This window comes from Nitrosomonas sp. ANs5 (genome assembly GCF_050584665.1).
In the GTDB taxonomy this organism is placed as follows: domain Bacteria; phylum Pseudomonadota; class Gammaproteobacteria; order Burkholderiales; family Nitrosomonadaceae; genus Nitrosomonas.
In genome coordinates this window covers 1-53,450 of record NZ_JBEUDO010000017.1, presented here as the reverse complement: position 1 = coordinate 53,450, position 53,450 = coordinate 1, and the positions used below count along the sequence as shown (strand labels likewise).

49 protein-coding genes, 1 pseudogene and 1 riboswitch are annotated in these 53,450 nt (G+C 54.5%); of the genes and pseudogenes, 36 read left to right on the top strand and 14 right to left on the bottom strand.

Annotated features, from left to right (window positions below):
* Nucleotides 1-249: 249 nt before the first annotated feature.
* Nucleotides 250-1,638: a replicative DNA helicase gene (gene dnaB / locus ABTW62_RS06125; protein ID WP_430903707.1), complete on the top strand. Its 1,389-nt coding sequence runs from the start codon at nt 250-252 to the stop codon at nt 1,636-1,638.
* Nucleotides 1,639-1,772: 134 nt separating this feature from the next.
* Here the strand turns inward: dnaB and ABTW62_RS06120 are convergent, their stop codons facing one another.
* A complete protein-coding gene (locus tag ABTW62_RS06120) occupies nt 1,773-3,278 on the bottom strand; it encodes a YifB family Mg chelatase-like AAA ATPase (RefSeq protein ID WP_430903706.1) in 1,506 nt (501 codons plus the stop codon).
* 85 nt (nt 3,279-3,363) lie between these two features.
* A complete protein-coding gene (locus ABTW62_RS06115) occupies nt 3,364-3,645 on the bottom strand; it encodes an accessory factor UbiK family protein (protein ID WP_430903705.1) in 282 nt (93 codons plus the stop codon).
* Between the two features lie 337 nt (nt 3,646-3,982).
* Between ABTW62_RS06115 and ABTW62_RS06110 the strand changes: the two genes are divergently transcribed.
* The 3 genes from ABTW62_RS06110 to ABTW62_RS06100 all read left to right on the top strand — a co-directional run bounded on the left by ABTW62_RS06110 (nt 3,983) and on the right by ABTW62_RS06100 (nt 6,092).
* The gene (locus ABTW62_RS06110) at nt 3,983-4,981 is read left to right on the top strand and encodes an aminoglycoside phosphotransferase family protein (RefSeq protein WP_430903704.1); all 999 of its coding nucleotides are present in this window, start codon (nt 3,983-3,985) and stop codon (nt 4,979-4,981) included.
* 29 nt (nt 4,982-5,010) lie between these two features.
* A complete protein-coding gene (gene murU, locus ABTW62_RS06105) occupies nt 5,011-5,763 on the top strand; it encodes an N-acetylmuramate alpha-1-phosphate uridylyltransferase MurU (protein WP_430903710.1) in 753 nt (250 codons plus the stop codon).
* 65 nt (nt 5,764-5,828) lie between these two features.
* Nucleotides 5,829-6,092 carry a Rho-binding antiterminator gene (locus ABTW62_RS06100; RefSeq protein WP_430903703.1) on the top strand — a complete coding sequence of 88 codons (264 nt, stop codon included), beginning with the start codon at nt 5,829-5,831 and terminating at the stop codon, nt 6,090-6,092.
* Between the two features lie 252 nt (nt 6,093-6,344).
* On the opposite strand, the gene ABTW62_RS06095 is transcribed toward ABTW62_RS06100, so the two are convergent.
* Nucleotides 6,345-7,070 carry a glycosyltransferase gene (locus ABTW62_RS06095; RefSeq protein WP_430903702.1) on the bottom strand — a complete coding sequence of 242 codons (726 nt, stop codon included), beginning with the start codon at nt 7,068-7,070 and terminating at the stop codon, nt 6,345-6,347.
* Nucleotides 7,071-7,237: 167 nt separating this feature from the next.
* Entirely contained in the window at nt 7,238-7,846 is a 609-nt protein-coding gene (locus ABTW62_RS06090; RefSeq protein WP_430903701.1) for a c-type cytochrome, read from the bottom strand.
* Between the two features lie 462 nt (nt 7,847-8,308).
* Between ABTW62_RS06090 and ABTW62_RS06085 the strand changes: the two genes are divergently transcribed.
* A complete protein-coding gene (locus ABTW62_RS06085; RefSeq protein WP_430903700.1) occupies nt 8,309-8,758 on the top strand; it encodes an NUDIX hydrolase in 450 nt (149 codons plus the stop codon).
* A 9-nt stretch (nt 8,759-8,767) separates the two neighbouring features.
* Here the strand turns inward: ABTW62_RS06085 and tal are convergent, their stop codons facing one another.
* Nucleotides 8,768-9,841: a transaldolase gene (tal, locus tag ABTW62_RS06080; protein WP_430903699.1), complete on the bottom strand. Its 1,074-nt coding sequence runs from the start codon at nt 9,839-9,841 to the stop codon at nt 8,768-8,770.
* An 831-nt stretch (nt 9,842-10,672) separates the two neighbouring features.
* Between tal and ABTW62_RS06075 the strand changes: the two genes are divergently transcribed.
* Nucleotides 10,673-10,855 (top strand): hypothetical protein, encoded by a 183-nt coding sequence (locus ABTW62_RS06075; RefSeq protein ID WP_430903698.1) that lies wholly within the window; start codon nt 10,673-10,675, stop codon nt 10,853-10,855.
* Nucleotides 10,856-11,119: 264 nt separating this feature from the next.
* Here the strand turns inward: ABTW62_RS06075 and ABTW62_RS06070 are convergent, their stop codons facing one another.
* The 4 genes from ABTW62_RS06070 to ABTW62_RS06055 all read right to left on the bottom strand — a co-directional run bounded on the left by ABTW62_RS06070 (nt 11,120) and on the right by ABTW62_RS06055 (nt 15,063).
* Nucleotides 11,120-11,434 carry an HPF/RaiA family ribosome-associated protein gene (locus ABTW62_RS06070; RefSeq protein ID WP_430903697.1) on the bottom strand — a complete coding sequence of 105 codons (315 nt, stop codon included), beginning with the start codon at nt 11,432-11,434 and terminating at the stop codon, nt 11,120-11,122.
* A gap of 121 nt (nt 11,435-11,555) precedes the next feature.
* Nucleotides 11,556-12,968, bottom strand: coding sequence for a glucose-6-phosphate dehydrogenase (gene zwf, locus ABTW62_RS06065; protein ID WP_430903696.1), 1,413 nt, complete (start codon nt 12,966-12,968; stop codon nt 11,556-11,558).
* Nucleotides 12,961-13,986 (bottom strand): phosphogluconate dehydrogenase (NAD(+)-dependent, decarboxylating), encoded by a 1,026-nt coding sequence (gnd, locus tag ABTW62_RS06060; protein WP_430903695.1) that lies wholly within the window; start codon nt 13,984-13,986, stop codon nt 12,961-12,963. The genes zwf and gnd overlap by 8 nt, the downstream gene beginning before the upstream one ends.
* A gap of 108 nt (nt 13,987-14,094) precedes the next feature.
* Entirely contained in the window at nt 14,095-15,063 is a 969-nt protein-coding gene (locus tag ABTW62_RS06055; protein WP_430903694.1) for a calcium/sodium antiporter, read from the bottom strand.
* 166 nt (nt 15,064-15,229) lie between these two features.
* On the opposite strand from ABTW62_RS06055, the gene ABTW62_RS06050 reads away from it, so the two are divergent.
* From ABTW62_RS06050 to ABTW62_RS06015, 8 genes and pseudogenes are all read left to right on the top strand, one after another.
* Complete coding sequence (locus ABTW62_RS06050; protein WP_430903693.1) at nt 15,230-16,414, top strand: helix-turn-helix transcriptional regulator; 1,185 nt, start codon at nt 15,230-15,232, stop codon at nt 16,412-16,414.
* A gap of 419 nt (nt 16,415-16,833) precedes the next feature.
* Entirely contained in the window at nt 16,834-17,718 is an 885-nt protein-coding gene (locus tag ABTW62_RS06045) for a hypothetical protein (protein ID WP_430903692.1), read from the top strand.
* 308 nt (nt 17,719-18,026) lie between these two features.
* A complete protein-coding gene (locus tag ABTW62_RS06040; RefSeq protein ID WP_430903691.1) occupies nt 18,027-18,338 on the top strand; it encodes a response regulator transcription factor in 312 nt (103 codons plus the stop codon).
* Between the two features lie 270 nt (nt 18,339-18,608).
* A pseudogene (locus ABTW62_RS06035) lies at nt 18,609-18,959 on the top strand (transposase); the annotation flags it as partial.
* A gap of 321 nt (nt 18,960-19,280) precedes the next feature.
* Entirely contained in the window at nt 19,281-20,108 is an 828-nt protein-coding gene (locus ABTW62_RS06030; protein WP_430903690.1) for a response regulator transcription factor, read from the top strand.
* A 21-nt stretch (nt 20,109-20,129) separates the two neighbouring features.
* A complete protein-coding gene (locus ABTW62_RS06025; RefSeq protein WP_430903689.1) occupies nt 20,130-20,951 on the top strand; it encodes a DsbA family protein in 822 nt (273 codons plus the stop codon).
* 615 nt (nt 20,952-21,566) lie between these two features.
* A riboswitch (cyclic di-GMP riboswitch) is annotated at nt 21,567-21,643 on the top strand.
* A gap of 136 nt (nt 21,644-21,779) precedes the next feature.
* The gene (locus ABTW62_RS06020; protein WP_430903688.1) at nt 21,780-24,083 is read left to right on the top strand and encodes a hypothetical protein; all 2,304 of its coding nucleotides are present in this window, start codon (nt 21,780-21,782) and stop codon (nt 24,081-24,083) included.
* A gap of 157 nt (nt 24,084-24,240) precedes the next feature.
* Nucleotides 24,241-24,897: a hypothetical protein gene (locus tag ABTW62_RS06015; RefSeq protein ID WP_430903687.1), complete on the top strand. Its 657-nt coding sequence runs from the start codon at nt 24,241-24,243 to the stop codon at nt 24,895-24,897.
* A 134-nt stretch (nt 24,898-25,031) separates the two neighbouring features.
* Here ABTW62_RS06015 and ABTW62_RS06010 read toward each other — a convergent pair whose 3' ends face one another.
* Nucleotides 25,032-27,080, bottom strand: a complete 2,049-nt coding sequence (locus tag ABTW62_RS06010; RefSeq protein ID WP_430903686.1) for an Ig-like domain-containing protein — start codon at nt 27,078-27,080, stop codon at nt 25,032-25,034.
* Between the two features lie 969 nt (nt 27,081-28,049).
* On the opposite strand from ABTW62_RS06010, the gene ABTW62_RS06005 reads away from it, so the two are divergent.
* Genes ABTW62_RS06005 through ABTW62_RS05990 form a run of 4 tightly spaced genes read left to right on the top strand, consistent with a single transcriptional unit; the run spans nt 28,050 to nt 30,673 of the window.
* A complete protein-coding gene (locus ABTW62_RS06005; RefSeq protein WP_430903685.1) occupies nt 28,050-29,354 on the top strand; it encodes a M16 family metallopeptidase in 1,305 nt (434 codons plus the stop codon).
* On the top strand, nt 29,351-29,920 hold the full coding sequence (rsmD, locus tag ABTW62_RS06000; RefSeq protein WP_430903684.1) for a 16S rRNA (guanine(966)-N(2))-methyltransferase RsmD: 570 nt from the start codon (nt 29,351-29,353) through the stop codon (nt 29,918-29,920). The genes ABTW62_RS06005 and rsmD overlap by 4 nt, the downstream gene beginning before the upstream one ends.
* Nucleotides 29,913-30,386 carry a pantetheine-phosphate adenylyltransferase gene (gene coaD / locus ABTW62_RS05995; protein ID WP_430903683.1) on the top strand — a complete coding sequence of 158 codons (474 nt, stop codon included), beginning with the start codon at nt 29,913-29,915 and terminating at the stop codon, nt 30,384-30,386. Before rsmD ends, coaD begins: the two co-directional genes overlap by 8 nt.
* Before the next feature lie 17 nt (nt 30,387-30,403).
* The gene (locus ABTW62_RS05990; protein ID WP_430903682.1) at nt 30,404-30,673 is read left to right on the top strand and encodes a YfhL family 4Fe-4S dicluster ferredoxin; all 270 of its coding nucleotides are present in this window, start codon (nt 30,404-30,406) and stop codon (nt 30,671-30,673) included.
* On the opposite strand, the gene ABTW62_RS05985 is transcribed toward ABTW62_RS05990, so the two are convergent.
* On the bottom strand, nt 30,642-31,358 hold the full coding sequence (locus ABTW62_RS05985) for a YggS family pyridoxal phosphate-dependent enzyme (RefSeq protein ID WP_430903681.1): 717 nt from the start codon (nt 31,356-31,358) through the stop codon (nt 30,642-30,644). The genes ABTW62_RS05990 and ABTW62_RS05985 overlap by 32 nt on opposite strands.
* Nucleotides 31,359-31,424: 66 nt before the next feature.
* Between ABTW62_RS05985 and ABTW62_RS05980 the strand changes: the two genes are divergently transcribed.
* Both ABTW62_RS05980 and ABTW62_RS05975 read left to right on the top strand, forming a co-directional pair.
* Nucleotides 31,425-31,607: a hypothetical protein gene (locus tag ABTW62_RS05980; RefSeq protein ID WP_430903680.1), complete on the top strand. Its 183-nt coding sequence runs from the start codon at nt 31,425-31,427 to the stop codon at nt 31,605-31,607.
* A 42-nt stretch (nt 31,608-31,649) separates the two neighbouring features.
* Nucleotides 31,650-32,711, top strand: coding sequence for a type IV pilus twitching motility protein PilT (locus ABTW62_RS05975; RefSeq protein ID WP_430903679.1), 1,062 nt, complete (start codon nt 31,650-31,652; stop codon nt 32,709-32,711).
* Between the two features lie 210 nt (nt 32,712-32,921).
* On the opposite strand, the gene mnmA is transcribed toward ABTW62_RS05975, so the two are convergent.
* From mnmA to ABTW62_RS05960, 3 genes are all read right to left on the bottom strand, one after another.
* On the bottom strand, nt 32,922-34,097 hold the full coding sequence (mnmA, locus tag ABTW62_RS05970) for a tRNA 2-thiouridine(34) synthase MnmA (RefSeq protein WP_430903678.1): 1,176 nt from the start codon (nt 34,095-34,097) through the stop codon (nt 32,922-32,924).
* A 59-nt stretch (nt 34,098-34,156) separates the two neighbouring features.
* Entirely contained in the window at nt 34,157-34,774 is a 618-nt protein-coding gene (locus ABTW62_RS05965) for a DNA-3-methyladenine glycosylase family protein (RefSeq protein WP_430903677.1), read from the bottom strand.
* Nucleotides 34,775-34,841: 67 nt separating this feature from the next.
* Nucleotides 34,842-35,042 (bottom strand): hypothetical protein, encoded by a 201-nt coding sequence (locus ABTW62_RS05960; protein ID WP_430903676.1) that lies wholly within the window; start codon nt 35,040-35,042, stop codon nt 34,842-34,844.
* A 196-nt stretch (nt 35,043-35,238) separates the two neighbouring features.
* Between ABTW62_RS05960 and mraZ the strand changes: the two genes are divergently transcribed.
* The 16 genes from mraZ to ftsZ all read left to right on the top strand — a co-directional run bounded on the left by mraZ (nt 35,239) and on the right by ftsZ (nt 53,212).
* Complete coding sequence (mraZ, locus tag ABTW62_RS05955; RefSeq protein ID WP_430903675.1) at nt 35,239-35,685, top strand: division/cell wall cluster transcriptional repressor MraZ; 447 nt, start codon at nt 35,239-35,241, stop codon at nt 35,683-35,685.
* A gap of 17 nt (nt 35,686-35,702) precedes the next feature.
* Nucleotides 35,703-36,656 carry a 16S rRNA (cytosine(1402)-N(4))-methyltransferase RsmH gene (rsmH, locus tag ABTW62_RS05950; RefSeq protein ID WP_430903674.1) on the top strand — a complete coding sequence of 318 codons (954 nt, stop codon included), beginning with the start codon at nt 35,703-35,705 and terminating at the stop codon, nt 36,654-36,656.
* Complete coding sequence (ftsL, locus tag ABTW62_RS05945) at nt 36,653-36,937, top strand: cell division protein FtsL (RefSeq protein ID WP_430903673.1); 285 nt, start codon at nt 36,653-36,655, stop codon at nt 36,935-36,937. Before rsmH ends, ftsL begins: the two co-directional genes overlap by 4 nt.
* Nucleotides 36,934-38,676, top strand: a complete 1,743-nt coding sequence (locus tag ABTW62_RS05940; RefSeq protein WP_430903672.1) for a peptidoglycan D,D-transpeptidase FtsI family protein — start codon at nt 36,934-36,936, stop codon at nt 38,674-38,676. The genes ftsL and ABTW62_RS05940 overlap by 4 nt, the downstream gene beginning before the upstream one ends.
* The gene (locus ABTW62_RS05935) at nt 38,673-40,235 is read left to right on the top strand and encodes a UDP-N-acetylmuramoyl-L-alanyl-D-glutamate--2,6-diaminopimelate ligase (RefSeq protein WP_430903671.1); all 1,563 of its coding nucleotides are present in this window, start codon (nt 38,673-38,675) and stop codon (nt 40,233-40,235) included. The genes ABTW62_RS05940 and ABTW62_RS05935 overlap by 4 nt, the downstream gene beginning before the upstream one ends.
* Complete coding sequence (locus ABTW62_RS05930; RefSeq protein ID WP_430903670.1) at nt 40,235-41,587, top strand: UDP-N-acetylmuramoyl-tripeptide--D-alanyl-D-alanine ligase; 1,353 nt, start codon at nt 40,235-40,237, stop codon at nt 41,585-41,587. Before ABTW62_RS05935 ends, ABTW62_RS05930 begins: the two co-directional genes overlap by 1 nt.
* A gap of 102 nt (nt 41,588-41,689) precedes the next feature.
* Nucleotides 41,690-42,775: a phospho-N-acetylmuramoyl-pentapeptide-transferase gene (mraY, locus tag ABTW62_RS05925; RefSeq protein WP_430903669.1), complete on the top strand. Its 1,086-nt coding sequence runs from the start codon at nt 41,690-41,692 to the stop codon at nt 42,773-42,775.
* Complete coding sequence (gene murD, locus ABTW62_RS05920) at nt 42,772-44,187, top strand: UDP-N-acetylmuramoyl-L-alanine--D-glutamate ligase (protein WP_430903668.1); 1,416 nt, start codon at nt 42,772-42,774, stop codon at nt 44,185-44,187. The genes mraY and murD overlap by 4 nt, the downstream gene beginning before the upstream one ends.
* Nucleotides 44,188-44,192: 5 nt before the next feature.
* A complete protein-coding gene (gene ftsW / locus ABTW62_RS05915; RefSeq protein WP_430903667.1) occupies nt 44,193-45,350 on the top strand; it encodes a putative lipid II flippase FtsW in 1,158 nt (385 codons plus the stop codon).
* Nucleotides 45,351-45,399: 49 nt separating this feature from the next.
* A complete protein-coding gene (gene murG / locus ABTW62_RS05910) occupies nt 45,400-46,482 on the top strand; it encodes an undecaprenyldiphospho-muramoylpentapeptide beta-N-acetylglucosaminyltransferase (RefSeq protein WP_430903666.1) in 1,083 nt (360 codons plus the stop codon).
* Nucleotides 46,479-47,897 carry a UDP-N-acetylmuramate--L-alanine ligase gene (gene murC / locus ABTW62_RS05905; RefSeq protein ID WP_430903665.1) on the top strand — a complete coding sequence of 473 codons (1,419 nt, stop codon included), beginning with the start codon at nt 46,479-46,481 and terminating at the stop codon, nt 47,895-47,897. The genes murG and murC overlap by 4 nt, the downstream gene beginning before the upstream one ends.
* A gap of 51 nt (nt 47,898-47,948) precedes the next feature.
* The gene (gene murB / locus ABTW62_RS05900) at nt 47,949-48,917 is read left to right on the top strand and encodes a UDP-N-acetylmuramate dehydrogenase (protein WP_430903709.1); all 969 of its coding nucleotides are present in this window, start codon (nt 47,949-47,951) and stop codon (nt 48,915-48,917) included.
* A gap of 2 nt (nt 48,918-48,919) precedes the next feature.
* The gene (locus ABTW62_RS05895; protein ID WP_430903708.1) at nt 48,920-49,834 is read left to right on the top strand and encodes a D-alanine--D-alanine ligase; all 915 of its coding nucleotides are present in this window, start codon (nt 48,920-48,922) and stop codon (nt 49,832-49,834) included.
* A 122-nt stretch (nt 49,835-49,956) separates the two neighbouring features.
* Nucleotides 49,957-50,730 (top strand): cell division protein FtsQ/DivIB, encoded by a 774-nt coding sequence (locus tag ABTW62_RS05890; RefSeq protein WP_430903664.1) that lies wholly within the window; start codon nt 49,957-49,959, stop codon nt 50,728-50,730.
* A gap of 25 nt (nt 50,731-50,755) precedes the next feature.
* On the top strand, nt 50,756-51,994 hold the full coding sequence (gene ftsA, locus ABTW62_RS05885; RefSeq protein WP_430903663.1) for a cell division protein FtsA: 1,239 nt from the start codon (nt 50,756-50,758) through the stop codon (nt 51,992-51,994).
* A gap of 66 nt (nt 51,995-52,060) precedes the next feature.
* On the top strand, nt 52,061-53,212 hold the full coding sequence (gene ftsZ / locus ABTW62_RS05880; RefSeq protein WP_430903662.1) for a cell division protein FtsZ: 1,152 nt from the start codon (nt 52,061-52,063) through the stop codon (nt 53,210-53,212).
* The last annotated feature ends 238 nt before the right edge of the window (nt 53,213-53,450 follow it).

Below are 53,450 nucleotides of genomic sequence, written 5' to 3'. Positions count from 1 at the left end.
TTAAGCCTACTCGACTGGACCGGACTGGCACGCTTGCTCTCCAAACCACACGGCGGGACAAGAACGCCTGGTTCCGAGGTTTTGAGTTTAAATACTGCGCACCCGGCTCGCAACGGTAACACCCATCACGCGCACACCCAATAGAAATTTTACTTGTTTATTAACAACGCTTTAGCCATATAGAATAGCGGTCTGCCGAGAATTCCAGGATAATAGGCCTCCTTGTTTTTTACGAAGCTGTCGATGTCTATGAATCAGTCAACCGCCAATCCCCCACACGACATTTCCCGGGACACCTACAAGCTGCCCCCTCATTCGCTCGAAGCAGAGCAATCTGTTCTGGGCGGTCTAATGCTAGATAATCATGCATGGGATAAAGTGGCGGACATTATTACCGATCTTGATTTTTATCGACAAGACCACCAACTTATTTACCAGCACATTTGCCGTCTCATTGAGCAAAACAAACCTGCAGATGTCATCACTGTCGCAGAGTCACTTGAAAACACCGCCAAATTGAATCATGTCGGCGGGCTGGCCTATATCGGCGCCATCGCTCAAAATACCCCTTCGGCTGCCAATATTCGCCGCTACGCAGAAATCGTGCGTGAACGCTCGATCATGCGCAAGCTCGCCCAAATCAGCGCACAAATTACCGATTCGACCTTCAATCCAGCAGGACGATCCGCCGAAGATCTCCTGGATGAAGCAGAGAGCAGAATATTCGAAATCGCCGAGCAAAGCGCACAGGGCAAGCAGGGATTTGTAGACATCCAACCACTTCTGAAACAAGTCGTGGAACGCATCGAGATGCTCTACAACCGGGACAATAGTGACGATATCACCGGCATTGCTTCAGGCTTCCACGATCTGGATCAGAAAACCTCGGGATTTCAGGCTGGCGATCTCATCATTGTTGCGGGCAGGCCCTCGATGGGGAAAACCACCTTTGCACTCAACATCGGAGAGCATGTTGCGCTAGAAGTTAACAAGCCAGTTGCTGTATTCAGCATGGAAATGAGCGGGACACAATTAGCCATGCGCATGCTGGGTTCGATTGGACGACTGGACCAACACAAGGTTCGCACCGGCCGCCTGGAGGATGAAGACTGGCCCAGACTCACTCATGCGCTCGGCAAACTGAATGATGCGCCAATTTTTATTGATGAAACCGCAGCCTTGAACTCTCTGGAATTGCGCGCCCGCGCACGGCGCTTATACAGACAACACGGCGGACTGGGATTAATTATTATCGACTACTTGCAGTTGATGTCAGCAGCCTCCCACAGTGAAAATCGCACTGCCGAGATTTCTGAGATTTCACGTTCACTGAAAGCACTGGCCAAAGAACTGCAAGTGCCCGTCATTGCCCTCTCGCAATTGAACCGCAGCCTTGAGCAACGCCCCAACAAGCGTCCAGTCATGTCGGATCTGCGCGAATCAGGCGCCATCGAGCAGGATGCCGACGTCATTCTGTTCATTTACCGCGACGAAGTATACAACCCGGACACACCGGATAAGGGAATTGCCGAGATCATTATCGGCAAACAGCGCAATGGTCCGATCGGCAAAGTGGATCTCACCTTTCTGGGTGAATTCACGCGATTCGAGAATTGCACAAGGGTCGATTACTATTGATCTGACTGGGCAATTGCGCTGGGGGAACATCGCCTCCTCAATCCGGGCGCGCAATAAGGTCATGCCCATGATCTGCACCAACATGCTATCGGACCTACCCAACCAGGGCTTACCGGAAAAACCTTACCCCCATATCAGTTTCTATCCATACGCCGATACTGGATAGCCTCGGCCACATGAGCACCGAGTATTGCGTCATTGCCTGACAGATCCGAAATGGTGCGCGCAAGTTTCAATATGCGATGAAAAGCGCGCGCAGAAATATTCAAGCGTGTCATTGCTTGTTCGAGCAAATTCGAGCCTTCTTTTGTCAGCGCGCAATAAGTTTCAATTTCCTGGACAGCCAGCTCTGCATTCGGCTTGTTTTGTCGGGCAAGCTGATGCTGCCGCGCAAGCTCCACGCGCGAACGGATCACATGACTGGCTTCACTGCGCTGCGGGCGCAGCATGTCCTGCTGTGGCAGAGCAGGCACTTCAATCTGAATATCGATTCGGTCCAGCAATGGGCCTGATAGCTTCCCGCGGTAACGCGCGATTTGATCCGGTGTACAGCGGCATTTTCCAGCGTAGTGGCCCAGATAACCACAAGGGCATGGATTCATCGCCGCTATCAATTGGAATTTTGCCGGAAAATCCGCTCGTTGCGCGGCGCGGGAAATTGTTATGTGCCCAGATTCGAGGGGTTCGCGCAACACCTCCAGCACGCGCCGTTCGAATTCAGGCAATTCGTCCAAAAACAAGATACCGTGCATGGCCAGTGAAATCTCGCCCGGGCGCGGAATGCTGCCACCTCCTACCAATGCCACGGCAGAGGCGGTGTGGTGCGGCGCCCGGAAGGGACGCCGTTTCCAATTTGCCAGATCGAAGCGGCCACCGCCCAAAGATTGAATCGCGGCTGACTCCAGCGCCTCCTGCTCGGTCATGGAAGGGAGAATGCCTGGCATACGCTTGGCAAGCATGGATTTTCCGGTTCCCGGCGGACCGATCATGAGCAGACTATGTCCGCCTGCAGCGGCAATTTCCAGCGCGCGCTTGGCTTGTGCCTGTCCCTTGACATCCCCCATATCGGGATAGCGCATTTCATTTTCATTTGCTACCGCCGGCTCTCCATCGCATGGCTGCAGCGGCTGCTGGCCGAGCAAATGCGCACAGATCTGCAGCAGTGAGCTGACGGGATAGACGACAATGCCTTTGACCAAGGCTGCTTCACTGGCATTCTGCTGTGGCAGAACGAAGCTGCGGCCCGTCAGGGAAGCGCCATGGGTCATGGCCAGCGCACCCCGGATGGGCCGCAATTGGCCATTCAATGACAATTCTCCCACCCACTCATACTGATTCAGTTGACTGGATGGAATTTGGCCGCTTGCCGCCAATATGCCCAGCGCGATGGGCAAATCGAAACGGCCGCTCTCTTTCGGCAAATCGGCCGGCGCAAGATTCACGATAATTCGCTGGATCGGGAATTTAAAACGCGCATTCTGCAAAGCAGCGCGCACCCTATCCTTACTCTCCCTAACCTCTGTTTCCGGAAGGCCGACAATGGTAAAGCTTGGAAGACCGTTGGAAAGATGCACCTCAACGCTTACCAGCGGCGCATCCATGCCTGACAATGCCCGGCTATAAAGAATAGCCAGCGACATGAAGGATGAAAATCACGAACAAGTTTATTTGCTGCGATATGCGCACATTCCACGTCACGCGTCTTGCATACCGCATCGGCACACTTTACTTCGGTTCGCCCACATCCACTAAATCACCACCCGATACCGGCTGCTGCAGTTGACTCTCCAGCATCTGTACTTTGGCCTCCAGCTCTGTCAGTTTGATACGGGTTCGCTTAATCACTTCTTGCTGCACCTCGAATTCCTCGCGCGTCACCAAATCCAGCCTGGAAAATACGCCGGACAGCATGGTGCGCATATTCCTCTCGATATCTTTGGCAGGACTATGAGCCAGAATTTCATTGACCTTACCGCCTATTTCATCCAGTACGTTTTTATTCAGCATTCGATTTCTCCATTAAATTTGAAAGTTAATCCAACTTCCGGGATAAAATCTCATATTTTCAAATATCAGGCAAACATTAATCACGCCATCGCTCAAGGGATAGCGGCTAGGAGGCTGTCCGAGAATAGGCTGATCTACTGCGGACGAGTCTGATTGGCCGGATTTTTCGATCCTTTTCGTTAAATAGAACGACTATTCGCCTCAAATGATCGAAAAATCCAACTCAACCAGCCTCGCCCTCGCTACGATCGCTATTCTCGGACAGCCTCCTAGGTTCTCTCATAAAAAGCGGCACCCTGGGCAAAAACTCAAGTTTCCACTCTAATATCTGACACCAATGGATCGTTTACAACTTCTGGAAAGCTGGCTACACAATATTTATCCCGATCGGCCTTTTAGCCTGTCGCCTGCTTCGGCAGATGCAAGCTTTCGGCGTTATTTCCGGGTCACGTTGGACCAGCAAACGCTGATCGCCATGGACGCGCCACCACCACTGGAAGATTGCACGCCGTTCGTGCATGCGGCCGAAATCTTTTCCCGGGCAGCGGTACATGTGCCTCAGGTATTGGCTCAAGATATCGAACGCGGTTTTTTGCTGCTTTCCGATCTCGGCAACACAACTTTCTTACAAGCATTGACCATCAATCCCGCCATCGCCAACGAGCTCTATCTGGCAGCAATCGATGCTTTGATCAATATCCAAAAGGCCAGTCAGGCAAACCTTTTTCCCGAATACAACCGGACATTGCTTACCCAGGAATTAAGCCTCTTTCCCGACTGGTATCTTGCAAAACATCTACAGTTCTGCCTCAACGATGATCAGAAGGCTGGCTTAACCAGGGTTTTTGCCTTATTACTGGACAATAACCTTGCCCAACCCCGTGTTTTTGTTCATCGTGATTTCCACAGCCGCAACCTGATGGTCTCGACACCCAATCCAGGTATTATCGACTTCCAGGACGCAGTCTTTGGCCCCATCACCTATGACCTGGTCTCCCTGCTAAAGGACGCCTATATTCAGTGGGACGAAGCGCAGGTGCTGGATTGGGCAATCCGTTACTGGGAGCGCGCCCGTCAAGCGGAGCTGCCAGTCAGCAGCGATTTTTCCAGCTTTTACCAGGACTTCGAGTGGATGGGCGTGCAACGCCACCTCAAGGTGCTGGGCATTTTTGCACGCCTCTACTATAGAGATCAGAAAAGCGCTTATCTGCAAGACATGCCAGCGGTCATGCACCATCTTCGGCAGACCTGCAAACGTTACCGCGCACTTCATCCATTGCTCGTATTACTGGACCAATGCCAGAACCACGCACCCGCAGCCGGCTATACATTCTGACCAGACCTATCGACATCATGTACAAAGCCATGCTACTGGCAGCAGGACGCGGGGAACGCATGCGGCCGCTTACCGACACATACCCCAAGCCCTTGCTGCGGGCCGGCGGCAAAATGTTGATTGAATATCATCTGACGAGACTCGCGCAGGCTGGCTTCTCGACAATCGTAATCAACCATGCTTACTTGGGCGAGCAAATAGAAGCGGCACTAGGCAACGGTGAACGTTATGATATCCAGATCCTTTATTCGGCTGAACAAGGCGTACTGGAAACGGCAGGCGGAATTGCCAAGGCATTGCCGTTATTGACGGATGACAGCATGCGCCGCCCCTTTGTGGTCATCAACGCCGACATCTTCTGCCAAATGGAATTATCCGGATTACGCTCGATATTGCAGCGTATCCAGGAAGAAGCGGGGCGCACGCTTGCGCACTTGGTATTGGTCGACAATCCCCCACATCACCCAGAAGGTGACTTTTGCTGGGATGCCGATAAGGAAGCATTAGTGCCACCAATCCGGACGGGCTGCCGGAAGCTCACTTTCAGCGGCATAGGGGTTTATCACCCGGCACTTTTCAAACATGTCACACCCGGCCAGGCCGTCAAACTTGCGCCTTTATTGCATGCAGCCATCGCTACTGGCAAAGTCAAAGGCACCTATTATTCAGGGATCTGGATGGATATCGGCACACCGGAACGTTTACGCCAGCTTGATGCCAGCCTGCAAGCGAACCGGTTTGATCAGCACCCGGCTCAACGCTCAGGAAACATCGACAGATAACCAACAACCTGCGCGCGCGATTAAGCTAGAATTGACTGCCATTAAAATACATAGCTGGAACTACCATGACTCATTCCCTCATCTCCTGCGAGCTGCATGACTACATCGAAGTTGTCTGCATGTATGGCTACCAGGTCAAACTATTCCTGAAAGACCAATCCGTTGTAACCGGCAAAGCGAAAGACATCGTGACTAATGCAGAAAAACAGGAGTTTTTATTGCTGGAGACGGAAACCGGAGCGCGTCAAATCGAGCTGATCCTGCTTGATAAAATGCAGGTGCTGACACCTCACGCAAAATTCAGCGAAGTCATCTTTCAGAATCCCTGAAACATACGATGACAACATCGTTGCGCACCACGCTTCGGGATACTTGTCGATGCGCACAGCAGCGCTCACCAGCTCCGTGCTATCTAGGAGGCTGTCCGAGAATAGACTGATCTACTGCGGACGAGCCTGATTGGCCGGATTTTACGATCCTATTTCGTTAAATAGAACGACTATTCGCCTCAAATGATCGAAAAATCCAACTCAACCAGCCTCGCCCTCGCTACGATCGCTATTCTCGGACAGCCTCCTAGGCTAGCGCCTGCCGTCATACCACATCGACAATCGCTCTTTGCTTTGCAGCGTTCGGAACGGGTGCAGTATCAAGCGTAAAAACTGGCCAGCAATCTCCCACGAACTATAAAGCTGAACTTTTCTGGGTGATGTCTCAAGCGGATGATCGGTCAGGATAGTAAAACCCAATTTGCGTGCGCGCCCCCATTTCTTGAGCTTTTGGCTTAGATCCACTTCCTCCGCTGCATAGAGCGCTTGATTGAATCCGCCCACTTCCCGGAATACCGCGGCATCACATGCAATCAGAGCACCTGCCGCCCAGCTGAATTTTACCGACAAGGCCGTCCAGATTCGCAACAACACCACCATCCACCAAGGCAAGTTGGGCATATAGAGCGTACTGCCCGCCCCGACATGTTCACCTTGTTCGATCAAACTAAAGATATCGCCGACCAGCCCCGCATTCAACAGGCAATCCGCATCCAGAAATATAAACCAATCTCCTGTTGCGGCCGCTGCACCCGCTGCTCTGGCGCGCGCAATCTGATTGATCGGTTCAAATACAACCCGAGCGCCCGCTTGCTTGGCCAAGCAAGCCGTGTCATCGGTCGAATTATTGTCCACCACAATCACCTCATGACTATAGCCATACGATTGGTTCGCAGCCATGGCATCGGCAACGGATTGGAGACATTGTCCAATCAAGCGTTCTTCATTGAAGGCGGGAATAATGATCGAAACATGCATAGGACAGCACCCTGATTTTAATTATTAGAGACCATTATTATGACGGTTTATAACCGTCCACGTTCGGTGAAAATCGCACCCTCACTAAATAGTAATGGCCTAGTGCGCAAATCAGCGCATCAGGTAGTCTCAATAAAGCTTGCAGAGCAAAGCCTCCCACCAGGACGCTACGGAGATGATCGTTTGACTGCAGCCGGATTTTCACGAAATTTCTGCTGGACTGCCGTGGTATACAAAGTCAACGCCGCCAGCTTTCTCGAATTCCATATCAGCGGCTTAGCGGCCATGGAAACCATCATGCAAAGCTGGATCATTTCGTCCAGATGGATCCGGTTCAATCCAGCATGCTCCCTGGCCATGGCCACAAAATGCGGATAGGGCTGCGCGAATCCCGGTGCAAACCTATCGCCCCCCTCATGACAATGACTGCACGACAGTCCATTGGTACTCAGCCGAGCATCCTTGTAGAGTGCCTCGCCGTATGCTGACAAATCCAATTGATTGCCCTGATAAGGACGATAAGTGGCTGGTCTGGTGACTTTTAGAGGATCGATCTTCTCAATGGCGCTGGAGTTGACTCGCGCAACATGTTCCGCTTGATCAGCTTTTTTAACAGCACGAGGAATCTGGAGAAAATCAGGATCGGCTTGCATACGTGGCACGGGTGGACGATAAGGCGTGGGGCTACAGCCTGTCATGCTTCCGCCCAGAGCAGCGACGAGCACCCCCCCCGAGACCAAGGCACCAGCCACCTTTTTCAAACTGGATGAAATCATGATCTTTTTTCTCCCGTTTCATTATAGAATCTAGGAGGCTGTCCGAGAATAGCGATCGTAGCGAGGGCGAGGCTGGTTGAGTTGGATTTTTCGATCATTTGAGGCGAATAGTCGTTCTATTTAACGAAATAGGATCGTAAAATCCGGCCAATCAGGCTCGTCCGCAGTAGATCAATCTATTCTCGGATTGCCTCCTAGTAATCCGTACCGTCAATTAGCTTACAAATGAAATCGATGGATTCGCCTGCCAGGCTAGGCGCAAACCGCAGTCATAGCCGTAGCTATGGCGAGGATTTGCAACAACGCATGACAGGCGAAGGCGCGATTTCATGTAAGCGGTTTGGCGGAACGGAGTACTAGCATCACGGCATCAGCGCATTGCGCTGATGCTTAAGGCTTACCGTTGCCAGGCCTTTATATTTTACCCCTGAACTGTATCAACCTTATTGCCCGTCTCGCATTATGATCTGGAAACCCAACGTCACGGTCGCTGCCGTTATCGAACAAAATGGCAAATATTTATTGGTAGAGGAAACACCGAATGGGGCTGATATCAAGCTCAACCAGCCAGCTGGCCATTTAGAACCAGGAGAATCTATCCTTCATGCGTGCAGTCGCGAAGTACTCGAAGAAACAGGCCACACATTCTTGCCTGAAGCATTGACAGGCATTTATCACTGGCACGCGCCACATAATGACACAACTTATCTGCGCTTCACTTTTTCCGGCCGGGTGACGAGCTTTGACCCAGAACGGGAACTTGATACTGGCATCATCCGGGCAACCTGGTTCAGCCTCGAGGAAGTCCGCACCAAACAGGCATCTCATCGCAGCCCAATGGTCATGCAATGCATCGAAGATTACCTTACCGGAAGAAGCTATGCGCTGGACATCCTTACGCACTATGATTAGATAGATCCTTTACAGCCCGGCACTTTTCGAAGCAATCCGGTCCAGCAGATTATGCCAGGAGTTGGCAAATGACTGCGCGCCTTCATGCTGAAGGACTGCAGCGAGCTGCTCGACATTCACCCCGGCCTTGTCAAACTCTGCGAGGACATTCTCAGCATCGCCCCCGTCAACCGGTAATTCGCCCACCACTTTTCCATGCTCAGCGAAAGCGAGCAATGTCTTTTCAGGAACGGTATTGATGGTATCCGGCGCGGCGAGCGCATCGATATAGAGCGTTTCAGGGGCATCCGGATCTTTGGTGCCGGTGCTGGCCCAGAGCACGCGCTGCGGCCACGCACCCGCGCTGACAAGTGCCTGCCAGCGTGGCGAAGCCAGTAATTCGCGATAAGCCTGATAGGTCTGCTTGGCAACTGCGATGCCGAGTTGATTGTGTAGTGCCGCAGGCACTTTATCTTTGACTGCGACATCCCAACGGCTAATAAAAACCGATGCGACCGAAGCGATCTTTGGATCCAGTCCGGCAGCAACCCGCCTTTCAATGCCACGCAGATAGGCTTCAGCAGCAGCCAGGTAATGTGCTTTCGAGAACAGCAACGTAACGTTGACCGGCACGCCGGCAAAGATCGCTTCTTCGATTGCCGGAATGCCCGCGCGCGTACCTGGAATCTTGATAAACAAATTCGGCCGTTGCGCGTGCTCGTACAGCTTCTTGGCGGCCGCAATGGTGGCAGCCGTATCATTCACCAGCAGCGGAGAAACTTCCAGCGACACCCAGCCATCCATTCCGCCACTGGCATCGTGAATTGGCCGGAAAAGATCAGCAGCCTCGGTCAAGTCCTCCAATGCCAATTCCAGGAACAGCGCTTCGCCCGATTGACCAGCGGCCGTTTTTTGCTGGATAGCCGCATCATAGCAATCGCCCTCACCGATCGCTTTATCGAAAATTGTAGGGTTGGATGTAAGCCCCGTCACAGCCAGCTCGCCAATGTAGCGATTCAATGTGCCGCTCGCCAACAGCTCGCGCGTAATGTTATCGAGCCAAAGGCGCTGACCGAGGTCATGCAATTGCTGTGTCGTTTTCATGAAACCTCCATTTATTTGAGAGCTATCATGGATAACATCATGAAGGTTTCACGTCAACCGAATCCCGCCATAATGAGCCAACCTGTCGGCTCATAAACATAGGCAATCCAGTCTTCGAGCAAAAACAATCAAACCTCCCCGGCTGCCTGCCCACAGAGCAGGTTTTGATGCGCGCACAGAGCGATCTACCATTGGCGCACGACAAAAGGATTGCTCTTCAAGAACGGCCCTCAACAACACGCAACAACTGGCTGACAACAGGCACTATGCCCGCTGGAGACTTCGCGGCCGCCCTTGCCATACCGCCATTTTTTTTGCCGGAATCCTTTCATTCCCGGAAATAGCCTTGTCCACCGTTTTAACGCCTAAGGGCGCAAACGTAGCAGCATGCTGCTTGACCCATCGAGTAATGACTATTTTTTCCTCGGGCATCATATCCTCCCAGAGTTTCTCCGTTGCATGCTCATCGGGCCACTGACAGCGCGGCAATCTCCTGAAATACAATCACCCTACCGTATCACCGCCAGCCCGTCCTTGCCCTGAGCAACCAAGTCCAGTTGTTCTATAGCAAATTGCCGCCATTCAAACTTGACGACTGCAATTATATTGGTTTGATTCCGTTCGTCTGTTCGCCAGCACACCCAATACAACAAAATTGGAATATGCTTTCAAACCATTCTCGGCAAGGGAAATAACATTGCGCGATCACAATGTACATCAACTGGCTGGTTATTGGATTATGATGGTTATTCTGCAGATCTATTGCGGGAAGCAGGATAAAATGATTCACGCCCTTACTTTTTCATGCATGCATTTTGATTGGAGACCACCATGCAAACAAAAATTTTACGCTACCTGGCGATTCTGATTGTGGTTCCTGTGCTATCCGGCTGCTGGATGCTCGCAGCCGGTGGCGGCGGTGCTTATGGCGGCTACAAAGCCAAGGAAGAAGGCTACGAGTTGCGCAGTCCGGTTACGAAAGAAGAGGAAAAAGATCAATCCGAAAACCAGTAACAGCAATAAGCGCACGCATGGACATGCGGGTCCGGTTGCTCAGCCAGCCCACCGAACAAGGCAACCGCCGCAGCCCCAGTATAGAACGAGTCAGCGCATATGAAACTCACGAGCAAAAAACCAGGCATCAGCAGACAGCCTCGCTGCACAGCATCCATACGCAATGCCATGCCCGGTTTTTTCTGGATATGCCTCTGAATACTTTTCAGTTTCAGTGGGGTGCATGCAATGCACCCCAGATATATTCAGCGGCATATTTCCGAATCAATACTTGCCCAGTTTCCCCAGTGCACTATCAAGAGAGGCTTTCATCTTCTTGGCCGCACCACCAACCGCCTCGCCCACGGTGTCAGCCAGATGGGTGACTGCCACCGGCTGCCGACCCTCAAGCCGGGCTTCCATCAAGCAACGCTTGTCAGGCTTGCCGCTCTTATGGCTGTTCTCGTCACTGAAATGCACTTCCACGCGGGTAATCTGGTCACGAAAATGGCGCAGATTGCTTTCCACCGCCGCTTCAATCTGCCCGACCAGTTCCTCGTTGCCTGCGATATTTTTATCGGTATTAACCTGAATTTTCATCATGCTTTCCTTTCGGTTTTTAAGTTTCAGTAGTCAATCAAAACAGTAACCATCACTTGCGATGCGACTGCGCCAGTCAAGCAACAATCATCAATTGATCTGCCTTTGCCCTGTCATGGCGTCATCCGTCATGACCTTCTCGCCCCGGATTGAGCCAGCAGCCATTCTCGACGATGAGTACATCGGCCTCTTCGGGCCCCCAACTGCTGGGTTCATAGCGATGGACCGGCTGATGCATCGCTAATACAGGATCCACAACCGCCCAGGCAGCCTCCACTGCGTCCTTACGCGTAAACAGTGCGCTGTCACCCCTCAGCGCATCGCCCAGCAACCGTTCATAGGGCGCTTCCTTGCCCGGCCATTCCTCGCACAGATAAAGCTCCCGCTGATCGCCCACGAACTCCTTCCCGGCTCGCTTGACGCGTGCAGCCAGCGCAATGGCGGAATTGGGCGAAAGCCGGAAGCGTATATAATTACCCACGCAGTCCACTGCGGCCGAATCCGCGAACAATCTTTGCGGCGGGGGCTTGAGCTGGACCAGCACCTCGGTTACCGTTTCGGCCAGGTATTTTCCGGAACGCAAATACCATGGCACGCCTTCCCAACGCCACGAGTCGATAAAAAGCCGCAATGCACAGTAAGTCTCGACATCGGAATGCTTCGCCACGCCGGGTTCATCACGATAACCGGTATATTGGCCGCGCACAACATCGTCCGGTCCGAGTGGACGCATGGCCCGGAAAACCTTACTGCCTTCGTCATGGACAGCCTCATAGCCCCGGTAAGCAGGCGGCTCCATTGCAAGCAGCGCGACGATCTGAAACAAATGATTCTGAATCACGTCGCGCAGACAGCCAGTCGCCTCATAGAACCCGCCACGTCCCTCCACACCGAAATTCTCGGCCAAGGTAATCTGGACACTGGCGATGCAATTGCGGTTCCAGATCGGTTCCAGAAAGGAATTGGCGAAACGGAAATAGAGGATATTCATGATCGCTTCTTTTCCGAGAAAATGGTCGATGCGAAAGATCGACGTTTCCGGAAAAGCTGAAGCCGCGATTCGGTTCAACTCGCAAGCGGAGGCCAGATCGCGCCCGAATGGCTTTTCGACGATGATACGCGCCCCTTCGGTCAGATCGGTTGCACTCAGCCCCTGAATAACTGTGGCAAACAGCACGGGAGGAATCGCCAGATAGTGCGTCGGGTTTTGCGCAGGACCCAAAGCTTTTTTCAGTGCTTTGAAGGTATTCCGATCATTATAGTCACCGCTCACATAGCCGAGCAGCGCAAGCAGATGATCAAGCGCCCGCTGGTCATCGATGCCACCGAATTGCTGGATGCTGTCTATTACCCGCTGGTGCAGTTGTTCAAGCCGCCAGGGAGAGGCTGCAACACCGATTACCGGCAGATCGAGGCTGCCTCGTTTTGCCAATGCATAAAGTGCCGGAAAAATTTTCTTGTACGCCAGATCCCCGGTCACGCCGAACAACACCAGCGCATCGGACTGCCCGGTAAACTCCTGTACCTCAGCCATCCTCACTCTCCCGCTGCTCGCCATGCCCACCAAACTGCTTGCGCATAGCCGACAGCAGCCGGTCAGCGTAATCCGCCTCGCCCTGGGATTCAAACCGCCCATACAACGCTGCACTAATCACTGGCACCGGCACACTCACGTCGATCGCTGCCGCAATCGTCCAGCGCCCCTCGCCCGAATCGGACACACGCCCGATGTAGTTTTCCAGCTGGGGATTATCAAGCAATGCGCTTGCCGTCAGATCCAATAGCCACGAACCGATGACACTCCCACGGCGCCAGACTTCCGCGATCTCGGATAAATCGAAATCATACTGGTAATACTCTGGGTTACGCATCGGCGCAGTCTCGGCGTCAGCCGCTCGCGACCGCTTGCCGGCGTCGGCGCTTTGCAGAATATTCATGCCTTCGGCATAGGCAGCCATCAGGCCGTACTCGATACCATTGTGTATCATCTTGACGAAATGCCCGGCACCCAGCGGCCCACAATGCAGGAAACCCTGCTCGGCAGTGCCTCTGCCAGGCGAGCGGCCCGGTGTACGTGGGGCAGCCGAAACGCCGGGCGCCAACGTGGCAAAAATCGGGGCGAGCGATTCGACCACCGTTTTTTCACCGCCGACCATCAGACAATAACCACGCTCGAGACCGGCGACACCGCCGCTGGTCCCGACATCCACGTAATGAATGCCACGTGGCTGCAACGCGGCACCACGCTGAATATCATCGCGATAGTGGCTATTGCCGCCATCGATAACGATATCGCCTGCATCCAGCAAATCCACCAGCTTCGCCAACGCCTGGTCAACGATCGCAGCTGGCAGCATGAGCCAGATTACCCGTGGCGCCGCCAGCCGGGAAACGAAATCCTCCAGTGAATCCGATCCAGTCGCACCCTGCCGCGCGAGCTCCGCAACCGCTGCTGCCTGCACATCATAGACCACACAGGTGTGTCCTCCTCTTATCAGGCGTTGCGCCATGTTGGCGCCCATCCGCCCCAGTCCGATCATACCCAACTGCATTACCAGGCCTCCTTTCTCAGAGAAAATTCAAAACCGGGAAACACCAACCAACCCCGCAGTGCGTCCCTTGACTCCGGCTCAATACCAGCGTCGATACCCGTCATCCTATCAGCTGATGACGCCGCTCGCCAGAAAGGCTACATAGCCCACATAACAGGATAGCAAAATTCCGCCCTCAAGCCGGTTAATGCGTCCCGGCCGACCAAACCCATAGCCGATGATAAACAACGAGACGGTCAGCACAGACATCACCATCATATCCCGGTAAAAGATCTCTGGCCCGGTTTCCACGGGATGAATCATCGCGGCCAGTCCCACGACAGCGAGCGTATTGAACAGATTGGAACCGATCACATTGCCTATTGCAATGTCATGCTCACCCCTGCGCGCCGCTATCACCGATGTGGCCAGCTCCGGCAGCGAAGTGCCCAGCGCCACAATCGTCAAACCGATGATCAGATCGCTCACCCCCAGACCATGAGCGATTGCAACTGCGCCCCATACCAGCATGCGCGAGCTCATCATCAGCAGCACCAGACCGACAAGCAACCTCAACATGGCCCGGCGCAGCGGCATGATGCGGCTCTCCAGCTCCAGTTCGATCTCATCTCCCAGCCTATCGGCCTGTGTGCGCAGGCCCTGCCAAATCGTCCAGCCCATCAGAGCAACGAACACCACCAGCAGCAGCACGGCATCCAAACGGGAAATAAAACCGTCCCCCATCTGCCAAGCCGCCAGGGCGGTCGCGCAGGTGAGTAGCGGCAGCTCCTTGCGCAAAACTTGCGAGTGGACATGAATCGGGCTGATCAAGGCGGTCACACCCAGAATCAGCGCGATATTCGCAATATTCGAGCCATAGGCATTGCCAAGCGCAATGCCGGGATTTTCCTGGACCGCCGCCAGGACCGAGACAACCAGCTCCGGCGCCGAGGTCCCAAAACCAACAACCACCATGCCGATCAGCAGCGGCGGCATGCCGGAGTGATGGGCCACGGCCACGGCCCCCTCGATGAATCGGTCTGCGCTCCAAACCATCAGCGCCAATCCCGCCACCACAGCAAAAGAGGCTAATTCCATCCCACCATCACTCCGCAAGACTCCGGATACATCGCTCGCCGCTTGAAATCATCTTGATTCTCACCTATCCTGCAAGGAAAAAGGATTGTAACCCCGCCTTGGGCCGGGATTGGATAAAACTATTGTTACTTGGTTTCGTGCCGCCAATCAGCAACGGGAGTGCTGCATGCCAGAAAACGCCACTCAGCGCAGAAACCAGATCGTGATCTTCTCGGCAGACAGTCACGCCGCCAGCCAACTCGCCCAGCAATTCAACACAAAAGGCTACCGCACTTTTATCCAGTCGTCCCTCACCGAATCCGCCCAGTGGCGCATCGAGCACCTGGCATTGATTGTGCTGTTGAATTGCAAGGAGGCGTGCGCATCCTTCCAGCATTACCTGGCGCAGATAAAACATGCCAGTTCAAACGTGCCCATTGTTTGCATGGATGACACCATGCCGCCGCCCGAGCCTTTTACGGTCGATGCGCTGGCAGACAGTGTCCATTTCTGCCCCAATCCACCTAAACTGGATCCCGAGACAAGCAGGCAACAGCCCGGTCATGAGCGGCGCCGGTATGAACGGCGCCTGGCCGACCGGCGGCATGCTTCCCGTACACCCAAACACAGCCAGCCGCAGCAGCTGCCCTCACAGCATCCGCCCGCCTCACCCCTGCCCGCCCTGCCCCTGGCAGCCAAGCATGCGCCCATCCGCTTGTTGATCATTTCAAAATCCCGGCGCTTGTTCGAAGCCTTTCAGGCCAGCTGCCAGCATGATCCCGCTGAGCGGATCATCATTGAATGGCTGGCCGATCCCGCGCCTGCATCCGATCCGCCCGCCCAGCCGCCACCCGGCCTGATCCTGCTGGATACCATCACCCCCGCACACAGGATGATCAGCCTGCTGCAGACCGTTCGCCACCACTACCCGGCCGTCAGGATTATCCTATTAGACCCCTCCCCGATCCCGAATCTCGTCCACCACATTGTCGAATTCAAGATCTGCGGCCTGCTCCCGCGCGAGGCCAGCCCCGAGCTTTATCGAAAAGCGCTGCGCGTTGTGCACAACGGCGAGCTCTGGCTGCCCCATTTGGTCATCAGCCAGATATTTGCGCTTTTTTCCGAGGAATACCAACGTGCCCACCAGGCAACAGCGCATGCCCCCCGGCTCACAACGCGCGAACAGGCCATTGCCGCCCTGGTGGCACAAGGATGGACCAACAAGGAAATCGCCAAGCAGTTTGATCTTAGTCCAGAAACAATCAAAAAACATATGAAAAATATTTTTGCCAAACTCGGCACGCAAAAGCGCAGCGAGCTCGCATCCAGATACGTCGGCATGCTGGGCAACGCGATCCAGCGCCTACCATAGCACTGCCCGTCATTCCCATTTGCGCACAGCGCCATCGGACGATAATCAGCAGCCAGTCCCCATTCCCTCTCTGCCCTCTCTGCCCTCTCTGCCAGCATTCCCCAAATGGGGAATAGAATCTGCTTTTTCTCTATGGGATATTGTTTCTACCTTTTCATGGGCGATCGAGATCAAAGCCGAACAAAGCGGTATGGAGCATGGTTCAGAATCACCGCGCGGCTGACGTGCTAGGGATTGACAGCGGGTTTAGGGTAGCGAACGCACAGTCTGTCATGAAAGCTCGTGAAGTAATCTGGGTATGGACATTGAATCGTGTGGAAGGGCATCGAGAACGCACACAAGCTCGTTTAAGAAAGCCTTTCGAGCAGCCGCTCGAATCATCCGAGCGGCATGAGCTAAAGACAACCGGAGAACTTATCATGAAAGCAATTACACAATGCAAACAATTGCTCGCGCTGATCATCGCGGTAGGCTTTATGGCGTTGGCGCCGGCGGCTTGGGCCGGCACCACCGTCACCTACACCGGTCAGGGCTTCTTCTATGACGGGACCACCTACAACCTCAATGATGAGCGTTGCGGTCTGACCGGGCAGAACGACGCCAACGACGGTGGCACCGGCCAGTTCGCCGACTGGAACGGGCCTGATCAGCCATATGAGACCGGCCAGGGATATCTCGTGTGGGTCCTGACCGCGAACGGCGCCACGTCGGCAAAGCTCAATCTTCCGGATGGGACGGTCGACATGATCAAAGTGGGCGGAACGTTCAAGTACGCAAGTCAGTACTACAACGCGAGCCTGCTGATCGGCCCGCCAGCGGTGACCGCCGAGTACGAGGGGACCGCCAGGGGTAATGTCCAGCTCGTCGTCAGCCATGGCTGCCAGCCGTTCGAGACCGAGGGCGCGTGGTGCTCGCCTGGCTACTGGGGCAACGCGCAGGATGCCGCATGGGATCTCATCAATAGGGAGCGAACTGACTACTGGAATCAAACCGTCTTCCTGGGCTTCGTTGCCGGTAGCGATGTGCTCGGTTTCTTCTCGACGATGAGCGGCCTCCACGCCGATCCCCAACTCGGGCAGGGCGGTTCGCTAGCGGAGCGGTTCGGAGTCCTTGGCAATCAGCCCACGTATAGCGGCGCTCCCTTGGGGACCTTCAGCTTCGGCGGGTCCACTCCGTTCGCCATGAATGCTTTCAACGCCACGGGCGCGTACCTGACCAGCCTGATCCCGGGCTTCCACTTCGATCCGGACCTGATCGGGGAAGAAAATGCCTGTCCGATCGACAACCACGGCAACTTTAAGTAATAACCCATAAAGTGGATTCGCGCTAGCAATCCGCCTTAAACGAAGCGCACCAAACCGACCCTCGCCTGGAATATCCAGGCGAGGGTTTTCTTTTAGGGGCATTAACAGGGGGCAAAGTAAAATTATATTCAGCTATTTACGAATTTTATCTTTCTTCCGCCAGCCCCCCCCCTTTCAGGCCGGCCAGCATTGTCCTACTGGAAAATCCCCCGATCCCGGATCTCGTCCACCCCATTGTCGAATTCAAAATCTGCGGCCTGCTCCCGCGCAACGCCAGCCTTGAGCTTTATCGAAAAGCACTGCGCGTTGTGCACAACGGCGAGCTCTGGCTGCCCCATTTGGTCATCAGCCAGATATTTGCGCTTTTTTCCGAGGAATACCAGCGTGCCCACCAGGCAACAGCGCATGCCCCCAGGCTCACAACGCGCGAACAAGCAATTGCCGCCCTGGTGGCACAAGGATGGACCAACAAGGAAATCGCCAAGCAGCTTGTTCTTAGTCCAGAAACAATCAAAAAACATCTGAAAAATATTTTTGCCAAACTCGGCACGCAAAAGCGCAGCGAGCTCGCAGCTAGATATATCGGCATGCTGAGCAACGCGATCCAGCGCCTGCCATAGCACTGCCCGCCATTCCCATTTGCGCAAAGCGCCATCGAACGATTATCAGCAGCCAACCTCCATCCCCTCTCTGACCGCCCTGCCAGCATTCCCCAAATGGGGAATAGGATCTGCTTATTCTATATGGGATATTGGCCTTAATTTTTCATGAACGATTAAGATCGAAGCCAAACAAAGGCTCATTCAAGAAAGCCTTTCTAGCATCCGCTCGGATCACCCGAGTTGCATGAGTCAAAGAAAACCGAAGAATCTATCATGAAAGCAATCACACAAGCCGTTGCCAAATGCTGGCCCCAGACCATGCAGCCCAAGGTCAAGGAAGCTCTGCATAATATCTGGCAGGCGGAAACACGGGAACAAGCTTATGCAGCATTCGATCACCGCATTGAACGTTTCAGCCCGAAATATCCCAAGGCGATGGCATGTCTGGCAAAGGATAAGGATTCCATGCTGGCTTTCTACGATTATCCTGCAGAAAACTGGCAGCATATCAGAACGACCAATCCGGTTGAATCAGTATTTGCCACCCTCAGGCTGAGGACAGCCAGAACCAAAAACTGCGGCAGCAGGACAACAACATTAACCATTGCGTTCAAGCTGATGGAAACAGCACAGAAAAAATAGCTCCGATTGAGGGGTTATAAACTGTTAGCCGATGTTGTTGGGGGAGGAAACACCAGGATTTATCAAATGCCATTGCAATCGGTGTTGACGAAATTGCTTGGCAGCAAGAGCACTGTTATTTGATGTGGGTCTATTAGATCAATGCCCACGGTAATCCCCCCCACCGCAAGCGGTTGCTGTGAATCGGGGAAAAGCGCACGGTCAAGGTTTCCGTTGGTTTGGTTTAGAACGGAGTCTGGCACTGGAGTTTATCTATAGTGATATGTGGAAGCTGTACCTGAAGGTGAATTATCAGGGTGAGCAGAGCGGAAGAATGCCATGGAAAAATCTAGAACAGTGCTTGTATTGTGCAATGATCCGTCTGACAGACAGTTGTATAGCGTCATGTTGAGGGAGCAAGGTTTTTCAGTGGTGACTAATGGCTCGGATTCCTCATTGGCAATAATTAAGGATGTTTTGCCTGCGATTGTCCTCATTGATCTAGACTCGTCGCCCAGCCCAGGCCGCAATCTTGATCCATCACGCATCATCGGCAGACAAGCGCTTCAGCTAATACGCTCAAAGACAGGGGTACCCATAATCTGCTTGTTGAGTGAGCGTGTTGAGAGCGAGAGAATGATGAGATCCATGAGGGGTATCGTTGATGATTTTATGTTTAAGCCGATTCGAGCGGGGGAAGTTCGCATCCGCATCCAGCAGATTCTAGAGTCGCTCAGAACCGAACAACTTTTGAAGAAGGCTTATCCTCTGATAGAACGTCGGCAAAAAGAGCGCCGCAAATCCTGTAAACCAGAGGCGGGCGCTAGTGATAGCTATGCGTATTTCCGTATTGACGATGATTCCCGGCAAATCTATTTAGAAGGAAAACCACTGAATCTAACCCATAAAGAATATGAATTACTTTACCTTCTGGTTTCAAATCCCAGGCGTGTTTTCTCCGATGAGGAATTATTGGCTCTCATCTGGCCTTACAATCCGATTGCTGGTGAGAACCATGTGCAACAGTACATCTATCGCTTGCGCAAGAAGGTAGAACCGGATCCATGCAATCCACGATGGATTATCACCACCAAAGGGTTTGGTTACTACCTGGATGGTGTGGAGCATCAGCGTAAGGCAAGTGAATTTAACAACTCTAATGAGTAAAGCTAACCTGAGGAGGTTTTTATGAAATTAAATACACGAATGCTCATGGCCGTTCTCTTGATTCCAGCGATTAGCGGGTGCGGTGACCAAGGTTCAGCGCTGAACCAAGAGATTCAAGCACTCAAGCAAGAGCAGCAAATGATAGGAAAAAAAATAGATGATATTCAGGTACTTAAACAAGGTCAAGAAAGGATAAGCAAGGATCTAGAAGAGATTAAAAAATTACTGGCCGCACGCCCCGCGCCGCCAGCTCCGCCAGCGGCAGTAGAAAAAATTGACAAAGTCGTCATGATTGGCAGCATCTCGCCGCTGGGGCTGGATGACGCGCCCTTGACTCTTATCGAATTCTCCGATTACCAGTGCCCTTTTTGTAACCGTCATGCACAACAGACTACCCCCCAGATTGTTAAGGAGTACGTAGAAACTGATAAAGTGCGTTATGTGTTTCGGGATTTCCCCATCGAGTCAATCCATCCCCAGGCGGTCAAGATCGCTGAAGCGGCCCGCTGTGCCGGTGAGCAAGGCAAGTATTGGGAGATGCATGACCAACTGTTCACCAATCAAAGAGGTTTAAGCACCGACAAATTGCCTGAGCATGCCGAGGCCATTGGCATCGACACCGAGCAATTTCAGGGGTGCCTAGATAGTGGCAAGTACGCTGCGGCGGTGCGCCAAGACATGGAGGAAGGCGGCAAACTGGGTATTCGCGGAACACCCTCGTTTATACTGGGCATCAGTGATGGTAACCAAGTAAAGGATACGTATATCATTCGGGGCGCCCATCCTTATACTATTTTTAAGGAGGAGATCGAAAAACTGCTTGCTTCATTAATGGTCGAGTGACATTGAATGAATTTAGAGGTGTCCAATAGGCACGGAAGCTTAATCTGTCCTACTGCCTGCTGGCGCGCTGCGCCAGCAGGCAGCTTAGGAGTTATGCCCCCATTCATCAACCTGCCTTTTGACAACTTGGAACGCTCATTAAAGATTTGATCTGGTTATCCTGTTGCGCCCCATATTGAGTCTAATAGCGATGCCATTGCACCCGTTCTTGCTCTAAGCTTGCAAAGAAACTGTCCATCACACCGTTGTCACAGCAATTCCCTTGCAACTCATGCTGCCAGTAAAGCCATTGCTTTCTAACAACTGGCGGTGGGCGTGGCTTGCAATCTCCATTAAGACAAATCATCCCTCAACTGGGTTGATCAATTCTATTGAACCACATCAAAGAGACGATGTGGTTACAAAAGGTTCGTCCTTTACTCTCTCCCGGTATTTTTCGCCAAATTGACAGCTGCTGAATACTGAAATCAGCATCAGGCGATGCTCGATAAAAAATTATTTTTACTGTTAAGGTTCTGTTAATTGTTTTTCCTTTCTCGTTGGGTTTATATGCGCAGAAGTGGGGTAGAGGCAGGAGCCTTTTAATTCTGGTTATTTGAAAGGTTGTTTTGAAGTGCTAGACAATGCTACACCCGCAGTGATGTGGGGTCGGAAAGCCACGGGTCTTGTTGCAAGATTGCCAGGTTACCTAGCAGAAAAATCACAGTTTGTTATTTGCCCACTACAGATTGTGATTCAGCGGAGTTGCGAAGGAATTCCCGCAAGGGGAGCCTGGCGCACTCTTGAGGAAGTTATATAACGGAGAAACAAATCATGAATAATGACAATTTGAATTCGTGTACGAAGCGAGCTCAAGCAGTGACGGGGGCAAGCCTAATAGGCATGGTCGCGCTGGTGCTTGGTCTCGGCTTTTCTCATAACGCTCTTGCTGTTCAGGCAAGTGGTGCTGCTTCCATTATTCCCTCGGATAATTCGCTCGAACAAGATCAGTTGGTAGATATCCGTATCCGGATCACTAACGCCAGCTCAGAGACCGGTGAAGATGGTGATGATGACGTGCCGGCTACCTATAAGGCCGGTGGGGCGACCACAGTATTGCTGGCGTGTGATAGCTCAACGTGTACTACCGAGCTTCCGGGGACCCTGGAATTCGTGCCGGTGGGTATGACGGGATGTGTAGCCAACCAGCCTGATGTTACCTGCGCTGAAGACGGCGGTAATCCTAACAGGGTGATAATCTCGGTCGGCAGTGACATCGTGATTCCCGCTGGCGCGGCCATCAACCTGGCGACCTTTCGCGCGAAAGCGGTAACGCCGGTGCTTAATCCTGCGGACGGTACCTTCTTCCAGCGGGCCCAGACCGGTAGCAATGATCTGGAAGCGGTTAGTTTAGTGAACCCTGGGCCAGCCGTCACCGGCGGTGCGGAAGGCTCGACGGTTTACACCTTCCCCGGCCGCTGTGACGTGCGCGTCGACAAACAGATTTCCTGTGACGGTGGTATCACCTGGGTCGATCAAGGTCTAGTGAACGCCAACGAGGACACAACCAACGGTTGCCAGGGGCTGAGCAATGACCAAATCCTGGTCAGGTATCAGGTCAGCAACGAAGGCAACTTGGATGCGGGTCAGTGCGTGCTGACTGACGTTAACTCAGTGGGCGGAATGCCGTTTGGCGATCCTGCAGATCCAGGTACGATTCCTGCAGGTTCTACCTCTGAGTTGATTGCCGGTACAGCTAGCGCTCTCTGCTCGGAGTGGGAAGAGAATGAGCCGAATACCGCGACCGTGACCTGCAACACCTGCGGTGGCATCGCTCGTCCGGGTGATCCGCTGCTGACCGCCTTCGATACGGCCACTTTCTCCTGCTTAGTAGCCGACCTGTTGGTTGACCGGGCGGTAGCTTGTGTGGATGGTGTCCCGGCTGGCTTCAATGACGAAGTGCTGGTCAGAGCCGATGAGGACGGCACCGACGGCCCAACCACCGTGGAAGGCAATTTGTGCCAGTGGAAGTACCAGGCTAACAACCCCGGTACCGCTCCATTGTTTGCTTGTGTATTGCAGGATTCCAATCCGGATGTGACCCCTGCTCCCATTTTGGTCGGCACGCTCGCACCCGGGGAGCCGCGTGATATCCCCGCAGCCAATCAAGTAGAGTGTAACGACGACCTTGAGGCTAATGAAGTGCCGGGCGGCCGAGTCGACTTGGCTTGCTGCACCCGAAACGTCGAATCACTGCTCGATTGCGCGGATGATGACCGCATCCAGGTCTATGATCTCTCGACCGTCAATTGCGTGGCACCCGATCTCGAGGTTGCCAAGCTCTGTGAAGTGCATTCGGACACCAACGAAGCCACCTTCACGGTCACCGCGACCAATACCGGCGAAGTGGATCTGGTGAACTGCGTGGCGACTGATACCCTGCGCACGGGCGGCTTGTGTCCGCCAAGTGGCGACAGCATCGATCAGACACTCATGCCGGATGCACCGTTTGCGTTGGATGTAGGTGGGCAGCAAGTACTAACGGGTGGCGCGACCATCACGACCGACTCCTGCAATTTTGTGTCGGTGACCTGCCAAGATGCTATTTCGGGCGCTTATATTACCGGCGATGCTACAGCAGATTGCCCATTCACACCGCAAGAGGAAGGCTGTCTAACTCGGACACCGGGCTTCTGGGGTACGCATCCAGACGTCACTGCCAAGTACCTTGATCTCGAGGTATGCGGCACCACCCTCAACAACGTCAATGCCGGCAACGGTCATTCGGCGATCGAGGCCATGTGCTCGACCGGTCGAGACGGGCGCATACTGGGTCCGCAGTTGACGCAGCTGGTTCGTCAGTGTACCTCAGCCGCGCTTAACATCGCAGCCTCGCAGGATCTGGGTGGGAACTGCAACAGTGACTTCCCGAATATTGATGCGACCTTCTCCGCCTGCTGCGGTGGGGAAAGCATCTGCACGGGTGACACGGTTGGAGACCACAGTGTCGAGTCTTGTATCACGGCGCTGGATTTTTTCAACAACACGGATCCTGATACGTTGAGCTTCGACTTCCCCGTTGGCCGAGCCATGCCAAGAGCCTGTCAAGATTCGCGTAACAACGGCATCGTGGTCAGCCCCGGACAAGACTAGAAGTATAGTCTGATGTTTGAGGAAAGGGCGGGGCAGCTTACAAGCTCCGCCCTTGCTGAAGAGTAACAAAGCCAGACCCGCCGAAGCTTCCTTTCGGCGGGTTTTTTATTAACCTTTCTGGCGATGCCATTTGATGCACCAACACGAGGAGCAAGCCATGAATCACAAGACACTATCACCCATTCGATCCAAGCTCGCCACCGCTGTTATCGGTAGCTTCTGGTCGCTGCTCGGGGGGATGCCGTCCGCGATTGCAGATGACGTATTATCACCCGGATACCTAGCCGAAACCGTATCGATACTGGCGAGCGACAGTGCTATCCTGCCAGCCGATCAGTGCCACCGAATGGCTGCGCCCCCCCCTGCCAGGATTAAGCAAGGCTGCCTAACGCGGTCACCATCTTTCTGGGCGAGCCGCCCCGCGCTGACGGCGGGCTATCTGCAACCGGCCCTGGAGGTCTGTGGTATGTCGTTGGATACCGTCGAGCTGGGCCATGAGACATCCGCACTCGCGGCACTGTGCCCGGATGCCCGTGTTCCAGACAGTCAGTCGACCCAACTCGTCCGCCAATGCACGGCCGCTTCCCTGAACGTGGCTGCCTCGCTGGCGGAAGGCGGCAATTGCGGCAAGGCGGCCACTTTGCTGCTGCATCACTGCTGTAGCGAAAACAGCGTCTGCACAGGCGCCACGGTGGAGAATTACAATATCGAGTACTGTATTACCGCCTTAGACATGTTCAACCATTCGCGCCCGGACACGCTCAACTTCTCCAAGCCTGTGGGAGCACCTGATCTGGGTGCATGCGGGGTGTAGTTCGCCACGGCACCGTGCTGGTTATCAGTTTTTGACGTAGTACAATTCTTCGCTGCATTGTACCTGCCAACGAAAAGCCGCATTAGGCTAATAGCTAGCCTGATGCGGCTTGAGGAGAGACGGGCGTTATGAAGCTATGGCGCAAGGCGCACTAGGAAAATATCGCCGTAAACGCTATCACCAGTCAACTTTGCTCCGCCGAAATTGATTTCGCCGGTGAAATAGCCGGTAGCATAAAGCTGTCCACTTTCACTGAGGCTAACGGCGCCTAGCCCATCAGCGCTGGGGCCGCCCAGCGCTTTCGACCAGAGATGGTCGCCGGTATCTCCTTTGTATCGGGCAATTATGAGATCGGCGGCCCCTTGGCTGGTCAGCGTCGATCCGCCGAAGCTGCTGCTATTTCGGAACGTTCCCGCCATCAGCACATCGCCAGTGCTTTGGTCGATCGCCACATCGAGTCCGAAATTCCTGCCCTCACCGATGAAAACGTTGGACCAGAGATGCTTGCCGCTCACATTGTACTTTGCCAGGAACATCGAATATCGGTCGGTAGTAACCGCACCGCCACCGAAATCGGACGTTTCAAAGAAATAGCCAGTGATAACGCTGTCGCCAGTGGATTGATCCACCGCGATTCCCCAACTCTGTTCCTCGCCGACGTCGCCGATTCCACGTGCCCAGACCAGCTTGCCGGCCGCATCGAACTTTGCCAGCAGCACTTCTGGATTCCAACTGCTAGAACTGGTCAGGTTCACACTTGAGCCTTCCAATTGGATCGTTCCGTAGAAAGTGCCAGTGATCAGGATGTTGCCCTGCCCGTCGATAGCAACATCCCGGCCAACATTGTTACCTTGGCCGCTAAACTGTTTTGACCACTTGAGCGTGCCGGTCGGCGCGTACTTACTGAGGAAAATGACATCAGGGTTGTTCTGATAACCGGTGACGATAATATCTTGGGCGCTACCGACCGCAATGCCATAGCCGGCGTCGGCATTGGCCCCGCCAGCCTTTTGCACCCACACTAGCTTGCCACTGACCGAATACTTGGCAATGAAGACATCGCTGTTGCCCGAGCTGGTCACAGATTGGCTGCCAAACGGGACGGTTCCAGAAAAGGATCCGGTCACGATGACGTTGTCACTGGCATCAATGGCAACCGCGAAAGGCGTGACGGAACCTGTGCCCCGATCGACGCAAGCGGACCAGATGTGCATGCCATCGGGGTTATAGCGCGCGACCACCATGTTGCGCGTGCTGGCACAGGGGAGCGTTCCGCCGCCGAAGCTAGCGCTGTTGGCGTAATAACCGGTTATGACGACATCGCCATTGTTAGCCACAGTGATGCCATTGGCACGGTCGACCCCTGAAGTGCCGAACATTCGTGACCAGAGGTGCGCACCAGACTCCTGCTTGGTGTTGTCGGTATCATTGCTGTCAGCGATGTTCACCGTCAGGCTCACGGCGGTGGAGGTATTGGTATTGCCCGCAGCATCAAAAGCCTTGGCGGTCCAGGAGTGAGTGCCATTTTGGGCACTGGAAATTGACCAGCCGACGCTGTAAGGGGCGCTGCTATGGGTGCTGCGCAGCACACCGTTTTGATAAAACTCCACCTTGCTCACACCGACGTCGTCGGAAGCCGAGGCGCTGATGGTTACGGTCTGTGCCGTGGTGTAGGTGGTGCCCGAAGCCGGGCTGGTAATCGTCACCGTTGGCGGGGTAGTGTCCGTGCTGTCGCTGCTGGTGATATTGACTGTCAAGCTCACGGTTGTAGAAGCCGCGTTGTTGCCGGCGGCGTCATACGCCCTGGCGCTCCAGGTATGGCTGCCGTTGTTAGTACTAGTGATCGGCCAGCTAGCGTTGTAGGGTGGGCTGGTGTCAGTGCTATGGAGTGCGCCGTTCAGGTAGAACTCCACCTTGCTTACTCCGACGTTGTCGGAGGCCGAAGCGCTGATGGTTACGGTCTGTGCCGTGGTGTAGGTGGTGCCCGAGGTAGGACTGGTGATAGAGACCGTCGGGGCTTGCGTATCCAGATTGCGTCTCCAACCTTTTCCTTCCGGTGGTCCTGCCTGCACGCTGCTGACGCAAAATAGCGTACAGCATAATAAAAATTTTCCAGGAAAAGTCAATAAGTGTCGCTTAGGGGATATGCCTAGGAATAACTTCAAGAATGTAATAAAGATCATTTTGTTTCCTCTGTTTCTGGTTTAGTGGCCTATTCGTGAGAAATGATTGATCGGAACAGTAGATGCCAAGCATTTATTTCTGTAATAGCGGTATTCGGCATTTCGCGGTCAAATTTTAATGTCATGGGGCTATTCAGCCGTGACGGGAAAGAGGCGTATGCAGATAAAACTAAATCGGCTTCAAAGCAATGCAGTCGAATTGTTCTTGATGAAAATTACAATTTCATCAAGATTTTTATTTTCTTTTTAGTCTGTCTAATTTATAAAGTATTTCTAATTGAATTTTATATAAGCAAATACTATGCCATTATATTTAATTGACTTGCAATCAAGGTGTTAGCAAATTCCCTGGATAAGCGCAAAGCAGAATATATCGCCAATTTGCGACAGCTATTCAAGATTAGAGAGTAAGTAACTATTTCATAACAAATTAATTTGTCTCCACTTTGAGACGGATTAATTTGCACAGTAAAAATAATCGGCTCTTCAGGAAAATTTGTGGGTAATACTTATAACGAATATAGCGTTGGATATATTCTGCTAGGGCTTTTGAAGTAAAGGAGGGTATTGGGTCGTCTTGACCCACGTTAAACGAGCTTCTTAACTATTTGTCATACGAGCGCAGCGAGGCAATCCAATGTCAAGCAGGCCTTGAGCTGGGTGCCTCCAGGCAGGTAGCAGAAAAGATTGCCCATGGTTTTAGAAATAGCAGTGCGTATTGACACAAATCATGCTGCTGCGTAATAACCTGAATCCAGTATCGCCAAACAGCTGCTAAACTTTTTCACCCGCCGCATGATCTATATTTGGATAATTCGCCCAACAAAGGATAAGATAAAAGCCGCAGGCTGTCCGGACCGGCGGTCACTTGCAGGCCGGTTCCCAATCTAGCCAGCAGATGGCGCGTGATCTGGCATCGCTGCAATGAGGGCGGCAAGAACCTATTCAACAAAAACAGCAAGAGGATTTATGCGATTTCTTCAGCTTGTGGTGATTCTGTGGATCGGGCTATATGCCCAGGGCGCGCTGGCATTCCTGCCGATCCAGCACTGGCAAACGGCAAATGGCGTGCGCGTCTATTTTGTCGAAAACCACGATTTGCCGATACTCGATATCAGCATCGACTTTTCGGCAGGCAGCAGCACCGATACGCCCGCCACCTCCGGCCGTGCCTTGCTGACCCAGCGTCTGCTGACCCTGGGCGCAGGCGGCATGCCGGAAGACCGGATCGCGGAGACGCTGGCCGATGTCGGCGCGCAGCTCGGCAGCCAGTTTGACCGCGACCGGGCCGGCCTGTCGTTGCGCACCCTGAGCAGCCAAGCTGAACGAGACCAGGCCCTGGACGTGCTGGCACGGGCCGTGCAGCATCCTGAATTTCCTGAACCGGTCGTGGACCGGGAGCGCACACGCCTGATCGCCGCACTCAGAGAAGCGGACACCAAGCCGGAAGTGATTGCCGACAGAGCCTTGATGCAAATGCTCTATGGCACCCATCCCTATGGTCTGCGGGAATCCGGCGAGCCGGAGACGCTGGCTGCGCTCACCCGCCAGGATTTGGCCGATTTCTACCGGCACCGCTATACGGCCAGTCAGGCGGTGATCGCGATCATCGGCGATATCCAGCGCGACGCAGCGGGCCGGATTGCGGAATCGCTGACCAAGGATCTACCAGCCGGCAAAGCACCCGCCAGGCTGCCGCCCGTCACGGCACCGGCACCGCGGACGCAGAAAATCGATCATCCGGCCACCCAAAGCCATATCCAGCTGGCCTACCCCGGATTGACCCGCGATGATCCCGATTATTTCCCGCTGCTGGTTGGCAACTACATCCTCGGCGGCGGCGGGTTCGTTTCCCGTCTGATGGAGGAGATCCGGCAGGCCCGCGGGCTGGCTTATGGCGTACGCAGCGCATTCTCGCCCTTCAAGGAACAAGGGCCATTCGAGATCAGCCTGCAGACCAAAAAGGAGCAGGCCGAGCAGGCATTGCAGCTGACCCGGCAGGTACTGCGGGAGTTTGTTGAACAGGGCCCCACCAAACAGGAATTGCAGGCTGCCCAGCAAAATCTCGTCGGCGGATTTCCGCTTCGCATCGACAGCAACCGCAAGATACTTGGCTATCTGGGCATGATTGGCTTTTATCAATTGCCGCTAACCTACCTGGAAGACTATGTCAAGGCCGTGGAAAAAGTCACGCGGGCACAGATCAAGGATGCCTTCCAACGGCGCATCGACCCGGCCGGCATGGTCACTGTAGTGGTAGGGGTTGCGGATTGACACGGACTGCTTCGATATCCAGAACAGGTAGAGTCCGCGTCATAGGCGGGGCATGGCGCAGCCGTCTGATTCGGTTTGCCGACTGTGCCCAGCTGCGGCCGACCCCGGACCGGGTGCGAGAAACGCTGTTCAACTGGCTGGGTCAGGATTTAAGCGGAAAAACCTGTCTGGATCTTTTTGCCGGCAGCGGCGCACTCGGTTTTGAAGCTGCGTCACGCGGGGCCGAGCAGGTAGTGATGGTCGAGCGCGACAGACAACTGATCCACGACCTGCGCGCGGCAATCGACCAGTTGCGTGCCTCGCAAATCAGGCTCGAACAGAGGGATGCGCAGGCATTCCTGCGTTCGGATAATAAGCAATATGATGTGGTCTTTCTCGATCCGCCATTCGCATCCGGCTTGCTGTCCGAAGCGCTGGCATTGCTGCCACCCCGCCTAGCGGATCACGCTGTGGTTTATGTGGAATGCGGTGCGCCGTTCTGTCCGGATGATAGCTGGTCGATATGGAAACAAGGCCGGGCAAGCAAGGTGCATTATTATTTATTGCGTTTAAGGCAGAATGGATAAAGCCATTTACCCCGGTACCTTTGACCCCATCACACGCGGGCATGAGGATCTGGTGCATCGCGCCTCGAAACTGTTTGACGAGGTGGTGGTGGCCGTCGCGGCAGACAGCGGCAAATCGACTTTTTTCTCGCTGGATGAGCGCGTGGCAATGGCCAGGGCTGTTCTCGCGGATTACCCTAACGTCAAGATAATGGGCTTTTCTGGTCTGTTGATGGAGTTTTCACGCCAGCAACAGGCCCGCATCATTATGCGTGGCCTGCGAGCGGTTTCCGATTTTGAATACGAATTTCAGCTGGCGGGCATGAATCGGAGGCTATACCCTGATGTGGAAACAATCTTCCTGACGCCTTCCGAGCAGTATATGTTCATTTCCGCGACGATTGTGCGCGAGATCGCTCGCCTGGGCGGGGATGCGAGCAAATTCGTGCACCCGCTCGTTGCCGAACAGTTATACAAAAAAAGATGACAATTTAAGAGGAAAAAATGGCATTAATTATTACCGATGAATGCATCAATTGCGATGTATGTGAGCCGGAGTGTCCCAACCAGGCCATTTCCCAGGGCGAGGAAATTTACGAGATCAACCCTGACCACTGCACCGAATGCGTCGGTCACTACGACACGCCGCAGTGTGTGGAAGTCTGTCCGGTCAGCTGCATCATAATCGATCCGGACAGAACCGAGAGCCAGGCACAACTACAGGAGAAATACCGCTCGCTGACTACTGCCGGGAACCCAGCTCTTCAGGAATAGCATAGCGCCGCGGCCCAAAAATCGATGTGCCGATTCTGACGATGGTCGCGCCTTCGGCAATCGCGTTCTCCAAATCCTCCGACATGCCCATCGACAGGGTGTCGATATCGAATCCCTGCTGCTGCAGTTGCTCAAAAATCTCCCGCAGCATTTGAAACTGCTCCCGCTGCAGCGCCGTGACAGCCGTCAGTTCGGGAACAGCCATCAGGCCGCGCAGTTTCAGGCGCGGCAAATCCCTGACAAACGACGCCAGCTCCAGCACCTTGTCCGGATCCACGCCACTTTTGGTGATTTCCCCACTCACATTGACCTGTACACACACCTGCAACGGCGGCAATGATTCAGGCCTGGCCGACGCCAGGCGGGTGGCGATTTTTTCCCGGTCGATGCCGTGCACCCAGGCGAAATTCTCGGCGATCGGCTTGGTCTTGTTGCTCTGAATCGGCCCGATGAAATGCCATTCTATCGGCAGATCTGCCAGTGCGCGGACTTTCATCAGCCCCTCCTGCAGATAATTCTCCCCGAACACGGTTTGTCCGGCCTCCCAGGCCTCTCGCAGATTTTCTGGGGGATTGGTTTTGCTGGCCGCGAGCAACTGGATGGTGGCTGGGTCGCGTCCGGCTTTGTTGGCAGCATCGATGATGCGGGCTTTGACAGTTTCCAGGCGTGAAGCAATCGTGGTCATGGTTTACTAGATAATAAGTTGAATAAACATAGAATAATACGCCTCTCTACAATCTTCAGCAGATGCATGCCGCGCAAAGCGCATGGCATGCACCACACCGAAACTGAAAATGGTCCAGAGGCATACAAGATAACGCAAACATCACGGCGGGAAGCGGCGGTTTCTCTTCTGAAAAGAAGCTCAATTTTAATCGATTTGTTCCGTTTCAAATCGAGCTGGTTCGTGCGCCGGGCCAGAAAACCTTATTGATCAATCCGCACTCTCTGCCAGCGGGTGCCACGGGCATTGCTTATGAACATAGTAGAGTTACTCTCCTTTGCGGTCAAGAATAACGCATCCGATCTGCATTTATCCGCGGGCATGCCGCCCATGATCCGGCTATACGGCGAAATCCGGCGTGTCAATCTGCCAGCCATGGCACCCACGGCCGTGCACGCCATGGTATCCGGCATCATGAACGACGGACAGCGCAAGCAGTATGCCGATTCACTGGAATGTGACTTTTCCTTCGCAATTCCCGATCTGGCGCGCTTCCGGGTCAATGCTTTCCATACCAGCCGGGGCGCGGCGGCGGTCATACGCGCGATACCTGACCAGGTTCCCACGCTCGAAGCGCTCGGCGCACCTGGCATCCTGGCCGAAATTGCGCAGCAGACACGTGGCATTGTGCTCGTCACGGGTCCGACCGGTTCTGGCAAATCGACCATGCTTGCGGCCCTGGTTGACGCGATCAACGACACACAGCATGGCCATATTCTGACCTTGGAAGATCCCATTGAATTCGTCCACCAGAGCAAAAAATGTCTGATCAATCAACGCGAAATTGGCCGGGACACGCATAGTTTCAGCAATGCCCTGCGCGCGGCGTTGCGGGAAGACCCGGATATCATTCTGGTAGGTGAAATGCGCGACCTGGAGACCATCCGCCTGGCCCTGACTGCTGCAGAAACCGGTCATCTGGTGCTTGCGAGCCTGCATACCAGTTCAGCGGCCAAAACGGTCGACCGGATTATCGATGTGTTTCCAGCCGAAGAGAAGGGCATGATCCGGGCGATGCTGTCCGAATCCCTGCGCGCGGTCATTTGCCAGACTTTGCTCAAAACCAGGGAAGGCACTGGACGAGTGGCTGCGCATGAGATCATGCTCGGCACCCCGGCCATCCGCAACCTGATCAGGGAAGGCAAAGTGGCCCAGATGTATTCGACCCTCCAGACCAGTCAGGCGATTGGCATGCAAACGCTGGATCAGCACTTGGCCGAATTGGTCAAACGCGACGTCATTTCAAGCGCTACAGCGCGCAGCGCAGCCGTGCACAAGGATCATTTCGGACATGCGCCCGCACCGGCCTCTTGAACGGATCGCCAAGCAAACATGCCGCTTGAGGCATCCAGCATCAAGACCGGGTTGACGTTGGGTGGGCTTGATGCGCCACTCCTGTGGCTCGCAACACGGACCGGGTGCGCTTGCACACCGTCAAACGTTGATCGCCGCCAGCAAATCACCTTGCATCACAAAAAACCGGTGCACAAGTGCACCCTACAGCGGAAAATTGCAAACGGTTTCTCAGTCATTCACTGTGCTGATCACGCCGCCTCCCAGGCAGACATTGCTTTCATAAATCACCACCGATTGCCCCGGTGTGACCCCCCACTGCTGGGCAGCAAAGCCAATACGGCAAACCGCCTGTTCGAAACCGAGAATCGTGCATGGGGCATCAGTCTGGCGATAGCGAATCTTTGCCGCATAGACCCAATAGGGATGCGGAGGCGTGCCGCTGATCCAGGAGAGATCCTCGGCCGTCAGCATGGAACGGAACAGGGCCGGATGATCATGCCCCTGCACCACATAGAGCAGATTGTTTGCCATATCTTTATCCGCCACAAACCATGGCCGCTCATCGCCCCCGCGCGTCCCGCCGATTCCCAGACCCTGCCGCTGCCCAATGGTGTAATACATCAATCCCTGGTGCTGCCCCACCACCCTGCCGTCCAAGGTTCTGATTTCACCCGGCTCTATCGGCAAGTAGCGGTTGAGAAATTCACGGAACGGGCGTTCGCCAATGAAACAGATACCGGTGCTGTCCTTCTTGCTGGAATTGGGCAACCCATGTTCGCGCGCGATCCTGCGCACATCGCGCTTGTAAAGATGTCCGATCGGGAAAAGGGTGCGTGCCAGCTGTTGCTGGTTCAGCCGGTAGAGAAAATAGCTCTGGTCCTTGTTGCCATCCTCGCCTTTGAGCAGTTGATACAAACCCTCCACTTGCCGGACCTGCGCATAATGGCCGGTTGCAATCCAGTCGGCGCCCATCGTTATCGCATGTTCCAGGAATGCCTTGAACTTGATTTCACTGTTACACAACACGTCCGGATTGGGTGTCCGCCCCGCCTTGTATTCAGCGAGAAACAAATTGAAAACACGTTCCCTGTATTCCGCAGAAAAATTGACGACTTCCAGCGGTATGTCGAGAATGTCGGCGACCGACACTGCATCGAGAAAGTCCTGGCGCGAAGAGCAATATTCGTCGGTATCGTCTTCCTCCCAGTTTTTCATGAAAAGACCCACCACATCGTAACCTTGCTGCTTCAGCAACAAGGCTGCCACGGAAGAATCCACGCCGCCGGACATACCGACCACAACACGTTGTTTTTTCATTATGTCAAACTGTTTTTTTATTGTGCGGATAAACCCAAATTCGCAAACTGAAGTGATGCGGGAGCGATACCGGCTTGCGTGCACCATGCAACCGCCAGGCTAAGCACTCGGGCATGCATGTCAATAGTAACATTGTCTTGCAGCGGTCAGTAAATGACGGGAATCGGGTCCAGACTGCGCCATAAATACCAAGTGGCGACCGAGCGCCAGGGCCGCCAGTTGTCGGCGATAGCACTGATCCTGTTTTTACTCACCGGCTGACTGGCATTGTAATGGATGCTGACCGCGCGCTGCAGGCCGACATCGGCCAATGGCAGCACGTCGGGACGATGGAGATGAAAAATCAAAAACATTTCGGCTGTCCAACGGCCGATACCCTTTACTTGGGTAAGCGCTGCGATCAAGTCTTCATCGTCCATTTCACGCCAGACTAGCGCTTTCAGCCCGCCCTGCAGGAAATGGCTGGACAAATCCCGCAGGAATTCGGCCTTCCTGGCCGACAACCCGCAAGCTCTCAGTACGTCCGCATCCACCAACTCCAGTGCCTGGGGCGTCATTTCAGGCAGCGCCACCACCATTCTTTGCCAGACGCTAGCCGCGGCCTTGACTGAGATTTGCTGCCCAACGATAGCCCGCACCAATGTGGAAAAAGCATCGCCAGAGCCTTCCAGGCGCGCGTCACCATGGCGCTGAATCAGCCGCTGTATCACTGGATCGCACGCCGATAAATGTTGGGTCGCTTGCTGCCAAAAAACAGGTGCCATTCTGGCTTAACCTGCCATCCTTGAGCGCATGCCATTCGGCAGACATCGATCAGCGTTATCCATAAAGTCATCCATCATGCTTGAGTCCTCCCAGTATCGGGCCACGCCAGATGTTACCTGACATGGCCAAACGGCGATACCTTGCCTTACGCCATGGTCCAAAAACCGGATCTCCTTCCCTCGCCCAGGCAGGCATTTCCGGATCAGCCATCGCCTTGAATGGCACCCGCCTCCCCATAAAGCCGGAAATAGACCAATTAAGCGTCAATATTCTACAAAAATAATTACCCTAAATTCTGTTAAGTGCCTGTCAACAAAACAAATTTTTTGTTTTTATCTTGACCCTGAAATTTTTTTTGATTAAAGTGGGTAAAAGTGGTGAAATAAGTAATAATAGTGGGGAGCAGTGGAGCGTTGCGGTTTTCTGACCAGCAAGCGCCTCCATCAAAATCAAAGGGGATGGGATGTTTCGTGGTGTCACGCAACTGAGCCTTGATAGCAAGGGGAGACTTGCAATTCCTGCCCGGTATCGAGACGAACTGTTGACCCGTTGCGCGGGCAACATCGTCATCACTGCCGACCCTTCCAGGTGCTTGCTGATATATCCCCAGCCCGCGTGGGAGCCAATAGAAAAAAAATTGAACGGACTTTCCAGTTTCAATCCCCAGATTCGTAGCTTGCAAAGACTCATTATCGGCAATGCCAGTGATGTTGAGATGGATGGTTCAGGCCGCATACTGGTCGCGCCGCCTTTGCGTCAGTTTGCTGGCTTGCAAAAAGAAGTGGTGCTGGCCGGACAGGGTGAAAAATTTGAACTTTGGGATGTAGAGAAATGGAATCTGGAGATCGAAGCGGCACTCGTTTACAAAGACGGCAACATGCCTCCCGAACTAGAAGGGTTTTCACTATGACGCGGTGGTAAAACACCGTGCATGCCCCGGTTTTATTGACAGAAGCGGTTGATGCGCTGTGTATCAAGACGAACGGTACTTATGTGGATGGCACATTCGGCCAAGGCGGCCACAGCCGGCTGATCCTGTCTCGTCTGGGTGAACAAGGCCGGCTGATCGCGTTCGACAAGGATCCGACAGCCATCTTGGCCGCCGAGGCCATCCAGGACAAGCGACTGCATATCGAACACAGCAGTTATGCCAACATGCAGATGGCATTGCAGGCATTGGGAATCAATGGTGTTGACGGTATCTTACTGGATCTCGGCGTGTCCTCCATCCAACTGGACAAGGCTGCGCGCGGATTCAGCTTCCGGCAGGAAGGACCACTGGACATGCGCATGGATACCAGCCGCGGAAAAACGGCAGCCGAGTGGCTCGCCACCGTAACAGAAACAGATTTAAAAGAGGTGATCAGAGATTATGGCGAAGAACGGTATGCTGGGTCGATTGCAAGAGCAATTGTTATGGCACGGGCACAGCAGCCCATCACTACCACGCTTCAGCTTGCCGAAATTGTTGCAGCGGTCGTGCGCGCGCGCGGTCATGGGTGGGAATACCGGCAGCATCCGGCGACGCGGACTTTTCAAGCGATACGGATTCATCTCAACCAGGAGCTTGAAGAATTGTCGATGACACTGCCGCAATGCGTGAACATGCTGAATCCGGCTGGCCGGCTGGTTGTGATCAGCTTTCATTCGCTGGAAGACCGTATCGTCAAGCGCTTTATGCGCCAGCAGGCCAAGTCCGACACGCTGCCGCGCAAGCTGCCTGTGCGTGCGCAAGAAGCGCTCATGCAAAGCCAGCAGACATTAACCGTCATGGGTAAAAAAATTCGCCCGGGTGCAAACGAGATTGCTGCCAACCCGCGGGCACGTAGCGCCATCATGCGGGTGGCGGAAAAATCAGGAACTGGCATGGTAACCAGATGATCAAGCTGAATATATTCCTATTTCTGACACTGATCGCTTGCGGACTGGGAATAGTCACTGCCCGCCACGAAGCACGTAAAATTTTCATGGCCCAGGAAAAAGAGCAGAAACTGACGGAACAGTTGAACACCGAGTGGGACCAGTTGCAATTGGAGCAAAGTACGCTGGCGATGCATGCACGAGTGGAAAAAATTGCAAGAAAACAACTTGATATGGTCAGCCCGCCGGCCGAAAGCATTCTTGTACTTGATACCAGCAAAATCACAGGTCTATCCAGATGATTATTTCATCTTTCAAACCCGCCCAATCGAATGCATCGTATTTCCCGGCATGGCGTGCACGCCTCATGCTCGGATTGCTGTTGCTGGGCTTGCTCACACTGGTCGGCCGGGCGCTCTACCTGCAGGGGTTGAACAAGGATTTTTTACAGCAGCAAGGGCAATCCCGTTACAGCCGTGTCATCGAACAGAATGCCCTGCGGGGAAGTATCAGAGACCGCAACGGTGAGATCCTGGCAATCAGTGCTCCGGTCAAGTCCATATGGATCAATCCGCAAGAAGTCATCGCGACCCCGGAACAAGTTAAGGCATTGGCAAATCTAATCGGTGTCAAAGAAACCACCGTGCAAAAACGCATCGATAGCGGCAAGAAATTCATGTACCTGAAAAGACAATTACCCCCGCAAATAGCCGCCAGTGTTGCCCAACTGAATATTAAAGGCGTCTATCTGAAACGTGAATTTTACCGCTACTACCCGACCCGTGAATTGGCCGCACATATCCTTGGTTTCACCGATATCGATGGCAGAGGACAAGAGGGCGTGGAGCTGGCCTGGCAAGACGTGCTCACCGGTGAGCATGGCAAACGGCGCGTCATCCAAGATCGCATCGGTCGCGTGGTGGAAGACGTCGAGCGGATTCGCTCCCCGAAACCCGGCCAGGATCTGACCTTGTCGATTGATAGCAAAATACAATACCTTGCCTACCGGGAACTGGAACGTGCAATCAAAACCCACCAAGCCAAAGCGGGTAGTATTGTGGCGCTCGATGTACAAACCGGTGAAGTCCTGGCAATGGCCAACTACCCGGCCTTCAACCCGAATCAGCGCGCCAGCATGAACAACGAAACCATCCGTAATCGTGTGCTGGTGGATGCCTTCGAACCCGGATCAACACTGAAACCTTTCGCTGTGGCTGTGGCAATGGAAACCGGCCGGGTCAAACCCGATACCCTGATGGAAACTGCCGGCGGCACCTTCAAAATAGGCAGGGCCGTGATACGCGATATCCGCGACAAAGGTAATTTGACCGTCTCCCAAGTCATCCAGGCATCAAGCAATGTTGGCGCGGCCAAGATCGCGCTGATGCTGCCTCCCCAAACTTTCTGGGAAATGCTCAACCGTTCCGGTTTTGGTACAGAATCCGGCTGCGGCTTCCCCGGGGAAGTCAGCGGCCGCCTGCGTGCCTATCACACATGGCGGCCGATCGAACAGGCCACCATGTCCTATGGACACGGCATCTCGGTCAATCTCATGCAATTGGCACGCGCCTACACCATTTTTGCTACCGGAGGCGAGTTGAAACCGGTCACTTTGCTCAAGCGCGACTTGCCCGCCGTCGGTCAGAAAGTCATTTCACGCGACACTGCACTGGCTGTGAGCAATATGCTGGAACTCGCGGTCCAGCCCGAAGGCACGGGCTCGCAAGCAAGCATCAGCGGCTACCGGGTAGCAGGCAAAACCGGCACTGCCCATAAACGCCTGGAAAAACAAAAAGGTTATGCCAAGAACCGCTATATCTCTTCCTTTGTGGGCTATGCCCCAGCCTCGGATCCGCGCGTAGTGATCGCCATCATGATCGACGAACCCTCCACCGGCGGGCATTATGGCGGGGTGGTGGCTGCACCGGTGTTCAGCCGGGTCATGGAAGGTGCGCTCAGAATTCTCAATGTACCGCATGACGAACCTTTGAAAAATATGGTGACGTCGCCCCCATTCAGCAGGCCGGAAAACAAGGGGTGAGCGTGACGTCAAGTTCAAAATCAACCGACAACTTTGCCACCTGCCTGCAGGACCAGCTCGGCATTACGGTGCGCCGCCTGGTAGCGGACAGTCGGGAATTGCTGCCGGGCGATACATTTGTCGCCTATGCGGGCGAACGCTACGATGCGCGCCAGGACATTCCTCGTGCGATCACGCTCGGCGTCAACGCAGTCATTTGGGAAAAGCAGGGGTATGCGTGGAATCCGGCCTGGCAATTGCCCAATCTTGCCGTCACGGGGTTGCGTCACAAGGCCGGTCAGCTCGCCAGTCAAATCTACGGCCACCCGTCCCGTCAGCTATGGCTGGTTGGGATTACGGGCACCAATGGCAAAACCTCATGCAGTCACTGGTATGCCCAAGCCATGACAGCCCTGGGCAAAAAAACAGCTGTCATCGGCACCCTGGGCCATGGCTTCTCGGATGCCTTGAGCCATTCAGCGTACACCACACCTGACGCCATGCAGCTGCAACAGCTGCTGGCTGAATGCTTGCAGCAGGACGCACAGTCCATCGCCATGGAAGTTTCCTCGCATGGCCTTGCTCAAGGAAGAGTCATCGGCTCGGAATTCTCCGTTGCGGTTTTGACCAACTTGTCGCGCGATCACCTGGATTATCATGGCAGCATGGATGCCTATGCAGCCACCAAGGCAAAACTGTTTTTCTGGCATGGCCTGAAACGAGCAGTATTGAATCTGGACGAGGTGCTGGGGGTGGAGTTGTCGCGCCAGCTGGCAGGCAGCAATCTGCCGCTCATCGGCTATGGTTTCCAGCAGCCGCGCCAGGACAGCTGGACCGCCAAAAATCAGCAAATACTGTATGGCAGCAACCTGCAAGTCACGGCGCACAACATTGCCTTCGATGTGGAATATTGTGGTCAGCGGGCGCGCCTGCAAAGCAACGTCACGGGCCGCTTCAATGCCTACAATCTGCTCGCGGTATTGGCCACCCTGCTTGCCAGCGATATCGCGCTCGAAGACGCCGTCGCTGCCCTGCAGACAGTCCGGCCGATTGCTGGTCGCATGGAAAAACTGGGAGGCGGCAGCCAGCCTACGGTGATCGTTGATTATGCGCACACCCCGCATGCGTTATGTGAAGTGCTGACCGGATTGCGCGAGATGCTCAACGGTGCGCGCACAGGTAACGCCACCCGGAATAAACGCCCCAAATTGATTTGTGTCATTGGCTGTGGCGGTGATAGAGACCAAGGCAAACGCCCCCTGATTGGGGAAATTGTCTCCCGGCTGGCTGACGAAGTCATCATCACCAGCGACAACCCGCGCAATGAACCGCCTCATGACATCATCCGCGATATTATGCAGGGTGTCCATGGCGGGCGCTGCGCGATCGAAGCCGATCGGGCCGCCGCAATCTATCGTGCTATTCACAGTGCCCGCCCCGGGGATGTGGTACTCATCGCCGGCAAAGGTGCCGAAGCTCACCAGGAAATCGCGGGCAAGAAACATCCTTTTGATGATCGCGAGGTCGCGCGGCAGGTACTGCATGATCTGGCCAATTTGAATCTGCAGGTGCAAGGGTGATGAACGTACAGGAAGCCGCTTCGGTGCTGCATGCCGACTGGCTGGGTGGCAATCCGGTTTTCACCGGTGTGAGCACTGATAGCCGCAGCCTGAAAGCGGGCGATCTCTTCGTCGCATTATCCGGTGAGCGCTTTGATGGCCATCGCTTTATTCCTGAAGCGATCGAAAAAGGCGCGGTGGCTGCGATGGTCACGAAAGCAGCTGACGTCATACAAGCAAAACCTGATTTTGGCTGGCTGCGCGTAGGAGATACCCGGCTCGGGTTCGGTCAATTGGCAGCAAGCTGGCGCCAGCGATTTACGCTCCCACTGATTGCCGTCACAGGCAGCAACGGCAAAACCACCGTCAAGGAAATGCTGGCAGCCATTTGCCGGCATGCGGCCGGCAGCGAGCGGGTACTGGCAACCGCCGGCAACCTGAATAATGACATCGGCGTGCCGCACATGCTACTGCAACTGCATGCAAACCATGCTTATGCGGTCATTGAGATGGGCATGAACCATGCCGGTGAAATCGCCTATTTGACCCGGCTGGCGGCTCCCACGGTTGCAATTATCACCAATGCCGGGAACGCACATATCGCCCAACTGGGCACGACCAAGGCCATCGCATCGGCCAAGGGGGAAATTTTCCAAGGCCTGGATGCAAGCGGGATTGCGGTAATCAATGCGGACGATCCCTATGCATCGCTCTGGCGGCAGCTCGCAGGGAACAGGTACATCCTCGATTTCGGCTTGAATAGTCAGGCCAAAATCAGCGCCCGAACCATTGCTCATCCAGGCGGCAACGCCTGGTCGTTTCGACTGCCGTCCGGGCATACCGAAGTATTGCTGCAAGTACCAGGCAAGCACAACGTTTACAACGCACTCGCTGCCGCTGCCGCCGCTTCAGCCATAGGCATAGACAAAACCGCCATCGTGGCCGGTTTGCATGCATTCTCGGGCATATCCGGGCGCCTGCAGAAACAGCCGGGCCGGCATCGTTCCACACTGATCAATGACGCCTACAATGCCAATCCGGAATCCATGTGGGCAGCACTGGCAGTACTTGCGGACACACCTGGAAAAAAAATACTGGTGATGGGCGATATGGGGGAACTGGGTATGGATGCGGCCAAGTTTCATCACCGGATTGGTCAACAAGCGCGTACGGCGGGCGTGCAGACGCTGCTGGCGTTAGGCGAGCTCAGCGCGCACGCTGTGGCCGGCTTCGGTGAAGGGGCACATCATTTCACCAGCATGGATGACTTGCTGACAAAGGCGGAAAGCTGTCTCGCCACAGATGTCACCTTGCTGGTCAAGGGGTCGCGTTTCATGCGGATGGAACGCGTCATTGAACAATTGAAGGCCTGATGGCCATTTTCCTTGCGATCAGCGCATACACGATGAATAGTCAACAAAACCATTACACCCGGACTGGCAAGACTGTCCAAGGATCGGCGGGAGAGCAATAGAATGTTATTGACCCTCTCCCAATGGATTGCAGAAGACATCCGCGCCTTCAATGTATTCGGCTATATCACGCTGCGCACCATGCTGGCCGCGCTGACCGCATTGATCATTTCATTTCTGATCGGGCCGGCCATGATCCGTAGCCTGACCGCCCGCAAGATCGGTCAATCCGTGCGCGATGACGGCCCTCAATCACACTTGGTCAAGGCGGGCACCCCGACAATGGGGGGCGCACTTATTCTGATAGCCGTGATGATCACAACGCTATTGTGGGCGGATCTCACCAACCATTATGTCTGGGTGGCCCTGCTGACGACACTGGGTTTTGGCTTGATAGGCTGGGTCGACGATTACCGCAAGGTTATGCAACGCAATTCCAAAGGGCTTTCAGCAGCAGCCAAGATTTTCTGGCAGTCCATCATCGCCCTGTTGGTCGCAACCTATCTTGTCATGACTGCCGAGCTTCCCCAGCAAACCGACATGATCGTGCCCTTCTTCAAGGAAGTGGCGATCCCCTTGGGCACCTCCCTGTTCATCCTGCTGACCTACCTGGTAATTGTTGGCACCAGCAATGCGGTCAATTTAACCGATGGGCTAGATGGTCTGGCCATCATGCCGACAGTCATGATCAGCGGCGCATTGGCCATCTTTGCCTATCTCGCCGGTCATGTCGTATTTGCCAAATACCTTGGCATTCCGCATATTCCGAATGCCGGGGAACTGGCCGTTTTCTGCGGGGCATTGGCTGGCGCCGGTCTGGCATTTCTGTGGTTTAACACCAATCCCGCGGAAGTGTTCATGGGCGATGTCGGCGCGCTGGCATTAGGGGCTGCATTGGGTGTGGTCACTGTCATCGTTCGTCAGGAGATCGTGTTGGTCATCATGGGTGGCGTATTTGTCATGGAAGCGCTTTCAGTCATGATCCAGGTGGCTTCCTACAAGCTGTTTGGCCAACGCGTATTCCGGATGGCACCGCTGCATCATCATTACGAACTCAAGGGCTGGAAAGAAAATCAGGTGGTTGTGAGATTCTGGATCATCACCATCATTCTAGTGCTGGTTGGGCTGTCAACATTGAAACTACGATGAATTTATCCGGCAAAAAAATCCTGATACTGGGCATGGGTAAAACCGGCGTGTCAATGGCCAAATGGCTATCGCGCGCGGGCGCATTGATATCGGCTGCCGATACGCGCGTCCCCGCCCCCAACCAGGCTCTGATCAGCCAGATCATTCCACAAGAGAGAATATATGCTGGTCCGCTCCGGGCCGCTATTTTCCAGGATCTCGACGCAATCGCCATCAGTCCCGGCGTCGCCTTGACCGAGCCACTGGTACAGACGGCCCTGCAAGGCGGTCTGCCGGTTATGGGCGATATCGAGTTGTTTGCACTGGCACTGGATCAGTTCGATCAACAGCATGCAAAAATAGTGGCGATTACAGGCTCCAATGGTAAAAGCACGGTGACCACCATGGTCGGCGAGATGGCCAGGAGCGCTGGATGGGATGTAGAAGTGGCAGGCAATATTGGGTTGGCTGCCCTGGATGCCCTCATGAACAGATTGGATGCGGACAAATGGCCGCATTTGTGGGTGCTCGAGCTTTCCAGTTTTCAACTGGAAACCACGCGCAACCTGTGCCCCGATGCAGCAACCGTCCTGAATCTGAGCGAAGACCATCTGGATCGTTACCCCAGTATTCAAGAATATGCCGCAGCCAAAGCCAGAATTTTCTTCAACGAGCGCTGCACGCACGGGACACAAGTACTCAATCGGGATGATCCCAAGGTTTGTGCCATGGCCCGAAGCAACAGCAAACAATTGACCTTTGGCATGACTGCACCGGTTTCGGACGAGGAATTCGGCCTGCTGCCGGATGGCTCGGATTTATGGCTGGCACAAGGCAACACCTGTCTACTCAAGACCAGCGAGCTCGCGGTGGCCGGTCTGCATAATGCAGTCAATGCACTGGCAGCCCTGGCGCTGTGCCGGGCTATTGCACTCCCCTACGAACCGTTGCTACGCGCCTTGCGGACATTCAGGGGATTGCCGCACCGCATGCAAAAAATCAGCGAAATCAATGGCGTCACATTTTTCGATGATTCCAAAAGCACCAACGTCGGTTCAACCATGGCCGCATTGAACGGCCAGCAAAAAAACATCATCCTGATCGCTGGCGGGGACGGCAAAGGACAGGATTTCACACCGCTAAAACAACCGATCATCAAGCATGTACGCAGCATCGTGTTGCTGGGACGTGATGCCGACAAGATGGCAGCCATTCTCGAGGATTGCGACATCACCGTGCACCGGGCAGCGACCATGGAAGAAGCCGTTCAGGTCAGTTTTCTGCTGGCCGAATCCGGGGATATCGTTTTGCTTTCTCCGGCCTGCGCCAGTCTGGACATGTTCAACAGTTATATCCACCGGGCCGAGGTCTATCTTGCCGCTGTCAAAGCCATCGAACACAAATTCATCCTGACCGCTCAGACTTGCCATTGACGAATATGAGTACATCCACCCTTCACCGTCAACCCATCGAAACCGTACTGGACATGCATCTGATCTGTTCGGTACTGGCGTTGCTTGGCCTGGGACTGGTCATGGTGTACTCCGCTTCCATTGCAATCGCCGAGACGGAACGCGACACACACGGCGCCTACTACTACCTGATCAGACAAAGCGCCTATATCCTGGCAGGGCTGATTTTTGGCTATATCGCCTTTCAGGCTCCGCTGCATGTCTGGCGGGAATACAGCCCGTATCTACTCGTGGGCGGTATTTTTCTATTGGTTCTGGTTCTGATTCCGGGTGTCAGCCGTGAAATCAATGGCAGTCATCGCTGGCTTTCATTGGGGGTAGTGAATTTTCAGCCATCCGAATTGATGAAGCTGCTGATATTGGTTTTTACTGCTGATTATGTGGTGCGCAAGGCAGCTTACCGGAACCATTTCTTCAAGGGCTTCGTGCCCATTCTCTGTACGCTGCTGATCGTCGCGGTTCTATTGCTGCAAGAGCCTGATTATGGCGCATTGGTCGTCACCATCGCCATCGTACTGGGCATCATGTTCATGGGCGGGATGAGCCTGAAAATATTCCTGATACTGGCCTGTCTGCTGCCGCTGCCACTGATTCTGCTGATTTCGCTGGAACCCTACCGGATGGACCGGATTATCGCCTTCATGGACCCCTGGGCAGATCCCTTTGACAAAGGCTATCAGCTCAGCCATGCATTGATCGCCTTTGGGCTTGGCGAATGGTGGGGAGTCGGTCTCGGGGGGAGCGTCGAAAAGCTGCATTATTTGCCAGAAGCGCATACCGATTTCATGCTTGCGGTTCTGGCGGAAGAACTGGGTCTGGCAGGTGTCGCCACCGTGACGGCACTCTTCGCCTGCCTGCTGGTGCGCGCATTCAGCATTGGCCGGACCGCCATCATGCATGGCGATCATTTCGCCGCACTGGTCGCGCAGGGGATCGGCATCTGGCTAGGGTTGCAGGCCTTTATCAATATGGGGGTCAACATGGGCTTGCTGCCGACCAAAGGACTCACCTTGCCATTCATGAGTTATGGCGGCAGCAGCATCGTTATCAACTGTATGGCGATGGCCTTATTGCTGCGCATCGACTGGGAAAACCGGCTCAAACGCAAGGGGCTGAGTGTATGAACCCGTATTGGCATTCGCGGAATACTTCTTCACATAAGGGGGGCGTACCATGGCGCGCACACTCATGATTATGGCCGGTGGGACGGGTGGCCATGTGTTCCCGGGGCTGGCCGTGGCCAGCCACATGCAGGCCAATGGCTGGCAAGTCGTGTGGCTAGGCACTCAGCAGGGCATGGAGGCGACGCTGGTGCCCCAGTATGGCTTTCCGATCGAGCTCATCCAATTCTCGGGCTTGCGCGGAAAAAAACTGCTGGAACAATTATTGCTCCCCTGGCGATTACTGAGAGCCTTCTGGCAAAGCCTGCGCAGTTTGCAGCGCCGCCGGCCTGATGTGGTCCTAGGAATGGGCGGCTATCCCGCCCTGCCGGGCGGCATGATGGCAGTCCTGCTCGGAAAACCGCTGCTGATTCATGAACAGAACACGATTGCCGGATTGACCAACAGAGTGCTTGCCAAAATCGCCGACCGCGTACTGCTGGGTTTTCCCGGCGCCCTCTCTGGCCGGACAGAGCAGGTCCTGGTCACAGGCAACCCGATCCGGCCGGAAATTGCACAGCTGCCCTTGCCTGAGCAACGCTATGCGGCACGCACGGGCAAGCTCAAGCTCTTGGTCATCGGCGGCAGTCTGGGCGCACAAAGATTGAATACGATCGTGCCGCATGCCTTGAGCCTGATTCCCGAAGAAAAGCGTCCGGTAGTGACACACCAGGCGGGGAAGGCGCATCTTGCCAGTTTACAAAATACTTATGCCGAGCAAGGCGTGGCAGGCAACTTGGTGCCCTTCATCGAAGACATGGCCGCACACTACAATGATTGCGATCTGGTGATCTGCCGGGCTGGCGCACTGACGATTTCCGAACTGGCAGCAGCGGGCATAGCCAGTATTCTGGTGCCCTATCCGCATGCAGTAGACGATCACCAGACCAGCAATGCACGCTTCCTGAGCGATCGTCATGCAGCCATGCTGTGGCCCCAATCTGAATTGACCGCTTCTGCACTGGCGCAATGGCTGATGCATTGCACGCGCGAACAATTACAAATCATGGCAACCCATGCACGCGCCTTGGCTGCGCCGGCAGCCACGCAAATGGTGGCCCAGGCCTGCCAGGAAATTATCGAGACCAAACCATGAAGCATAAAATCCGGCATGTACATTTCGTTGGCATCGGCGGTTCCGGTATGGGTGGAATCGCTGAAGTGCTCATCAATCTGGGTTTCCAGGTCAGCGGATCCGATATCACCGACAGCCAGACAACCAAGCGACTCCGGCAGCTCGGCGCGACAATTAATCACACCCATACCGGGGAAAATGTTCAATCGGCAGATGTTGTCGTGATTTCAACCGCAATCAAGCCAGACAATCCGGAAGTCCTGGCAGCACGCGCGCGCCAAATTCCGGTAGTGCCGCGCGCCATGATGCTGGCAGAACTGTTACGCCTGCGACGAGGTATCGCAATTGCCGGCACCCATGGCAAAACCACCACCACCAGCCTGGTCGCAAGCATTTTGGCGGAAGCAGGGCAGGATCCGACCTTCGTTATCGGCGGCCGCCTCAAAACAGCCGGCAGCCACGCCAAGCTAGGTAGCGGCGAGTTCATCGTCGTGGAAGCAGATGAATCCGACGCCTCGTTTCTCTACCTACAGCCTGTGCTGACGGTCGTGACCAACATCAACGCGGACCACATGGATACCTACGAGCATGATTTCAACAGACTCCTACAAACCTTTGTCGAGTTTGTCGAGCACTTGCCTTTTTATGGCATGGCCATGCTGTGTGTGGATGATCCCAATGTGCGGCAGATCATTCCGATGATTACCAAACCCATCACCACCTATGGTTTGACGGATGACGCACAGGTGCGCGCAACCGAAATACGTGCCGAGCATAGCAAAATGCATTTTCTGGCGCATATCGGCGTGAACGGTTCGACGCGCACCCTGCCTGTCACGCTCAATCTGCCGGGCAGGCACAATGTCCAGAATGCGCTGGCGGCCATCGCCGTCGGCAATGAACTGGGCGTAACGGACGCAGCCATCATACGGGCCTTGGCCAAGTTTGGCGGTGTGGAAAGACGATTCCAGCCTTATGGAGAAATTCCCATCCCAAGGCAGGGCAGTTTTTCCCTGATCGATGATTATGGCCATCACCCCGCAGAAATTGCAGCAACGCTCGCCGCCACACGGGGAGCCTTCAGCGATCGCAGACTGGTGCTGGTATTCCAGCCGCACCGTTATAGCCGCACCCGGGATCTGTTCGAAGACTTTGTCAGCGTATTGTCTAGCGCGGATGTGTTATTGCTCACCGAAGTCTATGCGGCCGGCGAAGAACCGGTCATCGCCGCTGACAGCAAATCCCTGGCGCGGGCAATCAGAGTACATGGCAAGCTCGAACCGATATATGTGGCGCAGATCGATGATCTGGGCGATGCGATTCGGGCCATTGCACAAAATGGTGATGTCGTGCTGATCATGGGCGCGGGATCGATCGGAAAAGTGGCCCCTGCCATTGCGCAATCGACGCAGAAACTGGTCTTGATAAATGGTTAAACAAAACGCATGCAGATTCTGACCGACAGCCTTAGCAAACAGCCAACCAAGATGGGACGAACACTGCCAGACACGCACTCGACCCACATCGACACCCATCTATTGCGTGGGGATTTGCGCAGCGACGAGCCGATGCAGCGGCACGTATCCTGGCGCGCGGGAGGGCACGCCGCAAACTGTTATCGGCCAGTTGACCTGGATGATTTAGCTATTTTTTTACAAACCTGGCCCAAGCATGAACCGATCTACATGATCGGCCTGGGCAGCAATCTGTTGGTCCGGGAGGGTGGTGTGCAAGGTGCTGTGGTCTTGTTGCATGCCCGTCTCAACGAGCTGTTCATCGCTGAACAGGATGAACAAGGCGGCCTGATTTATGCTGGTGCGGGCGTCCCCTGCCCCAAACTGGCGAGATTTGCGGCATTGCACAATCTGGCCGGGGTGGAATTTCTGGCAGGCATTCCAGGCACCATAGGCGGCGCACTCGCCATGAATGCCGGATGCTACGGCTCGGAAACATGGGAATGGGTCGAGCGGGTCAAAACAATCGATCGCAGCGGCCACCTGTCCGAGCGGCCTGCAAAGGCTTACCGGGTTGGCTACCGGCAGGTCGAATTGCGCGATAGCGCTTCGTCTGGCCTTAACCAAGCCTGGTTTGCTGGCGGCTGGTTCCGATTGCCGGCAGGCAAAATGGAAACCTCGCGCCAGATCATCAAAACCTTGCTCACTGCGCGCATCACAAGCCAACCATTGGGGCTGCCTAACGCAGGATCGGTATTCCGTAATCCCGAAGGGGCATTCGCAGCACGATTGATCGAGCAATGCGGCCTGAAGGGGTTGCGTATTGGCGATGCAATGGTCTCGACGCAGCATGCCAATTTCATTGTTAATTGTGGCCAGGCCACTGCAACCGACATCGAAGCGCTCATCGAGACCGTGCGTAACAGGGTGCTAGCCAGGCTGAACATTGCGTTAGTCACAGAAGTGCGCATCATCGGGCAAGACAAGGAGCATCAGCTGTGAGTATGTCAGACTTTGGAAAAGTAGCGGTATTGCTTGGGGGGCGCTCCGCCGAGCGCGAGATTTCGCTGAGAAGCGGGGAAGCTGTCCTGGCCGCATTGCGCCGTAGAAACGTGGATGCACACGCTTTCGATCCGGCTGAACAGCCTATGGAAAATCTGTTAAAGGCCGGTTTCAAGCGTGCCTTTATCGCGCTGCATGGCCGCTACGGTGAGGATGGTTCCGTTCAGGGTGCGCTCGAGCTGATGGGACTTCCCTATACCGGCAGCGGCATTCTCGCCAGCGCACTGGCGATGGATAAATGGCGCACCAAAATGATCTGGCAGGCGGCGGCGATCGATACCCCGCGTTACAAGCTATTGCACGCGGACAGCGACTTTCACGAAATAGCGGACGAGCTGGGCCTGCCGCTGATTGTCAAACCGGCCCGCGAAGGTTCGACGCTGGGTCTGAGCAAGGTGCGCTGCGAGCAGGATTTCCAAGCCGCTTATCGCACGGCGGCGCACTATGACCCGCTGGTCCTCGCTGAACAGTTCATCGAGGGCATCGAGTTGACTGCGGCCATCTTGGACAACACACCCCTGCCACTGGTGCGGATCGATATCGCCGAGGACTTGTACGACTATCAGGCCAAGTATTTTTCCAACAATACACGCTACACCTGTCCAAGCGGGTTGCCTGAAGCGTTGACACACCAGATCCAGGCCATGGCGCTACGCGCCCACCAGGTATTGGGCTGTTCCGGCTGGAGCCGGCTGGATGTCATTCTGGATCGAGACAATCAGCCTTATTTTCTTGAGGCCAATACGTCGCCCGGCATGACCGATCACAGCCTCGTACCCATGGCCGCCAACGCCATTGGGATTTCTTTCGATGAACTGGTCGTGCGTATTCTGACCTTGAGCCATGAACATGCCTGATATATCGGTTAACTCAAGTCATATCCGGTTACTCGGACACCACTGGCTCTTCGGTAGCGCCAGCACAATGCACTGCGCGCACCCGATTGAGTCCGAATCCTTGAATGCCTAGAGTTGCGCTTATGTGGAACGATCATCAAACACTGAATTTTCTGGCCAACATCATGCTGACAGGCGTCTTGCTGGCCACATTATATGTGGTGGGCACAAGGGTCCTGACGCTGCCCTTCTTTTCACTGCGGGAAATTCGGGTCGAAGGTGTCGACCACTCGCAAACGGTGCCCGTCAGCCTGACGCATGTCACTCGCGACCAAATCAAGCAAATTATGCGCAATACGGCCGACACCAATTTCATGACCGTGGACTTGAAGGCGCTGCAGGCAGCTTTCATGGAACTGCCCTGGGTCAGGTCGGTAAAAATCTCGCGCGACTGGCCGCCAGCACTGGATGTGCTGCTTGAGGAACACGTGCCCTTGGCATACTGGGGAGAGACGGCGTTGATCAACACACATGGCGAACTCTTCCGCGCCATGACTGAAAACGCACATCTGCCGGTATTTGTCGGCCCCGATGTTCAAAGCAGCCACTTGATCACAGATCGATACCAGGCACTTAACGAATTACTGCAGCCAGTAGGGCAAAGCGCCCAAGAAATCGTTTTAACCCCCCGGCACGCCTGGCATATCCGGCTTGATACGGGAACCTGGTTGAAACTGGGGCGAAAGCATATCGAGTCACGTCTAAGACGCTATGTCGCTGTCTATCAACAGCATGGCGAGAGCCTGACCCAGCAGCAAGCACTTGCCTATGTCGACTTGCGCTACGCCAATGGATTTGCCATTCGCAAGCCGTCAAATGTTTCGCATACCTTACCTCGGTCAGGTCGTGCATGGTAATTATGAAATCGGGGAGATTGTAAAAATGAGTAAAGCCAAAGAAGGCAAAGACATGATCGTTGGCCTCGATATCGGGACATCCAAAATTGTGGCCATCGTCGCTGAAATTAAGCCCGAAGGTGGCTTTGAGATCGTGGGATTAGGCAGCCATCCGTCACGTGGACTGAAAAAAGGGGTGGTGGTCAATATCGAAACAACAGTCAATGCGATCCAGCGTGCGCTTGAGGAAGTGGAGTTGATGGCCGATTGCCGGATCACTGAAGTCTATGCCGGCATCGCAGGCAATCATATCAAGGGTTTCAATTCGCATGGAATGGTCGCGATCAAGGACAAGGAAGTCACGCTGGCGGACGTCGACAGGGTGATGGAGACCGCCAAGGCCGTCAATATTCCAGCCGACCAGCAAATATTGCATATCCTGAATCAGGAATTCATCGTCGATGGTCAGGAAGATGTGCGCGAACCGGTCGGAATGAGCGGTATCAGGCTTGAAGTCAAGGTGCATATCGTGACCGGTGCAGTGTCGGCCGCCCAGAACATCGCCAAATGTATTCATCGTTGCGGACTGGGCGTACGGGATCTGGTCCTACAACCCCTGGCCTCGGCCAAAGCAGTACTTTCCGAAGACGAAAAAGACCTAGGCGTCTGCCTGGTCGATATCGGTGGCGGCACGACGGATATCGCCGTCTTCACGAATGGTGCGATACGCCATACGGCAGTGATCCCGATCGCAGGTGATCAGATCACCAATGACATTGCCATGGCGTTGCGCACACCGACCAAGGATGCGGAAGATATCAAGTGTCGTTATGGCAGTGCCTTGCGCGCACTGGCAGATGTGCGCGAAACAGTAGAAGTGCCAGACGTTGGCAACCGGGGTACTCGTCCGCTTTCCAGGCAAACCCTGGCAGAAGTTATCGAACCACGCGTGGAAGAGCTTTATCTGCTGATACAGGCAGAATTGCGGCGCAGCGGGTTCGAACAGTTACTCTCATCGGGCATCGTCATCACAGGCGGCAGCAGTTCCATGCTGGGGATGGTCGAGCTGGGTGAGGAAATTTTCCATATGCCTGTACGACTGGGGCTCCCCGTCTATAAAGGTAGTCTGGAAGAAGTTGTACGAACGCCACGCTACTCGACTGCCATTGGACTGGTGATGGCAGGCATGGAGGACCGCCTCCATCATCACCATACCAAATTGAAGAGTGGCTCCGCCAAGCAAATTCTGGCGAGAATGAAAGGATGGTTCCAGGATAATTTTTAACCCGGAACCAAAACAAGCTTTAACGGGACGTTGTCTACAAATCTACCATGCAATAGGAGAAATGCTATGTTTGAAATCACGAATACCGAATCCCAGGAATTGGCGATCATCAAAGTTGTAGGCGTAGGAGGATGTGGTAGTAACGCGGTCGACCACATGATCAGAAATGAAATGAAAGGGGTGGAATTCATTTGCATGAATACCGATGCCCAGGCGCTCAAAGGCAGTCTCGCGCCGACCGCATTGCAGCTGGGCTCCAATGTCACCCGTGGACTGGGGGCCGGCGCTAATCCCGATATTGGCAAAGAAGCGGCATTGGAAGACCGTGACCGTATCGCCGAAATGGTACAAGGGGCCGATATGCTGTTTATCACCGCCGGCATGGGAGGCGGTACCGGTACCGGCGCCGCACCGATCGTGGCGCAGATTGCCAAGGAAATGGGCATTCTGACCGTGGCGGTCGTCAGCAAGCCCTTCTCCTTCGAAGGCAAACGCCTGAAAGCGGCACAGGCCGGCATGGAAGCACTGGCGCAACACGTCGACTCGCTGATTGTCATTCCCAACGACAAACTGATGAATGTGCTGGGCAATGACATCAGCATGCTGGACGCGTTCAAGGCCGCCAACGACGTCCTGCATGGCGCGGTTGCAGGTATCGCGGAAGTGATCAATTGCACCGGTTTGGTTAACGTGGATTTTGCCGACGTGAAGACTGTCATGTCGGAAATGGGCATGGCCATGATGGGTTCGGCCCTCGCCAGCGGTGTCGATCGCGCACGCATGGCCGCAGAACAGGCCGTCGCCAGCCCGCTGCTCGAAGAAATCACCCTGACCGGCGCACGCGGCGTATTGGTAAATATCACCGCCAGCTCGGCGATCAAAATGCGCGAAGTGCAGGAAGTGATGGATACGGTCAAGAAAATGACGGCTGAAGATGCCACCGTGATCGTCGGTTCGGTGATCGATGAAGGCATGGAAGACAGCCTGCGTGTCACACTGGTCGCCACCGGATTGGGAAGTATCAATCATCAGGCTCAGAGACCACTGACAGTGGTCCACTCCCGTACCGGTACTGACGACAGAAGCCCCGCCCAGAATGTGGACGAGCCCGCCGTGATGCGCACCGGCAGAAGAAGCAACGCGACCGTGACCGCCATGCAGCAATCCGGCATGGATCCCATGGATATTCCTGCGTTCCTGAGAAGGCAGGCTGACTAACTCTGCTTGCTGAATGGGATCGGCTTGCCGCCGATCCAGGAATAGGCATATTCCAAATATCCCGTTGTATGGTACCGCCGCCCCTTTCCCAGGGGTGGCGCATGCATCGCATGATAGATCTCTTCCACCAACACATCAGCCCATCATCCTGCCATTCCCAGCCAATCGGTCAGCTATGACGGTGTCAGGCGAACTCCACTCGGCACTGGTCGAGAAACTCACCCTGACCACATTAAAG

Bases quoted from the DNA above. Each gene is read 5' to 3' on its own strand.
- dnaB (WP_430903707.1), top strand. From the start codon at position 250: ATGAATCAGTCAACCGCCAATCCCCCACACGACATTTCCCGGGACACC.
- ABTW62_RS06120 (WP_430903706.1), bottom strand. From the start codon at position 3,278: ATGTCGCTGGCTATTCTTTATAGCCGGGCATTGTCAGGCATGGATGCG.
- ABTW62_RS06115 (WP_430903705.1), bottom strand. From the start codon at position 3,645: ATGCTGAATAAAAACGTACTGGATGAAATAGGCGGTAAGGTCAATGAA.
- ABTW62_RS06110 (WP_430903704.1), top strand. From the start codon at position 3,983: ATGGATCGTTTACAACTTCTGGAAAGCTGGCTACACAATATTTATCCC.
- murU (WP_430903710.1), top strand. From the start codon at position 5,011: ATGCTACTGGCAGCAGGACGCGGGGAACGCATGCGGCCGCTTACCGAC.
- ABTW62_RS06100 (WP_430903703.1), top strand. From the start codon at position 5,829: ATGACTCATTCCCTCATCTCCTGCGAGCTGCATGACTACATCGAAGTT.
- ABTW62_RS06095 (WP_430903702.1), bottom strand. From the start codon at position 7,070: ATGCATGTTTCGATCATTATTCCCGCCTTCAATGAAGAACGCTTGATT.
- ABTW62_RS06090 (WP_430903701.1), bottom strand. From the start codon at position 7,846: ATGATTTCATCCAGTTTGAAAAAGGTGGCTGGTGCCTTGGTCTCGGGG.
- ABTW62_RS06085 (WP_430903700.1), top strand. From the start codon at position 8,309: ATGATCTGGAAACCCAACGTCACGGTCGCTGCCGTTATCGAACAAAAT.
- tal (WP_430903699.1), bottom strand. From the start codon at position 9,841: ATGAAAACGACACAGCAATTGCATGACCTCGGTCAGCGCCTTTGGCTC.
- ABTW62_RS06075 (WP_430903698.1), top strand. From the start codon at position 10,673: ATGCAAACAAAAATTTTACGCTACCTGGCGATTCTGATTGTGGTTCCT.
- ABTW62_RS06070 (WP_430903697.1), bottom strand. From the start codon at position 11,434: ATGAAAATTCAGGTTAATACCGATAAAAATATCGCAGGCAACGAGGAA.
- zwf (WP_430903696.1), bottom strand. From the start codon at position 12,968: ATGGCTGAGGTACAGGAGTTTACCGGGCAGTCCGATGCGCTGGTGTTG.
- gnd (WP_430903695.1), bottom strand. From the start codon at position 13,986: ATGCAGTTGGGTATGATCGGACTGGGGCGGATGGGCGCCAACATGGCG.
- ABTW62_RS06055 (WP_430903694.1), bottom strand. From the start codon at position 15,063: ATGGAATTAGCCTCTTTTGCTGTGGTGGCGGGATTGGCGCTGATGGTT.
- ABTW62_RS06050 (WP_430903693.1), top strand. From the start codon at position 15,230: ATGCCAGAAAACGCCACTCAGCGCAGAAACCAGATCGTGATCTTCTCG.
- ABTW62_RS06045 (WP_430903692.1), top strand. From the start codon at position 16,834: ATGAAAGCAATTACACAATGCAAACAATTGCTCGCGCTGATCATCGCG.
- ABTW62_RS06030 (WP_430903690.1), top strand. From the start codon at position 19,281: ATGGAAAAATCTAGAACAGTGCTTGTATTGTGCAATGATCCGTCTGAC.
- ABTW62_RS06025 (WP_430903689.1), top strand. From the start codon at position 20,130: ATGAAATTAAATACACGAATGCTCATGGCCGTTCTCTTGATTCCAGCG.
- ABTW62_RS06015 (WP_430903687.1), top strand. From the start codon at position 24,241: ATGAATCACAAGACACTATCACCCATTCGATCCAAGCTCGCCACCGCT.
- ABTW62_RS06010 (WP_430903686.1), bottom strand. From the start codon at position 27,080: ATGATCTTTATTACATTCTTGAAGTTATTCCTAGGCATATCCCCTAAG.
- ABTW62_RS06005 (WP_430903685.1), top strand. From the start codon at position 28,050: ATGCGATTTCTTCAGCTTGTGGTGATTCTGTGGATCGGGCTATATGCC.
- coaD (WP_430903683.1), top strand. From the start codon at position 29,913: ATGGATAAAGCCATTTACCCCGGTACCTTTGACCCCATCACACGCGGG.
- ABTW62_RS05990 (WP_430903682.1), top strand. From the start codon at position 30,404: ATGGCATTAATTATTACCGATGAATGCATCAATTGCGATGTATGTGAG.
- ABTW62_RS05985 (WP_430903681.1), bottom strand. From the start codon at position 31,358: ATGACCACGATTGCTTCACGCCTGGAAACTGTCAAAGCCCGCATCATC.
- ABTW62_RS05980 (WP_430903680.1), top strand. From the start codon at position 31,425: ATGCCGCGCAAAGCGCATGGCATGCACCACACCGAAACTGAAAATGGT.
- ABTW62_RS05975 (WP_430903679.1), top strand. From the start codon at position 31,650: ATGAACATAGTAGAGTTACTCTCCTTTGCGGTCAAGAATAACGCATCC.
- mnmA (WP_430903678.1), bottom strand. From the start codon at position 34,097: ATGGTGCACGCAAGCCGGTATCGCTCCCGCATCACTTCAGTTTGCGAA.
- ABTW62_RS05965 (WP_430903677.1), bottom strand. From the start codon at position 34,774: ATGGCACCTGTTTTTTGGCAGCAAGCGACCCAACATTTATCGGCGTGC.
- mraZ (WP_430903675.1), top strand. From the start codon at position 35,239: ATGTTTCGTGGTGTCACGCAACTGAGCCTTGATAGCAAGGGGAGACTT.
- ftsL (WP_430903673.1), top strand. From the start codon at position 36,653: ATGATCAAGCTGAATATATTCCTATTTCTGACACTGATCGCTTGCGGA.
- ABTW62_RS05940 (WP_430903672.1), top strand. From the start codon at position 36,934: ATGATTATTTCATCTTTCAAACCCGCCCAATCGAATGCATCGTATTTC.
- ABTW62_RS05930 (WP_430903670.1), top strand. From the start codon at position 40,235: ATGAACGTACAGGAAGCCGCTTCGGTGCTGCATGCCGACTGGCTGGGT.
- mraY (WP_430903669.1), top strand. From the start codon at position 41,690: ATGTTATTGACCCTCTCCCAATGGATTGCAGAAGACATCCGCGCCTTC.
- murD (WP_430903668.1), top strand. From the start codon at position 42,772: ATGAATTTATCCGGCAAAAAAATCCTGATACTGGGCATGGGTAAAACC.
- ftsW (WP_430903667.1), top strand. From the start codon at position 44,193: ATGAGTACATCCACCCTTCACCGTCAACCCATCGAAACCGTACTGGAC.
- murG (WP_430903666.1), top strand. From the start codon at position 45,400: ATGGCGCGCACACTCATGATTATGGCCGGTGGGACGGGTGGCCATGTG.
- murC (WP_430903665.1), top strand. From the start codon at position 46,479: ATGAAGCATAAAATCCGGCATGTACATTTCGTTGGCATCGGCGGTTCC.
- murB (WP_430903709.1), top strand. From the start codon at position 47,949: ATGGGACGAACACTGCCAGACACGCACTCGACCCACATCGACACCCAT.
- ABTW62_RS05895 (WP_430903708.1), top strand. From the start codon at position 48,920: ATGTCAGACTTTGGAAAAGTAGCGGTATTGCTTGGGGGGCGCTCCGCC.
- ABTW62_RS05890 (WP_430903664.1), top strand. From the start codon at position 49,957: ATGTGGAACGATCATCAAACACTGAATTTTCTGGCCAACATCATGCTG.
- ftsA (WP_430903663.1), top strand. From the start codon at position 50,756: ATGAGTAAAGCCAAAGAAGGCAAAGACATGATCGTTGGCCTCGATATC.
- ftsZ (WP_430903662.1), top strand. From the start codon at position 52,061: ATGTTTGAAATCACGAATACCGAATCCCAGGAATTGGCGATCATCAAA.